General features: G+C 70.9%; 42 protein-coding genes and 1 pseudogene. 21 read left to right on the forward strand and 22 right to left on the reverse strand.

What is annotated here, in order from left to right; all coding sequences use genetic code 11:
- Window positions 1–381 (reverse strand): annotated as a pseudogene (locus tag M8I34_RS36150) (two-component sensor histidine kinase); the annotation flags it as partial.
- A gap of 195 nt (window positions 382–576) precedes the next feature.
- The gene (thrC, locus tag M8I34_RS36155; protein ID WP_250057103.1) at window positions 577–1,662 is read right to left on the reverse strand and encodes a threonine synthase; all 1,086 of its coding nucleotides are present in this window, start codon (window positions 1,660–1,662) and stop codon (window positions 577–579) included.
- 185 nt (window positions 1,663–1,847) lie between these two features.
- Here thrC and M8I34_RS36160 point away from each other — a divergent pair, with 185 nt between their 5' ends.
- Entirely contained in the window at window positions 1,848–2,708 is an 861-nt protein-coding gene (locus M8I34_RS36160) for a MurR/RpiR family transcriptional regulator (protein WP_250057043.1), read from the forward strand.
- A gap of 91 nt (window positions 2,709–2,799) precedes the next feature.
- On the opposite strand, the gene M8I34_RS36165 is transcribed toward M8I34_RS36160, so the two are convergent.
- The 3 genes from M8I34_RS36165 to M8I34_RS41510 all read right to left on the reverse strand — a co-directional run bounded on the left by M8I34_RS36165 (window position 2,800) and on the right by M8I34_RS41510 (window position 5,834).
- On the reverse strand, window positions 2,800–4,293 hold the full coding sequence (locus M8I34_RS36165) for an amino acid permease (protein WP_250057044.1): 1,494 nt from the start codon (window positions 4,291–4,293) through the stop codon (window positions 2,800–2,802).
- A gap of 166 nt (window positions 4,294–4,459) precedes the next feature.
- Window positions 4,460–5,677 (reverse strand): lactonase family protein, encoded by a 1,218-nt coding sequence (locus tag M8I34_RS36170; protein WP_250057046.1) that lies wholly within the window; start codon window positions 5,675–5,677, stop codon window positions 4,460–4,462.
- Window positions 5,678–5,699: 22 nt separating this feature from the next.
- Window positions 5,700–5,834 carry a hypothetical protein gene (locus tag M8I34_RS41510; protein WP_284051195.1) on the reverse strand — a complete coding sequence of 45 codons (135 nt, stop codon included), beginning with the start codon at window positions 5,832–5,834 and terminating at the stop codon, window positions 5,700–5,702.
- 186 nt (window positions 5,835–6,020) lie between these two features.
- On the opposite strand from M8I34_RS41510, the gene M8I34_RS36175 reads away from it, so the two are divergent.
- Entirely contained in the window at window positions 6,021–7,109 is a 1,089-nt protein-coding gene (locus M8I34_RS36175; RefSeq protein WP_250057048.1) for a tetratricopeptide repeat protein, read from the forward strand.
- On the opposite strand, the gene M8I34_RS36180 is transcribed toward M8I34_RS36175, so the two are convergent.
- The gene (locus M8I34_RS36180; protein WP_250057049.1) at window positions 7,003–8,427 is read right to left on the reverse strand and encodes a lipase maturation factor family protein; all 1,425 of its coding nucleotides are present in this window, start codon (window positions 8,425–8,427) and stop codon (window positions 7,003–7,005) included. The two genes, M8I34_RS36175 and M8I34_RS36180, sit on opposite strands and share 107 nt — an antisense overlap.
- Before the next feature lie 392 nt (window positions 8,428–8,819).
- Between M8I34_RS36180 and M8I34_RS36185 the strand changes: the two genes are divergently transcribed.
- Window positions 8,820–8,990: a hypothetical protein gene (locus M8I34_RS36185; protein ID WP_158713181.1), complete on the forward strand. Its 171-nt coding sequence runs from the start codon at window positions 8,820–8,822 to the stop codon at window positions 8,988–8,990.
- 54 nt (window positions 8,991–9,044) lie between these two features.
- Here M8I34_RS36185 and M8I34_RS36190 read toward each other — a convergent pair whose 3' ends face one another.
- Window positions 9,045–9,620, reverse strand: a complete 576-nt coding sequence (locus M8I34_RS36190; protein WP_250057050.1) for a TIGR03086 family metal-binding protein — start codon at window positions 9,618–9,620, stop codon at window positions 9,045–9,047.
- Window positions 9,621–9,832: 212 nt separating this feature from the next.
- Entirely contained in the window at window positions 9,833–11,662 is a 1,830-nt protein-coding gene (locus M8I34_RS36195) for an alpha-L-fucosidase (RefSeq protein WP_250057051.1), read from the reverse strand.
- 309 nt (window positions 11,663–11,971) lie between these two features.
- On the opposite strand from M8I34_RS36195, the gene M8I34_RS36200 reads away from it, so the two are divergent.
- A complete protein-coding gene (locus M8I34_RS36200) occupies window positions 11,972–13,534 on the forward strand; it encodes an AMP-binding protein (RefSeq protein WP_250057052.1) in 1,563 nt (520 codons plus the stop codon).
- A 30-nt stretch (window positions 13,535–13,564) separates the two neighbouring features.
- Here M8I34_RS36200 and M8I34_RS36205 read toward each other — a convergent pair whose 3' ends face one another.
- Complete coding sequence (locus tag M8I34_RS36205; RefSeq protein ID WP_250057053.1) at window positions 13,565–14,407, reverse strand: nitroreductase/quinone reductase family protein; 843 nt, start codon at window positions 14,405–14,407, stop codon at window positions 13,565–13,567.
- An 801-nt stretch (window positions 14,408–15,208) separates the two neighbouring features.
- Between M8I34_RS36205 and M8I34_RS36210 the strand changes: the two genes are divergently transcribed.
- Complete coding sequence (locus tag M8I34_RS36210) at window positions 15,209–16,354, forward strand: glycoside hydrolase family 88 protein (protein ID WP_250057054.1); 1,146 nt, start codon at window positions 15,209–15,211, stop codon at window positions 16,352–16,354.
- A 72-nt stretch (window positions 16,355–16,426) separates the two neighbouring features.
- Here the strand turns inward: M8I34_RS36210 and M8I34_RS36215 are convergent, their stop codons facing one another.
- The 4 genes from M8I34_RS36215 to M8I34_RS36230 all read right to left on the reverse strand — a co-directional run bounded on the left by M8I34_RS36215 (window position 16,427) and on the right by M8I34_RS36230 (window position 21,245).
- Window positions 16,427–17,440, reverse strand: a complete 1,014-nt coding sequence (locus M8I34_RS36215; RefSeq protein WP_250057055.1) for a zinc-dependent alcohol dehydrogenase family protein — start codon at window positions 17,438–17,440, stop codon at window positions 16,427–16,429.
- Window positions 17,441–17,604: 164 nt separating this feature from the next.
- Window positions 17,605–18,066 (reverse strand): RpiB/LacA/LacB family sugar-phosphate isomerase, encoded by a 462-nt coding sequence (locus tag M8I34_RS36220; protein ID WP_250057056.1) that lies wholly within the window; start codon window positions 18,064–18,066, stop codon window positions 17,605–17,607.
- A 111-nt stretch (window positions 18,067–18,177) separates the two neighbouring features.
- Window positions 18,178–19,026: a triose-phosphate isomerase family protein gene (locus M8I34_RS36225; protein ID WP_250057059.1), complete on the reverse strand. Its 849-nt coding sequence runs from the start codon at window positions 19,024–19,026 to the stop codon at window positions 18,178–18,180.
- Window positions 19,027–19,136: 110 nt separating this feature from the next.
- On the reverse strand, window positions 19,137–21,245 hold the full coding sequence (locus tag M8I34_RS36230; RefSeq protein ID WP_250057061.1) for an alpha-galactosidase: 2,109 nt from the start codon (window positions 21,243–21,245) through the stop codon (window positions 19,137–19,139).
- A 381-nt stretch (window positions 21,246–21,626) separates the two neighbouring features.
- Here M8I34_RS36230 and M8I34_RS36235 point away from each other — a divergent pair, with 381 nt between their 5' ends.
- Complete coding sequence (locus tag M8I34_RS36235) at window positions 21,627–22,010, forward strand: VOC family protein (protein ID WP_030990881.1); 384 nt, start codon at window positions 21,627–21,629, stop codon at window positions 22,008–22,010.
- A gap of 82 nt (window positions 22,011–22,092) precedes the next feature.
- On the opposite strand, the gene M8I34_RS36240 is transcribed toward M8I34_RS36235, so the two are convergent.
- A complete protein-coding gene (locus M8I34_RS36240) occupies window positions 22,093–22,791 on the reverse strand; it encodes a YafY family protein (protein WP_250057063.1) in 699 nt (232 codons plus the stop codon).
- A gap of 186 nt (window positions 22,792–22,977) precedes the next feature.
- Here M8I34_RS36240 and M8I34_RS36245 point away from each other — a divergent pair, with 186 nt between their 5' ends.
- Window positions 22,978–23,319 carry a DUF1330 domain-containing protein gene (locus tag M8I34_RS36245; RefSeq protein WP_250057065.1) on the forward strand — a complete coding sequence of 114 codons (342 nt, stop codon included), beginning with the start codon at window positions 22,978–22,980 and terminating at the stop codon, window positions 23,317–23,319.
- Between the two features lie 274 nt (window positions 23,320–23,593).
- A complete protein-coding gene (locus tag M8I34_RS36250; protein WP_250057067.1) occupies window positions 23,594–25,648 on the forward strand; it encodes a restriction endonuclease in 2,055 nt (684 codons plus the stop codon).
- A gap of 193 nt (window positions 25,649–25,841) precedes the next feature.
- Here the strand turns inward: M8I34_RS36250 and M8I34_RS36255 are convergent, their stop codons facing one another.
- Entirely contained in the window at window positions 25,842–26,489 is a 648-nt protein-coding gene (locus tag M8I34_RS36255) for a class I SAM-dependent methyltransferase (protein WP_250057069.1), read from the reverse strand.
- Window positions 26,490–27,207: 718 nt separating this feature from the next.
- Here M8I34_RS36255 and M8I34_RS36260 point away from each other — a divergent pair.
- Window positions 27,208–28,182, forward strand: coding sequence for a hypothetical protein (locus tag M8I34_RS36260; RefSeq protein WP_250057070.1), 975 nt, complete (start codon window positions 27,208–27,210; stop codon window positions 28,180–28,182).
- A 32-nt stretch (window positions 28,183–28,214) separates the two neighbouring features.
- Window positions 28,215–28,832, forward strand: coding sequence for a nucleotidyltransferase domain-containing protein (locus M8I34_RS36265; protein WP_250057071.1), 618 nt, complete (start codon window positions 28,215–28,217; stop codon window positions 28,830–28,832).
- Between the two features lie 79 nt (window positions 28,833–28,911).
- Here the strand turns inward: M8I34_RS36265 and M8I34_RS36270 are convergent, their stop codons facing one another.
- Window positions 28,912–29,862 (reverse strand): aminoglycoside phosphotransferase family protein, encoded by a 951-nt coding sequence (locus M8I34_RS36270; RefSeq protein ID WP_250057072.1) that lies wholly within the window; start codon window positions 29,860–29,862, stop codon window positions 28,912–28,914.
- Window positions 29,863–30,024: 162 nt separating this feature from the next.
- On the opposite strand from M8I34_RS36270, the gene M8I34_RS36275 reads away from it, so the two are divergent.
- From M8I34_RS36275 to M8I34_RS36285, 3 genes are all read left to right on the forward strand, one after another.
- On the forward strand, window positions 30,025–31,188 hold the full coding sequence (locus M8I34_RS36275) for a CapA family protein (protein WP_250057073.1): 1,164 nt from the start codon (window positions 30,025–30,027) through the stop codon (window positions 31,186–31,188).
- An 83-nt stretch (window positions 31,189–31,271) separates the two neighbouring features.
- On the forward strand, window positions 31,272–33,737 hold the full coding sequence (uvrA, locus tag M8I34_RS36280) for an excinuclease ABC subunit UvrA (protein ID WP_250057074.1): 2,466 nt from the start codon (window positions 31,272–31,274) through the stop codon (window positions 33,735–33,737).
- An 82-nt stretch (window positions 33,738–33,819) separates the two neighbouring features.
- Entirely contained in the window at window positions 33,820–34,032 is a 213-nt protein-coding gene (locus M8I34_RS36285) for an EF-hand domain-containing protein (protein WP_030078061.1), read from the forward strand.
- Between the two features lie 20 nt (window positions 34,033–34,052).
- Here M8I34_RS36285 and M8I34_RS36290 read toward each other — a convergent pair whose 3' ends face one another.
- Complete coding sequence (locus M8I34_RS36290; protein WP_250057075.1) at window positions 34,053–35,015, reverse strand: LysR family transcriptional regulator; 963 nt, start codon at window positions 35,013–35,015, stop codon at window positions 34,053–34,055.
- A 99-nt stretch (window positions 35,016–35,114) separates the two neighbouring features.
- On the opposite strand from M8I34_RS36290, the gene M8I34_RS36295 reads away from it, so the two are divergent.
- Window positions 35,115–35,750: a LysE family transporter gene (locus M8I34_RS36295; RefSeq protein WP_250057076.1), complete on the forward strand. Its 636-nt coding sequence runs from the start codon at window positions 35,115–35,117 to the stop codon at window positions 35,748–35,750.
- Here the strand turns inward: M8I34_RS36295 and M8I34_RS36300 are convergent.
- Window positions 35,715–38,096 (reverse strand): GH92 family glycosyl hydrolase, encoded by a 2,382-nt coding sequence (locus M8I34_RS36300; RefSeq protein ID WP_250057078.1) that lies wholly within the window; start codon window positions 38,094–38,096, stop codon window positions 35,715–35,717. The genes M8I34_RS36295 and M8I34_RS36300 overlap by 36 nt on opposite strands.
- Before the next feature lie 787 nt (window positions 38,097–38,883).
- Here M8I34_RS36300 and M8I34_RS36305 point away from each other — a divergent pair.
- The 6 genes from M8I34_RS36305 (at window position 38,884) to M8I34_RS36330 (ending at window position 42,958) form a co-directional block, all read left to right on the forward strand.
- Window positions 38,884–39,024, forward strand: coding sequence for a lasso RiPP family leader peptide-containing protein (locus M8I34_RS36305; protein ID WP_250057080.1), 141 nt, complete (start codon window positions 38,884–38,886; stop codon window positions 39,022–39,024).
- Window positions 39,025–39,263: 239 nt separating this feature from the next.
- Window positions 39,264–40,895, forward strand: coding sequence for an asparagine synthase-related protein (locus M8I34_RS36310; protein ID WP_250057083.1), 1,632 nt, complete (start codon window positions 39,264–39,266; stop codon window positions 40,893–40,895).
- Window positions 40,873–41,130 (forward strand): lasso peptide biosynthesis PqqD family chaperone, encoded by a 258-nt coding sequence (locus tag M8I34_RS36315; protein WP_250057085.1) that lies wholly within the window; start codon window positions 40,873–40,875, stop codon window positions 41,128–41,130. The genes M8I34_RS36310 and M8I34_RS36315 overlap by 23 nt, the downstream gene beginning before the upstream one ends.
- Complete coding sequence (locus M8I34_RS36320; RefSeq protein WP_250057087.1) at window positions 41,127–41,543, forward strand: lasso peptide biosynthesis B2 protein; 417 nt, start codon at window positions 41,127–41,129, stop codon at window positions 41,541–41,543. The genes M8I34_RS36315 and M8I34_RS36320 overlap by 4 nt, the downstream gene beginning before the upstream one ends.
- Window positions 41,544–41,677: 134 nt before the next feature.
- Window positions 41,678–42,151, forward strand: coding sequence for a carboxymuconolactone decarboxylase family protein (locus M8I34_RS36325; protein ID WP_250057089.1), 474 nt, complete (start codon window positions 41,678–41,680; stop codon window positions 42,149–42,151).
- A gap of 330 nt (window positions 42,152–42,481) precedes the next feature.
- A complete protein-coding gene (locus M8I34_RS36330; RefSeq protein WP_250057091.1) occupies window positions 42,482–42,958 on the forward strand; it encodes a hypothetical protein in 477 nt (158 codons plus the stop codon).
- A gap of 102 nt (window positions 42,959–43,060) precedes the next feature.
- Here the strand turns inward: M8I34_RS36330 and M8I34_RS36335 are convergent, their stop codons facing one another.
- From M8I34_RS36335 to M8I34_RS36350, 4 genes are all read right to left on the reverse strand, one after another.
- A complete protein-coding gene (locus M8I34_RS36335; RefSeq protein ID WP_250057094.1) occupies window positions 43,061–44,512 on the reverse strand; it encodes an amino acid permease in 1,452 nt (483 codons plus the stop codon).
- 125 nt (window positions 44,513–44,637) lie between these two features.
- Window positions 44,638–44,853: a dodecin gene (locus tag M8I34_RS36340; protein WP_030078076.1), complete on the reverse strand. Its 216-nt coding sequence runs from the start codon at window positions 44,851–44,853 to the stop codon at window positions 44,638–44,640.
- 91 nt (window positions 44,854–44,944) lie between these two features.
- Complete coding sequence (locus M8I34_RS36345; RefSeq protein WP_250057096.1) at window positions 44,945–45,406, reverse strand: universal stress protein; 462 nt, start codon at window positions 45,404–45,406, stop codon at window positions 44,945–44,947.
- Window positions 45,407–45,484: 78 nt separating this feature from the next.
- Window positions 45,485–46,192 carry a PAS domain-containing protein gene (locus M8I34_RS36350; protein WP_250057098.1) on the reverse strand — a complete coding sequence of 236 codons (708 nt, stop codon included), beginning with the start codon at window positions 46,190–46,192 and terminating at the stop codon, window positions 45,485–45,487.
- Window positions 46,193–46,297: 105 nt separating this feature from the next.
- On the opposite strand from M8I34_RS36350, the gene M8I34_RS36355 reads away from it, so the two are divergent.
- On the forward strand, window positions 46,298–47,443 hold a 1,146-nt coding region (locus M8I34_RS36355), incomplete at its 3' end, for a cytochrome P450 (protein WP_250057100.1).

Genomic DNA, 47,443 nt, shown 5'->3' on the forward strand with positions numbered 1-47,443 from the left:
ACCCACCAGAGCGATCAGGGAACGGTTCAGGAAGCTGTGCAGCGCCATGGCGCGCTGGTCGCGGATGCAGGTGCCGATCGCCGAGTTGATCTCGTCGACCGTCCCGACCGACGGCAGGTCGGGACAACTGATGTTGCCCACCCGGACGTTGCTGCCGAACACTCTGAACTCCGGGGCCTCCTTGAGGGTGTTGGCCGCCAGAATGTAGATGATCGTCAGCAGCACGATGCCGGCCATCAGGAACATGCCGCCGTACAGCAGCGCGAGCCTTATGCGGATGGTCGGCCGCAACCACGGCGCGGGGCGGCCGTGCGGCTCAGGACTCCAGGTGGGCTTCGGAGGCGCGGTCACCGAAGGGGGCAGCTGGGAGGAGGTTGCCATGGCGGGTCAGCCCCGATGGCCCGACGAAGCGGGCAAGGCCACTGATACCGGGGTGACGAGTAGGTGCACTGCGGGTCCTTCCTCAGATGCCTCAAGGCACGCGACAGTTGTGAAGCCACACCATCCTTCCCAAAGGGGCCATAAACCGGCAGTAAGTAATGGATCACCTCCCGGGCCGGCCCGCCGGCCGAGGCGTCAGGACGCCGTGAGATTCATGGCCTGTGCGACGTCGGCGGTGCGGGGCGAGGTCTCGACGGATTCATGGCCGCCCAGCATCGAGGTCTCCGGGTCCTTGAGGCCGTTTCCGCTGACCGTGATGACGATCCGCTGGCCGGCGTCGAGCCGTCCTCGGCCGTGTTCCGCGAGCAGACCGGCGATGGCGGCGGCCGAGGCGGGTTCGGCGAAGACGCCCTCCCGCCGGGCGAGCAGCCGGTAGGCGCTGAGGATCTGTTCATCGGTGACGGCGGAGATCAGGCCGCCCGATTCCTCGCGCGCGGAGACCGCCCCGTCCCAGGACGCGGGGTTGCCGATCTGGATCGCATTGGCCACGGTCTGCGGCCGGGCGACGACGGCCCCGTTGACCAGGGGCGCCGCGCCCGCGGCTTGGAAGCCCCACATCCGGGGGCGGCCGGTGGACAGGTGCGCGGCGGCGTAGGCGGTGTAGCCGCGCCAGATGGCGGTGATGTTGCCGGCGTTGCCGACGGGCAGGCAGTGGATGTCCGGGGCGTCACCCAGGGCGTCGATGATCTCGAAGGCAACGGTCTGCTGGCCTGCGAGGCGGTGGTCGTTGACCGAGTTGACCAAGGTGACCGGGTGATGCGCGGAAAGCTCCCGGGCGATCCGCAGACAGTCGTCGAAGGAGCCGTCGACCTTGATGATCTTTGCTCCGTAACGGACGGCCTGGGCCAGCTTGCCGAGCGCCACGTTTTTCCGGGGAACCAGGACGGCGGCCGGGAGTCCGGCCCGTGCGGCGTAGGCGGCGGCCGAGGCGCTGGTGTTGCCGGTCGACGCGCACACGATCGTGTTGTCCGGGCTCGTTTCCAGGGCCTTGCTGACGGCCACGGTGATGCCGCGGTCCTTGAACGAGCCGGTGGGGTTGGCGCCCTCGACCTTCAGCCACACCTCGCAATCGGTGAGGGCGGACAGATGCTCGGCACGCAGGAGCGGCGTGTTGCCCTCGTGCAGGGAGACGACGGGCGTGCTGTCACTGACCGGCAGCCAGGGGCGGTATGCGTTGATCAGGCCCTGCCAGTGGCGGGAGCCTGCCGTGGTGGAAGCGATCACTGTTCTCACCGATCCGGTAGAGGGACGAACGGAGTCACGATTGTTACTGTAATGCTGGATGTGGTGATGTGGCGAAACGTTCGTGTCATCTCGTTACCGTCTCGTGATCTACTGTCGCGCTGAGGGGGCGACTGGTGAAACGCTTCGAACGGCCGCGCCCGGGGTGCGTAACATTCGGCACTATGGCGACGGACCCAGTGATGACGCGGCTCAGTGAGGTGTACGCGGAGCTGCCGCGAGGCGAGCGGGCCATCGTGCGGGTGCTGCTGGACGACTATCCGTTCGCCGCGCTGGGGTCGCTGCGGGCCTTGGCGGACCGCGCGCAGGTCAGCCCCCCGACGGCCTCCCGGTTGTTCCACCGGCTGGGCTGGGACGGCTTCGCCGATTTCCAGGCCGCGGTCCGCGACCACGCGCGCGAGCACGACCGGTCGCGGCTGCGGGAGTTCGTGACGACGGCCCCGCGCGAAGAGCCGGCGATCACCCATCGGGCCGCGGAGGAGCTGCGCGCCGGGCTGGACAGCACGCTGGCCGCGGCGACCGAGCCGCTGCTCGCCCGTATCGGGGGGCTCCTGGCCGAGGCCGGTCGAGTGTGGGGTGTGGGCGGTTCGCTGAGTGAACTGGCCGCCGACTACCTCGTCCGGCAGCTGGCAGGCCTCCGTCCGGGCGTGGCCCGTGTGCCGGACACCGCTGCCGCCCGGGCCCGGGTGCTGGTGGATCTGGGCCCGTCGGATCTGATCGTGGCCTACGACTTCCGCCGGTACGCGCACAGCACCGCCGCATTCGTCCGTGCGGCCCGTTCGCGCGGCGCCCGGTTGGTCCTCGTCACCGACGCCTGGGAATCACCCCTGGCCGACCAGGCCGAGGTGCTCGTCCGGCTGCCCCGCGAAGCGGCCGGGCCGATCGCGCCGCTCACCCACGAGGTGGCCGTCACCGAGCTGATCCTCGTCGCGGCGGCCGGACTGATGGCCGACTCCGCCGAGCGGCTGGAAACCCTGGACGCCCTGACCGCCGAGCTCCACCACGACCTGCCGGACGCCCCCTAGGGGACGTTTCCCCCTAGGGGTACGACCTAGGGGTATCGACGACAGGGTGCGGTCCAGACGTCCGATGACGGCCTGGACGTCCGATGACGCGCTAGACGTCCGATGACGAGGTGGTGCGCTTCCGGGGCTCCGTCTCTTCCTCCTCCGAGTCCTCCGCACCCGCGTCCTGCGGCCGCGGCGGGCCGGCCGCCGGGCCGTTCCTGCGGCGCAGCTCGTACCCCGTCAGCACCACGGCCACCGTCAGCAGGCTCAGCCAGAACTGCGACCGGCTGTCCGGCAGGAACGCCATCGCCCCGATCACCACTGCCATCAGCGCGATGGTCACCCAGCTCAGCCACGGGAACAGCCACATCTTCAGCGTCAGCCGCTCCGGCTCCGTATGCTCCAGCTTCCGCCGCATCCGTACCTGTGCGACCGCGATCGCCAGATAGACGAACAGGGCAATGGCGCCATAGGAGTTGATCAGGAACTGGAAGACGACATCGGGCGAGATCCAGGCGGCGATCACCGACAGATAGCCGGCCGAGGTCCCCGCCAGCAGTGCCCGTCGCGGTACCCCGCTCGCGCTGACCTTGGTGAATCCGCGTGGCGCGTCCCCGTTACGGGTCAGCGCGAACAGCATCCGGGAGGACGTGTAGAGCGCGGAGTTCAGGCAGGACAGCACGGCGATCAGCACCAGGGCGTTCATGACCGTGCCGGCCGCGGGTACCGCAAGCCGGTCCAGCACCGCCGCGTACGGACTCACCTCGATCGCCTTCGACGTCCAGGGCACCACCGTGACGACCAGGAAGATCGACAGCACATAGAACGCCACCACCCGCAGCACGATCGAGCGGATCGCGTCCGCCACCGCCCGCTCCGGTTCGACCGACTCGGCGGCCGCGATCGTCACGATCTCCGCGCCGGTGAAGAACCCGATGCAGGGCACGACGGCGGTGAGCACCGCGCCGACGCCCTCGGGCGCGAACCCGCCGTGCGCGGTCAGATGGCCCAGCCCGCCGGGGGCGTCCGGCCACAGGCCCAGCACGTACAGCGCGCCGAGAAAGAGGAACACCACGATCGCCAGGACCTTCACCGACGAGAACCAGTACTCGAACTCGCCGTAGGACCGGGCCGAGACCATGTTGGTCGCCGTCAGCAGCGCCATCAGGACCAGACTGACCGCCCACAACGGGACGCCGGGGAGCCACAGTTGGACGATCCGGCCGCCGGCCACCGCCTCGACGGCGACCACGATCACAAAGAAGTACCAGTACAGCCAGCCGACCGTGAAGCCCGCACGCAGCCCCAGGGTCTCGCGGACGTGGGCGTAGAACGACCCCAGCGCCGGACGGGCGACGGTCATCTCGGCCAGCATCCGCATGATCAGTACGGTGAGCACGCCGGCCGCCAGGAACGACAGCACCGCGGCCGGACCGGTGGACCGTACGACCACCCCGCTGCCGACGAACAGCCCGGCCCCGATGACCCCGCCCAGCGCGATCAGCTGCATATGGCGGCGTTTGAGTCCCTGCTGAAGGCCGCCCGGCGCCGTCGGCGTCCCGGTCCTCGCGGTGCTGTCGTCCCGTACCGTTCCCGTGCTCATGGGAGGCGACGCTAATCGGCCAACCATGCGGCGCTGTTGCCGCAGTGTTTCAGCAGGCTAGGGCGTGTCTTTCGGATCAGCCCGGATCAGGCCGTGCCGGGCGTCGCGGCCCCGGAGTGATCCGAAAGACACGTCCCTAGGTGCCGTGCCGGCCCGTGCGCCGGGCTCACAGCGGCAGGACGCACACCGGGACCGGCGCCGCGAACGGTGCGCCCGCACTGCGCAGCGCCCCGGTCCGGGCGTCCACCGCGAACACCGTGACTGATCCCGACTTCTGGTTCGCCGCGAACAGCCAGCGCTGATCCGGTGAGAAGGCGATCTGCCGGGGGAAGTCCCCGCCCACCGGCACGGTGTCCAGCAGCCGCAGCCGTGCCCCCGCCGCCTCCACGGCGTAACGGGTGAGGCTGTTGTGACCGCGATTGGTGAGAAAGGCGAAGCGGCCGCCCCGGGTGACCAGGATCTGCGCCGGATAGCTGGTGCCCGGACCGGTACCCGTGGACTGCGGCATACCGGGCGTCAGCCGCCCGCTTCGGCGGTCGTAGCGGCAGACCACGACCGTGTTGTCGACCTCGTTCGCCAGATACGCGAAGGCGCCCGAGGGGTGGAACGTCAGATGCCGGGGTCCGGCGCCGGGCCGCAGCGTGGCATACGCCATCTGGGTGAGTTTCCCGGCCGTCCCGTCCAGCCGGTAGGTGTAGACGGTGTCGTTGCCGAGGTCGACCGCCAGCACATGCCGGCCGTCCGGGGCGGTGATGATCTGGTGGGCATGCGGCCCGTCCTGGCCGGGTCCGGGCGGCGGGCTGGAGTGGGTGACCAGGTCCGTGCGCTCGCCCAGGGCGCCGGTGGCGCGGTCGAGCGGATGCACGGCCACGCTGCCGGAGAGGTAGTTGGCGGTGAGCAGCCAGCGCCCGCTGGGATGCACCGACAGATGGCAGGGCCCGGCGCCGCCGGTGGACCGGGTGCCCAGCACCGTGGGCGGGCCGTCCGGTGCCGGCGCCATCGCGGTCACCGCGCCCTGCTGCTGCTCGTCGACCGCGTAGAGGGTACGGCCGGACGGGGCCAGTGCGAGGTAGGAGGGGTCGGCGACCCCGGCCACGACCCCGGTGGCGGTGATCCGGCCGGTGACGGTGTCGTACGTACCGAGTCCGACGCCGTTCCCGCCGCCCGCTGCCGAGGTGTAGGTCCCCAGGAAGAGCGGCCGGTCGCGGCGCGGGCGCCGCGGGGGACGGGGGGTGGAACGGCGGGTGGCGTGCGCGGGCGCCGAATCCCCCATCGCCAGCAGCCCCACCCCGCCGGTCGCGGCAAGCCCCGCCGCGACGGTGCCGAGGAACCGCCTGCGATCGATCCCTGTCCCGGCCTGCGTTCCCCTGCCTGCTGCGCTCATGCCACACCTCGGTGCTCGGAGATCAGTGGTCCGTGATCGGGTGGTCGTGGTCGTGGTCGTGGTCGTGGTCGTGGTCGTGGTCGTGGTCGTGCCAGCAGGGTGGCCCGCCCTGCCCCGCTCCGGCAAGCGAGGCAACCCGGATTGCGGGCCGTGCCACGCAAGGGCGGCACGAGGGAACGGCCGGGTGACCCTGACATCCCCCTACATCCTCATGATGACCACCACCCCCCTCCGTAGCACTCGAGTCGTACAACACAACCCATACGCGGACTGATTCGCCGCACCCCTCACTGCTCGTAGTTTTTTGATCAAGGCAGAAAGATGATCGAGAGGCCACGGATATATGTACGGCAAGGCATTCGCCCCGGAATATCAGGGCGAGTTGGGTGCGGCACTGAGCGTGAACTCCTCCTACGAGGAGGTGCTGGCGACGGCGAGCCGCGCACACGCCGACGCCGGCACCGCACTGGAGCGGTCCCGGGCCGCGCTCGCGGTCGCCGAGGCCAACCGGCGGCTGGGACGGGTGGCGGATGCGGGCGACGCCTGGCGGGAGAGCTACCGCAGTGCCCGCACGGCCGGTGACCGGGGCGCCATGGCCTGGGCGCTGTGGAGCGGCGGCACCCTGGCCCGGCAGTGCGGGTCCCTGCCGTTCGCCCGCCGGCTGCTCACCCATGCCGTCGCGCTGGCCGACGGCAGCGGTGACCGCCTCGCCCACGGCTACTCGCTCGCCGGACTCGCCGAGACGGGCCGCATACAGGGCGACTACGCCGCGGTCGCCGAGCTCCACGAGCAGTTGCTCGCACAGGGCCGGGCGCACGGCGAGGCCCGGCACATGGTCTGGGCGATGTCCGGGATAGCCCAGATGCACCGCAACACCGGCGGCTACGACAAGGCCCTGGAGCTGTTCGAGGAATCCGTCCGCATCGCCGCCGAGGCGGACGACTTCCGCGGGCGCGCCTGGTCGCTGCGCGGCGTCGCCGACGTCCTGTCCGTACAGGGCCAGACGGACCGGGCGCTGGACCTGCTGTCCGAGGCGGAGACCATCTGCCGCACCATGGACCTGGCCAGCGCGCTCGCGTACAACCACAAGATGCGCGCCAACGTGTTCTACCGGGCGGGCCGTTACGAGTCGGCGCGCGAGACGTACACCCTCTCGCTGCGGGAGTTCCGCGAGATGCAAGAGCCCCGCGGGGTGGCGCTCTCCCGGCTCGGGCTCGCCAAGTCCCGTGCCCGCCTCGGCCGCGACCGCGACGAGACCCTGGCCGAACTCGGCTTCCTGGAATCGGAGTTCGCGCGCATCGGCCTGCGCCACGCCCGCGACATGGTCATCGCCTTCCGTGCAGAGCTGACCGCGCCATCGGCGCCAGAAACTCCCGCTCCTCGCTGCGATGCCACCACGCTCGGGTCTCCCGCAGTTCCCGCCAGGTCGTGAAGCGGTAACGGAAGACCCGGGCCCTGATCCGGGCCGGCGGCAGATCGGGGAACGGATTGCCGCGCAGCAGCCGCAGCGTGTCCCGGTCGTTCTCCAGCAGCCGCGCCACGAACGGCACGAACCACGCCCGCGCATAGGCCGGTGACAGGGCGGCGAACCACATCAGCCAGTCCAGTCGCAGGTGATACGGCGCGTACTGGCGGGGCAGCCGTCGTACCTCGCCGGGCTTTCCGCGGAATTCGTACGGAAGCCAGACCGTGTCCGGCCCGGTCACCGCGTCCGCCGTCCCCTCCACGACGATCTCCCGGCGGACTCGCGTGATGCTGCCGAACGCGCCGTAGGAATTGACCAGATGCAGCGACTCGTAGGAGGTGTTCATCATCTGCCGCCGGGTCAGCAGATTGCGCGCCGGGCGGTAGCTGAGCACGAGGACCCCGGCCGTGGCGAGGAGGGCCAGGACCTCGAACCACACGGGGGGCGGGGGAAGCGGCGTGGACGGCTTCCCCCACAGCGGGGCGGCGGCCGACATGGCGAGCGCGATGGTCACCCAGTTCAGCCAGGCGAAGTTGCCGGACAGCACCAGCCACAGCTGGGTGACGACCATCGCGACCGCGGCCCATCCGGCGATCGGCTGCGGAGTGAAGAGCACGACGGGGAAGGCGAGTTGCGCGACATGGTTGGCGGCCACCTCGACCCGGTGGAGGGGCGCCGGCAGATGGTGGAAGAACCAGCTCAACGGGCCGGGCATCGGCTGGGTCTCGTGGTGGTAGTACAGACAGGTCAGATCCCGCCAGCAGTGGTCGCCGCGCATCTTGATCAGCCCGGCCCCGAACTCCACCCGGAACAGCACCCAGCGCAGCAGCCACATGACCGGCACCGGGGGAGCGATCCCGGCATTGCCGAGGAACACCGCGAGCGAGCCCGCCTCCAGCAGCAGCGATTCCCAGCCGAAGCTGTACCAGGTCTGCCCGACATTCACGATCGACAGATACATCGCCCACAGCACGGCCCACAGCAGCATCGCCGCCCACAGCGGGACAGCATCTGCCGCCCCTGCCGCCACGGCCGCGGCCAGCAGCGCCCCACCCCACGACCACAGCGCGAAGAAGCGGTCCGAGTAGTGCCAGTGAAAGACCGAGGGCGCCGCGCGGAACGTGACCCGTGCGAGGAACTCGGGCACCGGCAGCATGCCGCGCGCCCCGATGAGGGCCCGGAACTGCCGGGCTGCCGCAAGGAACGCGACCACATAGAGAACGGCCAGCATGCGCTGGAAGACCAGCCGCCCCAGCCAGTATCCGGAATCCGAGAACCATGCCACCCGCCCATGGGTAGCACTGCCGCCGCCTGCCCTGCGGCATGGCGCGCGGCGACGCAGGGGAGATCCCCCGCTCACTCTCCAGCGTAGGGATCGGGGCGAATGCAGCAACCTGAGGGCCATTGGAGTGAGTGACGTGCATCACACATTTCACCCGTTTTCCCCGCCGCCCTTGGGCGCTGTATCCGCACCTTCCGATGGCGTGCCTATGTCGACGGAAAACGTCGAGCGCGCGGAGTGCGGCGTCGTTACTCTGAGGGGCGACGGACGACCTTTCTGGGAGACGCCAACACCATTGGCCCGTCGCGGGAACGCCACAAACCTTGGCTGACCTCCCGGTTTGTGAACAAGGCGCCACCGCGTCGGATCCAATACCTCTGAAGAAGGAGTGCGTGGTGGCATTGCACAAGGCTCAACACAAGCAGCCCCGTTTGAAGCAGGGCGAGCGGCCCGGTCGGATCAAGGAAGTCCGCAATTTGGAAGCCTGGGACCGCTGCGCTCCCGTGCGCCTCGCGGGCTGTGACGACGATCCCGCCGAACCGAATATCTTCCGCGGCATCGACTGAATCGACGGATCGCTCGGGCGCCGTCTCTGACCCGTGGGCCTCCTCCTTCCGCGGTCAGGGCCGGCGCCCGAGCAGACACAGCAGCCGGGTGAGCTCGTCGGCGCCCGCCGGCGGCTCCACCGCAGCGGCGAACAGCCCGGAGGCATTGAGCCCCGAGGCGTACGGCTCCACTTCACACAGCGCCGCCCGCGCCAGAGTGCCGGGCAGCCGCTCATCGGCGCCGATCGCACGGGACAGATCCCAGGCGTGCACCACCGCATCGGCCATCATCTGGGTGCAGTACGCATCGGCCGGACCGGAGCCGTACGACAGCTGGACCGTGCGGTTCAGCGCACCGCGCTCCGAGAACGCCGCGACGGCGGCCACCGCCGCGCGGTCCCAGGCCGCCGCCGGATCCTCCCCGAGCACCTCGCCGTCATACTCCGTACCGACGTCCGCGATCGTCGCGCCGTCGCGCACCAGGCGGGGCACCCACAGCTGTTCGGCGGTGAGGTGGTTCACCAGATCGCGCACCGACCATGCCGTACACGGCGTCGGGCCGTCCCACTGGTCGTCGCGGACGGCATGCACCCGCGTGCCGAAGAGCGCCAGGGCCTCGCCATGGGTCCGCAGGATCTCGTCGTGGTTCATGCTCCCCGAGAATAGGAGCGGGCACGGACAACGGCGCCTTGGCGCATGGCGCTCACCCGACGGCCCCGGGGGCTCGGCCTGACCCGAACGGCCCAACCGGTGGGCGGGGCTCTCCCCACTCCCCACCCACCGGTCGGCACCGTGCATACGGCCGCATACAGCCGCGGACGGCCAGGACGGCCAGGACGGCCAGGACGGCCGGGTCAGTCGGGTCAGTCGGCGTAGAGCTGACGTTGCGGCACGATCTGCTGGGGCTGACTCGGGCTGGACCACAGCAGCTTCATATGGGCCTCACCGGTCTGCTCCGTGTAGTCGATCCGGATGCTGTGCCGGTGACCGGCCTTCAGGGTGACGGTGCCCTTGTCGGCCTTCGGCCCGTGCGGGGTGGCGCTGTCGATCACCGGTCTGCCGTCGATCCACAGCCGCACGGTGTCGTCGGAGACCGTGGTGAAGGTGTAGGTCTCGTCGAAGCGCGGCTGGATACTGCCGGTCCAGCGGGTGCTGAAGTGATCGGCGGGGATCGACGGATCCGGCGATCCGTCGAAGCGGTAGGACTTGTTCACCGTCGGATCGACAGCGGTCACCGCGGGCGGGCCGGAGAAGGAGCCGTTCGTCCAGCTCTGTGCCGTCAGCCCCTTGCCGGTGCCGGCCGGCGCCGCGGCCGGCGGCTTGATCGTGAGCCGGATGACGCTGGCGAGCGGACTGGTGGCCGCACCGGACGGGGTGAGGTCGAAGCCGTCACCGGCCGGAGTGACCTTCACCTGCTGGGAGCTGCCGAGCACCCGGGCCGCGGTGATCTCGAACCGCCCCTTGGCGGTGAGGTGCAGGGATGCTCCGGCGGCCGGCCAGGAGGTGACGGAGGCATACAGCTCGTTGCCCCGGCGGGAGACCGCGCCCCAGGACGGGTCCGCCACCAGCCCGGTGTGCCCGGCCCCGTGGACCGCGTCGCCCTGACCGTGCGCGCCCAGCCACCGGCCGGTCTCGCGCAGCCGGTCGACGGACGGCTGCGGGATGCGCCCGAGCTTGTCGGGGCCTACGTTGAGCAGATAGTTGCCGCCGCGGCTCGCCACATCCAGCAGATTGCGCACCACGGTCGCCGCCGGCTTCCAGTTGGTGTCGTACTTGGCGAAGCCCCAGTGGTCATTGAGCGTCATACAGCTCTCCCACAGCTGCCCGTCGACCGGCTCCGTGGGGATCTCCTGCTCCGGCGTGCCGAAGTCGCCGTCGACCACCTCGCGTTTGCCGACCCGGTTGTTGACGATCAGGCCGGGGTTCAGGCCGTGCAGGTACGCCTGGAGGTCGGCGCCGTCCTGGCGTGACCAGCGGTTGGTGGGGTTGTCCGCGTCCCACTCGCCGTCGAACCACAAGAGCGCCGGGTCGTAATGGTCGACCAGCTCCTTGAGCTGGGCGTACATCCGCTTCTTGTAGCGCGGGAAGGTCGCCGGACCGGCGAAGTCCGGATCGTGCCAGTCCCAGATCGAGTAGTAGAAGCCGAGTTTGATCCCGGCGGCGTCGGCGGCCTGCTTCAGCTCGGCGAGGATGTCGCGGTGCGGGTCGAAGGAGGAGTGGTCGCGCAGGTTCCAGGTGTTCTGCTTCGTCGGCCACATCGCATAGCCGTCGTGGTGCTTGGACGTGATGACGATGTAGCGCTGACCGGCGTCCTTGGCGGCCCGGACGATCGCCTTGGCGTCGAAGGCGGACGGGTTGAAGGTGGCGGCCTGCTTCTCGTACTCCTCGTCCGGGATCCGGCACTCGCGCTTGATCCACTCCGCGTTGCGGCACACCGTGCCGTCGGGCCGGGTGTACTCGCCCTCCAGGTTCGAGTACGCGCCGAAGTGGATGAACATCCCGAAGCGGTCCTGGCGCCACCAGGAGGTGCGCGACGAGGTGAAGGGATCGTCGGTCGCGTGGTTGGTGCCGGGGCCGGCGGCGGGCCGTGGCGGGGGCTTCGCGGCGGCCCCGGGGGCGCCGGCGGTCAGCAGCAGGGCGCCCAGCACCCCCATGAGTCCCAGCAACCGGAACGGTCTTGTGCGGCTGTGCATCGCTCGCTCCTCGGGTCAGTTGGTCACGTACGTGCCTCCTGTGCCATCCCGCATGGTGCAGCGCCGGCACCGGGACCGGAAGACCCCGGACGCGACAAACATCGGAGCACCTTGCGCAAAGTGGGCCGCAGTTGGGAGTGTTGGCGAGCGATGGGCTATGAGACCTCGGACCTAAGCGGGTGTGGGGGCCGGGTGGCCGAGATAGGCACGGCCGACGGCCACGGCACCTTGACGCAAAGTCAGCGCCCTGGAAAACCAGCGGACTTGCCGGTTCAATGAGCGGTCCGGTCGCCACTCACTGGAGGCACCATGGAAGCCGTCGCCCCATCCGTCGCCGGTGCCCCGGCGATCCGCTGCGCGGGCCATGAACGCGACTACCCGTCCTTCCTCGACCGTGCGGCACGGATCGCCACCGGGCTCCAGGACGCGGGAGTCGAGCCCGGCGACCGGATCGCGGTGGTGCTGCGCAACGAGCCCGCCCATCTGGAGATCACCGCAGGGGCCGCCCTGCTGGGCGCCTCGGCGGTGCCCGTCAACTGGCACTTCCGGCATGACGACCTACGGCATGTGCTCACCGACAGCGGCAGCAAGGTCGTCTTTGCGCACACCGACCTGCTGGACGCCGTGACCGCCGTGCTCCCCGACGGCGTACGGATCGTCGAGGCCGCCGTTCCCGCCGGTGTCGCGGCCGCCTGCGGGTTCACCGCACCACCGCCCTCAGGGGCACACCCGCTGCTCGACCGGTGGCTGGAAGGCTACGCACCGCTGGGGCAGGCCGCCGGCGAGCGCCCGCCCACCGTCATCTACAGCTCCGGAACCACCGGGCGGCCCAAGGGAGTTCTGCGCGACCCCGTCTCCCCGGACCGGCTCGAAGAGGGCGTGCGGCTGTTCCTGGAGCACTTCGCCGTCGCCCCCGGCGGCCGTACGCTCATCCCCGCCCCGCTCTACCACGCCTCTCCCAGCCAGCACGCCGTCCTCGCCCTCGCGGCCGGGCTGGACATCACCCTCATGCCGCGCTTCGACGCCGAGGAATTCCTGCGGTTGATCGCACAGCACCGCATCGAGCAGGTGCAGGTCGTGCCCACGATGTTCGTCCGGCTGCTGCGACTGCCCAAGGACATCCGCGAGCGCTACGACCTGTCCTCGCTCACCTCCGTGGTGCACGCCGCGGCGCCCTGCCCGCCGCATATCAAACACGCCATGATCGACTGGCTGGGGCCGGTACTGCGGGAGTACTACGGCGGCAGCGAGACCGGCGCCGTGACCTGGTGCGACAGCGCGGAGTGGCTGGCCCACCCCGGCACCGTCGGACGGGCCACCGGCACCTGCGGGGTCGCGGTCCTCGGCCCCGACGGAAAGCCGCTGCCGGCCGGCGCCACCGGCGACATCTACCTCAAACCCGGCGACGGCTGGCCCCGCTTCACCTACCTGGGCGACCCCGACCGGCGCGCCGCCATGGAAGCCCCGGGCCTGCCCGGCTACGTCACCATCGGAGACATCGGCCACCTCGACGCGGAGGGCTATCTCCACCTCAGCGACCGCCGGAACGACATGGTCATCTCCGGGGGCGTCAACATCTACCCCGCGGAGATCGAGGGCTGTCTGCTCGCCCTCGACGGGATCCGGGACGTGGCCGTCTTCGGTATCCCCGACGAGGAGTTCGGCGAGGTTCTCGCCGCCCATCTGGAGACCGAACCCGGCATGCGGCTCAGCGCCGAGGCGGTACGCGCCCATGTCCGTGAGCGGCTCGCCGGGTACAAGGTCCCCCGGGCCGTGGTCTTCGAGGAGCTGCTGCCGCGCGACGAGTCGGGGAAGCTCTTCAAACGGCGGCTGCGGGACCCGTACTGGGCGGGGCACGACGGTGCGATCTGAACGCCGTACCCCGCCCGTGGCCGCCTCGGTTCAGCAGGCCGAACCGTCGAAGACGGGAATCAACTGCTCCTCCTCATAGGTCAGATGCCTCTCCACCTCCTCCGTGAGACGCTCGACCTCGGCGAGCACCGACCGGGGATCCGCGCTCTCGGTGGAGATGGCCTGTTGTAGTGCGTCGAGGAGGACCGCGAGTTTCTCGTGTTCCTGCTGCATCCGCTCCAGCGCCGGAGCGAGTTCGGGGTGATGCCGGCCGAGCATCGGAAACATTCCGGCATCTTCACCGGTGTGATGGTTGTGCAGCCCCTGGCAGAGGGCCAGGCAATTCACCCGGAGCTGGACGCCGAGACCGGGGCCCGATTCCGCTATTTCCTTGCGGATGAGGGCGAGTTCCCGCCGGAATCCGTCGTGCACGGCCTTGAGCGCGGCGCCCGGTGAGTCGGCCCTGATATTCGGCGGACCGGCGGAGATTTCCTCCAGGGCCACCACCGGAAGAATGCGATCCGTTTTGGCCTGGTACTCCGACCATCCGGGATCGGTCTCGGCCGCGCGGGCGAAAGCGCGGTCGCGTTCGGCGCCCTCCAGGACAATCGCCTGCGCCTCGTAGGTGAAGACACCTGCCTCGACCGTGACGCGGGGATGGGCGACCAGATTGTGGAACCAGGCCGGGTGCTTCGGTGCGCCCGCGGCCGAGGCGATGACCAGGACGCGTCCGCCGCTGTCGGGAAGGTAGCCGAGCGGGGTGGTGTGCGGGGCGCCCGACCGTGCGCCGACGGTGGTCAGCAGAAGCAGGCGGCCGCCCTCGAAGGGGCCGCCGACGCGTCCGCCGTGGGCACGGAACTCCTCGATGATCTGTCGGTTGAAATCGATCGGCATATTCGGTGTTTTCTCCAGGATGGATGAAGGCAGAGGGGCCCGCGGAGGTACGCGGGCATGGCGGCAAAGCCCCATCGACGAGCGAAGAACCGCTCGGTGGGCAGGGCGCATGGACCGCGGTCGACGGAACTCGACCGTGGTGCGGAGAGAAGGAAGCGAAAAGGCGCGTGCGGGCGGGATAATCCGGCAAGCGCGGTGCGCGTGCAGGAGAAATCGCTCAGCAGACGAATTGCGCGGAACGCGCGAACAGTGGAGGAGAGGAGGGGCGGGCCTCTGGTCGCCCGCCTCGCGGTCACGTGGTGACCGGGAAACTCACTCGCTCATGGCACATGGCCGACCCGGTAGTCACGGCGTCAAAGGTAATGCCATAAAGGCGTCGAGGCAACGCCGGAGGGATATTTCGTCAGTTCTGCTTCCGGGGCGGCTGCTGGAAACCACGGTCCGGGTGAGCGGCGCCGCCGCTCGGGACAAGCCCGTTCCGGCGCGCTACCGGTCGGTCGCGAGCCCTACGGGTCTCCCGAACCCCCCTTCCGCATCCGGGAGTTGGCTGCCACCATGTCCTCGCTGCACATCACGTGAAGGAACGTTGTTCGCGTACATGAATGTCCGTACGTGAATGACCGGACGCGAATGATCGGACATGAGTGACCGGACATGAGTGACCGGACATGAGTGACCGGACATGAGTGACCGGACATGAGTGACCGGACATGAGTGGCCGTGTGTCCGTAACAAGCAGGGCCTGACGGCAGTGAGCCCGTATGCCTGATGCCTGAACTTCCGTTGCTGAGGGGTGTGTTCATGGAACGTCGGCAATTCCTCGCCACCGGCGCCGCACTGACGGCCGGCGCCGCGCTGTCCGCCCGCCCGGCCGCCGCCGCGCCGGGCCGCCGCCCCGCCGACCGGCTGCCGGCCCGCGCCGAGACCGTCGCCGTACTGCGCCGGGTCGCCGACCATTGGATCGGTGCGCACGCCGACCCCGGGGACAACCAGTGGGCCCGTGCCACCTTCTTCAGCGGACTGCTGGCCCTGCACCGCCTCACCCGCGAGCCCCGCTACCTCGCCTATGCGCGCGGCTGGGCGGAGCGCCATGCGTACGGGCTGCACAACGGTGTCACCACCCGTCACGCCGATGACCACTGCGCGGGCCAGGCCTACCTCGATCTCCATGCGCTGGACACCGCACCGGATCCGGCCAAGATCGCCGCCATTGAGGACTCCCTGCGCCGCATGGTCGCCACCTCGGCCGAGCGGCACGACGACTGGTGGTGGGACGACGCGCTGCACATGGCGATGCCGCCGTTCGCCCGGCTCGGCGCGCTGCGGGCCGACCCCGCCTACTGGGACGCGATGCACGCGCTCTACACCCACACCAAGAGCGCCGAGGGCGGCCCCGGCCTCTACGACCCCGGCAGCGGCCTGTGGTACCGCGACAAGCGGTTCCTGCCCGGCGGCATCTCGTCCCCCAACGGGAGACCCGTCCTGTGGTCCCGCGGCAACGGCTGGGTGGCCGCCGCCCACGTCAAGGTGCTCGCCGTCCTCCCCGACACCTTCGCCCCGGTCCGCGTCTACCGCGCCACCCTGGTCAGGGAACTGGCCGCGCTCCGGGCCGTCCAGCGGTCCGACGGGTTCTGGAATGTGAACCTCGCCGATGCCGCGCATCTGTCCGGTCCGGAGACCAGTGGCACCGCCTTCTTCACCTACGGGACGGCGTATGCGCTGCGTGCCGGGCTCGTCCCGCGCGACCGCTATCGTCCGGTCGTGGCGCGGGCGTGGAACGCCATGGTGGACACCGCCGTGCACCCCGACGGCTTCCTCGGCTATGTGCAGAACGTCGGTGACCGGCCGGAATCCAGTCAGCCGGTCACCTACGACTCCACCGCCGACTTCGGCGTCGGCGCCTTTCTGCTGGCGGGCACGGAGGTGGTGGCGCTGGGCGACGGCTGACCCGTCGCCCCGAGGCCGTCCCCGCCGGGCCCGGCCCACGGGCCGCGGCGGCCGCCCTCGCCGAGGTCGGGTTCAGGTGAGCGGCCCGTTCGGGACGATCTGAAGCTTGCGGCCGGAGCCCTGCTGGAAGGTCTTCAGCGCCGTGGCGTACTCGTCGAGCCCGAAGCGGTGCGTGATCATGGTTTCGGAGTCGATGAAGCCCTTGCCGAGAAGTTCCACGGCGCGGCCGTAGCTGTGCAGAATCGCCATGCTGCCGACGATCCGGATCTCGTCGTTGTAGATGCGGAACGGCGAGAACCGCGCCTCCTCCTGGTCGGGCGCGCAGCCGAACTGCTGGAAGGTGCCGCCGCGGACGGGCCGGGTGAGTCCGTCCTCGATGGCCCGGATGTTGCCGGTGCAGTCGGTGACCACCTCCCAGCCGCGCGGGTGGGCGGCGGCCAGCGCGTCCGCGCCGGTGGCGACGGCATCGGCACCGAGCTTGCGGGCCACGGCCAGCCGGTCCTCGTTCAGATCGACGACGGAGACGGAGGCGGCGCCGGCCCGTTGGGCGACCTGGAGGTAGAGCAGGCCCATGGTGCCCGCGCCGTAGATCAGGAAGTGGTCGCCGAGCTTGGGGGCGACGAGGTCGAAGCCGCGCACGATGGTCGACAGCGGCTCTATCAGCGGGGCATGGGCGAGCGCGACGGTCTCCGGTAGCCGGTAGCAGTTGCGCGCCGGCACCTTGACGTACTCGGCGCAGGCACCGTTGACGGTGATGCCGATGGTCCCCCACTGCTCACAGAGGTTGCCGCGGCCGAGGGCACAGAAGTGACAGGAGCCGCAGTAGATCGCCGGGTCGGCGGCGATCGCGTCGCCCTCGGCGAACTCCGTGACACCCGCGCCCACCGCGACGATCTCGCCGGAGAACTCGTGCCCGGGGATCACCGGATAGCGCGTCGGCCCGAACTCACCCGCCAGCATGTGCACATCGGTACCGCACAGACCGGCCGCGGTGACCTTGACGACGACCTCGCCGTGGCCGGGCGTGGGGTCCGCGACGGTGCTGACGGACAGCTGGTGCGGTTCCTCGAGGACAACTGCACGCATGGGCGGTACCGCCTTTCGGGAGAGGAGACGCGAGAGGAGATGTGAGAGGAGACGCGAGAGGAGACGCGAGAGGAGACGCGAGAGGGAACGGGAGGTTGGCGGGCGGGAAGTTGGCGGACGGGCGGACGGGCGGACGGGCGGTGGACGGGAGCGGGGTCGCGGGCTCACGCCGCGCGCAGGTTGCGCGATTCCACCTCCTTGATTTTCTCGACCTTGGGCGCGGAACCGCCGCCCGCGAATTCGGAGACCAGCCAGTGCTGTAGGCACACCAGCGCGGCCTCCACGCCCATGGTGCGATTGCCGAAGCAGGCGATCTGCGCGTCGTTGGACTTCCGGGCGCGCTCGGCGCTGTAGCTGTCGGGGATCTGCGCGGCGCGGATGCCGGGAATTTTGTTGGCGGCGATGGCCATACCGATGCCGGTACCGCAGATCAGTACGGCACGCTCGTGCTCCCCGCGGGCGACGCTCCGGGCCACGCGTTCGGCGACGTCCGGGTAGTCCTCGGCGGCGGTGGCGCTCATATCGGTGACCGGATAGCCGTGTTCGGTGAGGTAGGCGGTCATCGCCTCCTTCATGACGATCCCGGCGTCGTCGGCGCCGATCGCGATGCGGTAGGTGTCCTGCACGGTGGTCTCCCTCGGGGCTGGTGCCGGGGCGGGCGGTGGGCGGTGCGTGGTGCGCGGTGGTGCGATGAGGTGCCGTGTGGCGGGCGGGCGGGCGAGCGGGCGGGCCGGTCGTCAGCCGCCGGGAATCTGCACGCCGGGGACCTCCGATCCGGGCCCCTCCGCTCTGGGGATCTCCCCTCCGGCCACCTCCACTGCGGCGATCTCTTCGAGGACCGTGCGCAGGCCCTCGGTGTCGTGGGCCAGCCGGCCCAGGAACAACCCGTCGACGGCGTCCGCCAGTTCGCGGTACGTACCGGGTCCTGCCGTGCCGCCGTAGATCAGCCGCCCGTGGACGTCGTGATCCCGCAGCGCGTCGCGGATGGCTCCGGCCACCGTGCGCACATGCCGGGCGGGTGCCGCCTCGCGGGCGCCGATGGCCCAGACCGGCTCGTAGGCGATGACGACCTCGCTGCCCGGTGCGGCGCCCGCCAGCGCGGCCCGTACCTGGGTCAGCGTTTCGTCGACGGCCGTGCCGAGTTCCCCGGCGCGCCGCTCACCGGCGCAGATCACCGGGATCAGCCCGGCGCGGGTGGCCGCCCGCGTCTTGGCTGCGACCGCCTCGTCCGTCTCGCCGAAGTACCGGCGGCGCTCGGCATGGCCGACCTCGACATAGCGGGCGCCCGCCTCGGCGAGCATCCCGGCGGAGACCTCGCCCGTGAACGCCCCGGTGTCGGCCCAGTGCACATTCTGGGCGCCGAACGCGATACCGGTGGCGCCGAGCAGTTCGCGGGCGTCCGCGAGGGCCGGGAACGAGGGCAGTACGAAGAGGTCCACGGGGCGGGGGAGGGCGGCCAGTGTCGCGTCGAGCGCCGCCACCTCCGCGAGCCAGGCCCGGGTCCGCGCCAGGCCGAAGTAGAGCTTCAGCGAGACGCCGATCACGGGGCGAGGGCCCGCGGCGGACGGCGAGTTCTCAGGGATCACGTCGTTCATGATGCTTCAAACAAAATCACATGTGAAGTTCTCAAATCAAGACGTGAACTTCACGGAAGCCATGTGATTTTTTGTGCCTCGGGCCGGGCCCCGCGCCCCACTCACCTCCGTACGGCCTCCAGCAACACCAGCCGCTCCGGGAACAGCGTCGGTGCCTGCACCCCCACTTCGGACAGCACCCGCCCCGGAAGCGTCACGCCCTTCTCCCACCAGGGCAGCGCCGAGGTGAACGGCCCCTCCGGGCGGTCGCCCGGCGCCAGCGGCGACAGGTGGTAATCGGCGTCCGGATCCAGCCCCGGCAGTCGCACCCGTCCGGCCGGCGACTGCACGCTCGTCGCCCGCTGCACCAGCGCGAACACCGCCCGCCCGCCGTCCCCGGCCACCACGCCGTGCACCCACAGCGCCGGATCGGGATGGTCGCCGTGCACCACCGTCCCGCTGTGCAGCAGCGGCCGCAGTGCCCGGTGCAGCGCCACCCACTCGGCCAGCCGGGCCCGTTCCGCCGCGTCGGCCGTGGTCAGATCCCACTCGATCCCGAAGTGGCAGAACAGCGCCGTCCCCGCCCGGAAATCCAGCGTGTGCAGGCGTCCCGTCGTATGGGCGACCGGCGCCCCCACATGCGCGCCGAGCAGCTCGGGCGGCAGCAGCAGACCCGTCCAGCGCTGGATCCGCTGCCGCTCCAGCGCGTCGATGCAGTCACTGGTCCACACCCGGTCGGTGCGCTCCAGCACCCCCAGATCCACCCGGGCGCCGCCGGACGCACAGGACTCGATCTCCAACTGCGGGTGCCGTGCCCGCAGTTCGTCCATCAGCCGGTAGGCGGCCGCCGTCTGGAGGTGCGCGGCCGCGTCCACGAGGTCGCGGTTGTGGTCCCACTTGAGGTAGTCGATGCGGTGCTCGCACAGCAGGGTGTCCAGCCGCTGGAGGACGTACGCATACGCCTCGGGGCGCGCCAGATCGAGGACTTGCTGATGGCGCGAGGGCGGCGGCAGCCGCGACGGGGAGGCGGCCAGGATCCAGTCCGGGTGCGCACGGGCCAGATCGGAGTCCGGGTTGATCATCTCTGGCTCGACCCACAGCCCGAACTGGAGCCCCAGCCCGTGCACGGTGTCGATCAGCGGATGCAGCCCGTCCGGCCAGACCTCCGCGTCCACATACCAGTCACCGAGCCCGCCACGGTCGTCCCGCCGTCCCCGGAACCACCCGTCGTCCAGCACGAACCGCTCCGCTCCGACCTCTGCGGCCGCGTGCGCCAGCCGGGTCAGCTTGGCCAGGTCATGGTCGAAGTAGACCGCCTCCCAGGTGTTGAGGGTGACCGGCCGCGGGGAGGCGGGGTGCCCGTCGCGGGCGCGCAGCTCGCGGTGGAAGCGGCCGGCCAGTTCGTCCAGGCCGTGGCGTCCGTAGGAGCCGTAGATCCAGGGGGAGCGGTAGGTGGCGCCGGGGGCCAGCCGGATCTCGCCGGGCAGCAGCAGTTCGCCGCCGGCGAGGACGGCCTGCCCGGCCGGGGTGCGCTCGGCCAGCGAGCGGTGGTTGCCGCTCCACGCCACATGCAGCCCCCACACCTCCCCGGACCGGAAGCCGAAGCCCGCCTCCCCGGCGGTCTGGAGCAGCGTCGCGTCGCTGCCGGTGCGTCCGTGCCGGCTCTCCCGCAGATGGGTGCCGAGGGTGAACGCATGCCGCTGCGGGGCGCGTTCGCGCAGATGGCGGCCGGTGAGATCGAGAAGCTCGGTGGCCTGCGCGGGCACCGGCAGGGCGGGGGTCAGCTCGGCGAGGTGGTACGGGTCGTCGCCGGTATTGGTGACGGCGGCACGCAGCCGCACCAGCCCCGCATCGGTCAGCCCGGTCTCCAGCGTGAGCGCCAAGCCGCCCTCCGCGTCCGCGGCCTCGACGACCAGCCGTCGGCTTCCCTCCTCTACGGACCGGGTGCGCACCGTGAACGCGGGTGCGGCGGCGGAGCTTTCCCGGTGCCCGCTGAGGCCCGGAGTGCCGAGCCAGCCCGCGGACTGCTGCGGCAGCACGCTCAACGGCACCGGCACATCCAGCGCATTGGAGACGGTCTGCGCGACATCGGCGGTGCGCAGCCCGGTCAGCCGGCCGGGCGCGAGCGCGCCGAGGTCGGCGCCCCAGTGCACGATGCGCGGCAGACCGGAACCGGACAGATCCAGCACCAGGCTGGTGCCGGCGGCCCGGAAGTGCAGGAGGTCGTACATGGCGGGGTCCCTTCGTGGCGGGCGTGGCGAAGCGTGACGTGGGTGGCGGGCGTGGCGGGCGTGATGTGGATGACGTGGGTGGCGTACGTGACATGGGGTGACGGGCATGGCGTGCGTGAGGGGGCTCTTGCTGACAGGTACCGGACGGCGGGGCGGCGCACCAGAGGGCGGTGCGTCGGCCGGCCGCCCTCATACGGCACGTCGCGGTCGGCGAGGCATCGGCCAGGCACCGGCGAGGTACCGGAGAGCGGACCGTGTCCGTCGGCGCCACGCTTCGAGTCGGCCGGCCGAGTTGGCGGAAACACCGACAGGGGGCTGTCGCCGCCGCCCTCGAAGGTAGGAGAAGCCGGGGCACCCCCGGCGCGACACGAGAGGGATGACATGCCTGGATTCAATGGCATCGGCTGGTTCGAGATCGGCACCGACGACCCGGCGGCCGCGGAGCGGTTCTACGGTGACGTGTTCGGCTGGACGCTCTCGCACGACGACACGAAGAGCACGGACCCGGCCTACCAGATCTTCACCACGGGCGACGCGCAGGGACTGCACGGCGGGCTCTTCGCGACAAAGGGAAAGACGCCCAACTATGCGGTCTTCACCCTGCTCGTCGAGGACGTCGAGGCTGCCTGCCGACGGGCCGAGGCCGCAGGCGGCAAGGTACTGCGCGCGCCGCAGTCCAACCCGGCCGGGGTGACCTTCGCGCATCTGCTCGACCCGGCCGGCAACCACTTCGCGGTGTTCAAGCCGCCTTTCGCGCAGCCCTGAGCCATGCTGCCGCCGGCCGGGCGCCCCTCGACGTCCCTCGACGCGCCTCGGCGGGCCGGGCCGGTCGGCCGGGGCCCGGCTGTCAGCTCAAGGTGAGTTGACGGACGATCCCGTACGGGATGTCGAGATCCTCGCCGCGCAGTGCGCGTGGCGGGGGCACCTCGGCGGTGATCGTGACCGAGGAGATCCGGTCGGTGCGGAAGGCACGCACGGCGTCGCGCAGCCGGCACCAGGCCACCAGATACCAGTGGGTCGCCGTGCCGACGTAGCCGAGTGGCTCGATCTCGCGCATCGTGGCGGCACCCTCGCGGTCGCCATAACCGATGCGCAGGACGCGGGGGCTGGACAGCGCATCGGCCACCAGGCGGGGCACCGACGGCATGGTGCCCGCGTCGCCGAGCAGGTGGATGCGGCCGGCCAGGTCGCGGGCCGCGGCGGCATCGTCGCCCTGCATCGCCGCGACCAGCTTGCGCAGTGCGGAGCCCGCGGGCCCCCGGAACGGCGTGCCCTCCAACTGCCGTAGCGCCACCGCCATCGCGACGGCCTCGCCGGGCGTCAGGTTGACCGGCGGCAGCGTGCGCGCCTTGTCGAGGCAGTAGCCGCCCGTGCGGCCGGGCTCGGCATAGATCGGCACTCCTGACTGCTGAAGCGCGTTGATGTCCCGTTCGATCGTGCGCACGCTGACCTCGAAATGACCGGCCAGCCAGCGCGCGCTTCGCGGGCGAGGCGCGACGGCCCGCAGTTCCTCGACCAGGGCGTAGAGACGATCCGTACGGTTCACCCGCACAAACCTACAAGCCGGGTACGACAAGGGACGGCCGGAGAGCGCCCGCCGCGGCACCTGGTCGCCGCCGGCCGGCGCCCCTTACTCCCCTATTCCCTTACTCCGGAGGTAATCGCCCCGTGCCGCGACGGCTGGGAACGTGGATGCCGACGCACCAGCCGCCCGCCCCGGAGAGGCAGTCCCATGACCGCATACGCCCTCGCTCACCTCCGGCCCGCCGCCCCGCACCCGGAGGTCTTCGCGTACATCGAGAAGATCCAGCCGACCCTGGACCCGTTCGGCGGCCACTTCCTCGTCCACGGATCCGAGGTGGAGGTCAGAGAAGGCACCTGGCCCGGATTCGTTGTCGTCATCGCCTTCCCCGACCTGGCGCGGGCCCGCGACTGGTACGACTCGCCCGCCTACAAGGAGATCCTCCCGCTGCGCACCCGGCACATCGACGCTGATGTGGTGCTGGTGCCGGGGGTTCCCGACGGCTACGACCCGGCCGTGACGGCGGCGAAGCTGCGGGCGGCGGCGGGCTGAGGCCGAGCGTGCGGGTTCCCCCCGTAACCGTCGCCGGATGACCTGCGAGACCGGTCCGCAGCGGTGGCCGCACAACGCCAGGAACCCTTACGGAACGGACGCCGGCGCGCACCGTGCGAAGGGGGCGGAATCTTCGCCCCCGACCGTGACCGGCCTCTCGCTCCCCCGCTAAAGTCTCACCAACAGCGCAGGTGAAGCCGCTTCCACAGGGTTTGGGGGGCAGCCGCCCCGGGGGAGGACACAGAGCGATATGAGCCGCCGTTCCCATGGATTAATGGCCGTCTGGGCCGAGGCGCAGCGTCAGCAGCAGCGCCAGCAGGAAGCCCAGCGCCGCGCGCGAGCCCAGCAGCAGCGCGACCAGGAACGGCAGGCACGGGACGCCGAACGCGCCATGGCGCGGATGCACCGCGAGCGGCAGGCCGCCTACCGGCAGCAACGCGAGGCCGACGCCCGCCGCCGCACCGAGGAACTGGACGCCCGCATCGCCGCACTGACCGGTCTCCTCGCCGACGGCTGCCGCGCCCCCGCGTTCTCCGCCGCCGCGCTGCTGCGCACCGAGCAGATCGAGGAGTTCGCGCCCGGCGCCCTCGCCGCCCCGGTACCGATGCCCGACCCGGCCCGCTATGAGGCGCCGACGGGCGGCTGGCACCTCGGCGCCCGCCGCGACCGCGCCCAGGAAGAGGCCCGCGCACGCTACGAACAGGACTGGTACACCGCACAGGCCGCGGAGAGCCGGCGGCAGGCCCAACTCGCCGCCTACCGGCAGCAGTACGACCAATGGGCCGCGGGCACCCTGACCGGGATCCGGCAGCACAACTCCGGTATCGAGGAGTTGCTCTCCGGCCTGCGCGGCGGCGACGCGGACGCGGCCGTCGAGTACTTCTCCGCCGCGCTGTACTCCTCCACGGCCTGGCCGGAGGGCTTCCCCCGGCAGATCGCGGCCGCCTACGACCCCACGGCCCGCCAACTCGTCCTGGACTGGGAACTCCCCGGCTACGACATCGTCCCGGAGACCAAGTCCGTCCGGTACATGCCCGGCGCCGACCAGGAGAAGGAGACCGCCCGGCCGGCCGCGCAGCGCCGGACGCTCTACCGCGAAGTGCTGGCCCAGAGCGTACTGCTGGTGCTGCGTGATCTCTTCGCCGCCGACGCCTACGGCACGCTGGACTCGGTGGCGCTGAACGGATTCGTGGACGACGTGGACCCGGTGACCGGCCGCCCGGCCCAGGTCTATCTCGCGACCGTCATGGCCCCCCGCAGCGCCTTCGACACCTTCCGTCTCGAACAGGTCGGCGCGGTGGAGTGTCTGACCGACGGGCTGCGCGGACAGCTCGCCGCCCGCCCCGACCAGCGGACCGCCGTGCGCCCGGGGCGCCTTCCGGCCGATGTCGGCGGCGGGGTCGTCTCGCACGGCACGGACAGCGAGCCGGACCTCTACGAGATGGATCCGATCGCTTTCGAGAATCTGATCGCCGAGCTGTTCCGTGCCATGGGCATGCAGGCCGTGACCACCCAGCGGTCCGGCGACGGCGGGGTCGATGTCGACGCACTGGACCCCGACCCGATCCGCGGCGGCAAGATCATTGTCCAGGTCAAGCGCTACCGCAACACCGTCCCGCCGACCGCCGTCCGCGACCTCTACGGCACGGTCCAGGCGGAAGGCGCCAACAAGGGGGTGCTGGTGACGACCTCCCGGTTCGGCCCCGGCGCCCACACCTTCGCCAACGGGAAGCCGCTCAGCCTCATCGCCGGCCCCGAACTCGTCGATCTGCTCGGCCGCTACGGGCTGCGCGGACGGCTCGGCCCGGACGCCCCGCCCGGCCCCGCCACCGCCGATGAAGCGCCGGACCACAACATCCTCGGCATGAACTGGTCGGGCGAGGTCGCCCTCGATGTCTGTGCCCTGGTGTGCAAGGGGACCAGCGTGCTCAGCGACGATCACTTCGTCTTCTACAACAACCCGCGCAACCCCGACGGTTCGGTCCGGATGCTGCCCGGCTTCGCGCCCGACCGGGCCGCGATGCAGGTGCGGTTCGAGTCGCTGCCGCCGGACGCCGACCGGCTGATCCTCGTCGCGGCGATCGACCCCCAGGTCAACCCCGACGCCGATCTCTCCGGTTTCACCGATGCCCGCATCCGGCTGCTGGACGCGTCGGGGGAGGAGCTGGGGCAGCTGGAGGTCTCGGACGGGCGGCGCGGCGAGACCGCGCTGGTGCTCGGCTCGTTCCGCCAACGCGCGGGCGGCGACTGGGACTTCGTGATCGGCGGCAAGGGCTTCCCCGGCGGCCTGGAAGCGCTGGTGCAGGAGTACGGCATCGAGGTCGCCTGAGGGGCGGGGACGGGGACAGGGCCGGGGCCGGATTCGAGGGCCCCGGAGCCGAGTCCATGGCCGCCCACGCCGGAGCGGCATCAGGAGCTGTCCCGGCGATCACGTGACTCGCGCGGCCGCTTCACTTCGCCGGGCCGATCCCGCCCGGTCCCCAGCCCGTCGAACCGAGCCGTTGCCGTCACGTGGTCGAGGTCTACGCCTTGCAGACGAGGAGCTGAACCTCTTGGAACTGCCGCTGGTCGGTGGGCTTCGGCTCGATCACTGTGCGGGCTGCCTCCGCCAATCCGTGGTCGCGCAGGAGCCCGGCGAGACGGTCGGGGGACCAGCGGTAGGCCGTTATCACCGCATGGTCGTAGGCCTGCGTCTCGTGGTGGGGGCCGTCGGTGGCGGGGAAGCCGACCAACAGGTGCCCGCCGGGAGCCAGGACCCGGGCGAACTCGGCCAAGACGGCGGGTACGTCCTGCGGCGGGGTGTGAATGACGGACCACCGCGAGAGCACCCCGCCCAGCGCGCCGTCCTCGATGTCCAGCGCGGCCATCGAGCCGACCTCGAACCGAAGTCCGGGATGCGCCTCGCGAGCGAGCTCAACCATCACGGGGGAGGCGTCGACACCGAAGGCATTCAGGCCCAACCCGTGCAAGTGAGCTGTGACATACCCAGGCCCACAGCCGAGGTCGGCGACCTCGCCGTCACCGTTCGCCCGCACCAGCTCCGCGAAGGCGCTCAGGAGGGCGCGCTCCAGGGGACGGTCGCGCAGGGAGTCGTGGAACAGCTGCGCGTAGGTGGGTGCGATGGCGTCGTAGGACTCACGGGTGGCGCGCAAGGTCTGAAGTTCGCTCACCCGGCGACCGTAGCGGGTGGCGGAGGCATGCGCTTCAAGAACGTGTGACGGAGGACCGATGCGGCTGATCGCACGCGGAGCCGGCTGACGATCCGAACCCGGCGTAGTCACCTGAGCGGCCGGACATCTCCTGGGCACCATCGCCACCCCGCGTCACCCCGGCCGCTTGAGGTATCGGCTACTCAATTCCAGGGCCCGGTGTCCTGACGACCGCGCCCACGATCCGGTCCGCGCCCAGGGCCGTTCGCGACGCATGCGCTGCGGGAGGGAGCTGAGCGGCGGGGCGCGCTCTCCCTCCCTCCGTCGACGGTTCCAGCTCGGCCAGGCACGAGTGGACGCTGAATTCCCGGAATCCGTCCAGGTCGGGGGCGGTGAGCAGGCCCGCGGCGGCACCACCCGCGATCCGGAATTCGCCGGACGAATACTTCTCCCGCGCACAGCGCCCACGTTGCGCCTGTGGAAGCCGCCGGGCGCTTTCCGTCACGTACGGCGGCCGCCCATGACTGCCGGCGCAGGAGCGTCATGCCGACGGCGGAAACCGTTGACCGGCCTACGGTGAGCCGCGCCACCACGGCGAGGGAATCGAGACCGCCCTCACGGCAGCGGGCCGGGCCCGAAAGACCAACGGGCGACAGGCAAGAGGAAACGAGCAGCAGACTTTCCCTCCCGTCATGCAGCGCATGCACCGAGGGGTGGGACACAGAGGGGATGGGGAAAGATGTCATGGAACCGCCGCGACATATTGAAGGCGGCCGGCAAAGCCGGTGCGGGCGCCCTGGCGGCCTCCGCACTGGGCGGCATGGAGCGGACCGCCGCTGCGAGTCCGATAGGGAGTGTGCCGTCGAATCCGAGGATCTCGGAATGGGCGCACGCGAAATCCAGTAGCCATGAGGCCGGCTGGACCGATCAGTTCCAGGGCATGTGCACGGACGGCGCTTACTGGTACATCGTGTCCAATGCCGATGACGACCAGCGCCTCCACAAGCTGTCCCTGGACTTCCGGACCACGTATGCGAGCCTGTCCGCGCCTTCCGGCAGCGGTCACATAGGCGCGCCGACATACGACCCCCAGCGACGCCAGATCTACGTTCCGGTCGAGGGGGACGAACCGGAGCTGATCTGGAAGGTGACCACGGGCCTGAGCACGGCGGGGATCGTTCCCATTGCCGGACGCACACCGGGCTCCCACGCACCACAGCGGTGGAAGTTCCCGTGGATGGCGTTCAATCCGCGTGACGGACTGGTCTACAGCTCAGTCTTCGGAGATCCGGAGCGCACGGACATCGACAGGGAAGTCGACCGCATCTGGGGGTACGACCGGGACACCGGAAGGCTCAAGAAGGAGATTCCGCTTCCGAGCAAGGTGTACGCCATCCAGGGCGGCACTTTCGGCAACGGCGGGAGAAATCTCTACCTGGCCTCCGACTACGAAGAGGCGACGAACGACAGAAAGCACGTCTACGCCTACGACTTCTCCTCCGCAACGGACGGCGTGCCGGTCAGAACCTGGGGAAAGGTCGCCGTTCCGGATGCGGACGACGAAGTCGAGTGCGTGGTCTTCGCCCATCTGAGCTGGCACGGCGCCCGCGACACCCACATCAGCATCGGCCTCCTGGACGACACCGTCTGGTCGGGAGCGACCGACAATGTCTACTTCCGGCACCTCGCCGTACCGTCACCGAACTTGATCTGAAGCGAGCGTGCCGGGTCGGCAACGATGGCAGCATGACGCGCACCGAGACTCCATGGGGCCCGTGGGAACCGGCACCCCTGTCCGACGTGGTTGCCCTTTTCTCACGGGTTCCGGTTCGTATTTCCTGGTGGATTGCGGGCGGCCATGCGATCGAACTCGCCGTGGGGCACGCATTCCGCGAGCACGCCGACATCGATGTGCTGCTGCTGCGGCGCGATCAACTGGCGGCCCAGGACGCGCTGTCTTCCTGGGAATGGTGGGCGGCAGATCCGCCCGGCACGCTTCGTCCCTGGGGCCGCGGCGAGATTCTGCCGATGGACGTCCACGACGTCTGGTGCCGCCCAGGGCCGTCGGAGCCCTGGCGGATTCAGATCATGCTCGACGAGGCCGAGGGCGGTGCATGGGTTTCGCGGCGGAACAGCAGGGTGCGGCGTGCTCTTGCCGAGGTGGGTGCGCTCTCCGGGGAGGGCATCCCCTACCTCGTGCCGGAGGTGCAGCTGTTCTACAAAGCCGGTCGGCCCAGGCCCAAGGACGAGCTGGACTTCGCAGCTGCTCTGCCTGTATTGGATGACGCCCAGAGGCGATGGCTCGCAGAATCCATCGACGAGGCCTACGGCAGGCACCCGTGGAGCGACCGCCTTGGACGCTGACCACGTGCCGGCCGACGGGAATCCTGCTCGCTCCGTGTCAGAAGGTGGCGTGAGGGCAAGCGAAGCCGCGCGGTGCCGCTCAGAGGGCAGTACCGGCCAGCTCCGCCAGCAACCGGACCTCTGCCAACTCCTCTGCCCCGCCCGCCTCATCATCGTGGTCGGCGCTCCACAGGGCGCTCTCCACGCCGCGTGCCACCGACCAGGCGAGCAAGCGCGTGGGGTCCTCGTCCAGCGCGTCGGCCACCCGCGCGTAGCGCTCGCGGAGCACCCGCCGTGGGTCCGGCTGCGTGAAAGGGTCGTCGAGCTGGGTCAGCAGCGGCCAGGGGTCGTACGCCGGGTCGCCGACCATCGGCTTGGGATCGATGGCCAGCCACGGCCGGCGCTCCGCCGCCAGCACATTGCCCGGGTTGAAGTCGCCGTGCACCACCGCCTCGCGGGTGGCCGTCGTCGGCAGGGTGCGCAGCAGATCGGCGCCGAGCGCCACCAGGCCCGGGTCGTAGCCCGGCCGCAGCCGCAGCATCCGCTCCTGGAGGATGTCGGCCCACTCGGCGCACACCATGTCCATCCGCTCCAGCTCGCCGTCGGGTGGTGCGGGCGCGGCCCACAGCTCGCGCAGCAGGACCGCGGCGAGGGTGAGCCGCTCGGCGGGCGGGAGCGGGGCGTCCCCGAGGGGAGTGCCGGGGCGGCACCGTTCGATCAGGAGCGCGCCCCGCTCACGGGACCGGCGCAGCAGCCGTACGGCGCCGTTGCCGTCCCAGGCGTGCAGCGCCGGGGCCTCGCCGTCGGCCTCGCGGTGCGGCCAGGTCACCTTGAGTACGGCCGAACCGCCGCCGGGGTGCTCGGCCGGTGCCACCCAGGAGCAGCTGCCGCCGTGGAACGGGGCACCGAGCCGTAGTTCCCAGCGCTCCTCGATCTCCCGGACGATCCCGGGCAGCCGGTCCAGCCAGGCCCGCCCGGAGGCGGTCCGCCCCATCTGCCGGACCACGGGCAGCCCGGCGGGGAAACGGTCGGGGTCGTGGGGGTACGCCATCCGGGCAGCCTAAGGGTTGTCCCGTAGCCCTTGATGCGTCCGCCGGCATCACGGGACGGCCCTCAGCAGCGGCCGCGGCAGTCGAGGGTCCGTATGGGGGAGAGCGGAAGACACCGGCGGATGGGACATTTCCGGCCCTCGCCGTGCTGATATCTGTCGGACATGAGCGCGTACACACGGTATGCAGCAGTCGCCCTGCTCGCCGCGCCGGCCGTGGGCTGCACCGCCCCCGGGTCGCACCCCGTCCCGCGGCCCGCCTCGGGGCCCGGGTCGCACGCCCACGCGGGTGCCCCGGTCGCCCCGGACGCCGGAGGGCGGCCGTTCACCCTGGTCGCCTCCGGGGAGATCGTCGCCTCACCGCCCGATGTTCTCGCCACGGCCCAGGATGACGCACCGCACGACGGCTACGACTACCGGCCGATGCTCAAGGGCGTGCGGCCGGTCATCTCCGCCGCCGACCTGGCGCTGTGTCATCTGGGGGCGCCGTTCGGGCCGGTGAACGGGCCGTTCACCGGCTACCCCGTCCTCCAGGCGCCTCCGCAGCTCGCCACCGCGTTGAAGTCGACCGGCTACGACTCCTGTGCCACCGCCTCCCGCCACGCCCTCGACCAGGGCGTCCCGGGCGTACACCGGACCCTGGAGGTGCTGGACACCGTCGGCCTGCGGCACAGCGGCTCGGCCCGCGACGCCACCGAGGGCGCCCGGCCGGTGCTGCTGCGGGTTCCGGGCGGCGCGCGAGTGGCCCAGCTTGCGTACACCGGCGGCACCGCTGCCGCCCGGCGCCCCGCGTACGCGCCGTGGACGGTGCGGCGGATCGACGAGAAGCGGATCATCGCGGATGCGCGGGCGGCCCGCCGGGCGGGGGCCGATGTGGTGGTCGTCAGCCCCTACTGGGGCACGGAGTACCGAACGGCCCCCGACGCACGGCAGATCGCGTCCGCACGGGCGCTCACCGCTTCGACGACCGACGGCCGGCCCGATATCGACCTGATCGTCGGCACCGGTGCGCACACCCCGCAGCCGTACGAGAAGGTCAACGGCACTTGGGTCGTCTACGGCCTCGGCGACCAGATCTCCGGAGCCATGAAGAAGCCGCGCGGCAACTGGGGCAGCATCGCCCGCTTCCGGTTCGCGCCGCCGGACGGGGCCGGTGCGCGGTGGCGGGTCACCAGGGCCGAGTACCTCCCGCAGCTCGCCGAGCAGAAGCCACGGGTACGGATGCGCGCGCTCGCCAGGAACGGCGGCCACGGCCGGATCCGCAAGAAGATCGGCAAGGCGGTCCTGAGCCGGGGCGCGGCGGCCGACGGGCTGACCCTCGGGAGGTGAGCCCACGGCCCCGTCAGGGCGGACCGTGCCCGGCGAGGGAGCGCTGTGCCCGGTCAGCGAGAACTGTGCGCGATCATGGAGGGATGGCCGACTCGTATGTACGGGTGCGCGGCGCCCGTGAGCACAACCTCCGCAGCATCGATGTGGACATCCCGAGGGACGCGCTGGTCGCGTTCACCGGGGTGTCCGGATCGGGCAAGTCCTCCCTCGCCTTCGGCACCCTCTACGCCGAGGCGCAGCGCCGCTACTTCGAGTCGGTGGCCCCCTACGCCCGGCGGCTGATCCACCAGGTGGGCGCACCCAAGGTCGAGGACATCACCGGGCTGCCGCCCGCCGTCGCCCTGGAACAGCGGCGCTCCGCGCCCACCTCCCGCTCCTCGGTCGGCACGGTCACCACCCTCTCCAACACCCTGCGCATGCTCTTCTCCCGCGCCGGCGACTACCCGGAGGGCGTAGCGGAACGGCTCGATTCCGACGCGTTCTCGCCCAATACCGCGGCCGGGGCCTGCCCGGAATGTCACGGCCTGGGGACCGTTCACCGCGTCACCGAGGAATCACTGGTCCCCGACCCCTCGCTGTCCGTCCGAGAGGGCGCCGTCGCCGCCTGGCCCGGCGCCTGGCAGGGCAAGAACCTCCGCGACATCCTCGCCGCCCTCGGGTACGACATCGACCGGCCCTGGCACGAGCTGCCGCAGGCCGACCGGGACTGGATCCTGTTCACCGACGAACAGCCGGTCGTCACCGTGCACCCGGTCCGCGACGTGGGCCGGATCCAACGCCCCTACAAGGGCCAGTACATGAGCGCCAAACGCTATGTGCTGCACACCTTCGCCGACTCCAAGAGCGAGACGCTGCGGGGACGCGTCCAGGGGTTCATGGTCGCCGAGCCCTGCCCGGTGTGCGACGGGCGGCGGCTGCGCCCGGAGGCGCTGGCCGTCACCTTCGAGGGCCATGACATCGCCACCCTCGCGGGCCGCCCGCTGAGCGCCCTCGCCCAGCTGCTGCGGCCCACCGCCGGGCGGGCGGACGACGAGGTGGCGCCGGTGCTGGCCCGCGACCTGGTGGCCCGTATCGATGTCCTCACCGAACTCGGCCTGGGCTATCTGAGCATGGACCGGCCCTCGCCCACCCTGTCCGCCGGTGAACTCCAGCGGCTGCGGCTCGCCACCCAGCTGCGCTCCGGCCTCTTCGGCGTCGTCTACGTCCTGGACGAGCCGTCCGCCGGCCTCCACCCCGCCGACACGGAGTCGCTGCTCACGGTGCTGGGCCGGCTCAAGGAAGCGGGCAACTCGCTGTTCGTCGTCGAGCACGACATGGATGTGGTGCGCCGCGCCGACTGGATCGTGGACGTCGGCCCGCACGCCGGGGAACACGGTGGACAGGTGCTGCACAGCGGCCCCGTCGCCGCGCTCGCGGACGCCGCCGGCTCCGCCACCCGCCGCTTCCTCTTCGACACCGCACCGCCCGCCGAGCGCACGGTGCGCAGCCCCTCGGGCACACTCACCCTGCGCGGGGCGACCCTGCACAATCTGCGCGGCCTGGACGCGACCTTCCCGCTCGGTGTCTTCACCGCCGTCACCGGTGTCTCGGGATCGGGCAAATCGACCCTGGTCACCCGTGTCCTCGCGGACGCCGTACGGGACCACCTCGGCGCCGGCGAGGAGCAGGACGCCGCCGACGGGGACGGCACCGGCACCGGCAGCGGACCGATGGCACGGGCGCAACTCACCGGCGCCGAGGGCCTGGAAGCGGTCGACCGGCTGGTACGCGTCGACCAGAAGCCGATCGGCCGGACCCCGCGCTCCAACCTCGCCACCTACACCGGGCTGTTCGACGCGGTACGCAAGGTCTTCGCCGCCACCGACGAGGCCCGCGCCCGCGGCTACACGGCGGGACGGTTCTCCTTCAACGTCGCCGCCGGCCGCTGCGAGACCTGCCAGGGCGAGGGCTTCGTGGCCGTGGAACTCCTCTTCCTGCCCGGTACGTATGCCCCCTGCACCGCCTGCCACGGCGCCCGCTACAACCCCGAGACCCTCCAGATCACCTACCGGGACCGGACCGTCGCCGACGTGCTGGCGATGACCGTCGACGACGCCGCCGAGTTCCTCGCCGATGTCCCCGCGGCCGCCCGCAGCCTGCGCACCCTCCATGACGTGGGCCTCGGCTATCTGCGGCTCGGCCAGCCCGCGACCGAACTGTCCGGCGGCGAGGCACAGCGCATCAAGCTCGCCACCGAACTCCAGCGCACCCGCCGCGGCCACACCCTCTACCTCCTCGACGAGCCCACCACCGGACTGCACCCCGCCGACACCGAGGTGCTGCTGCGCCAGCTGCACGGCCTGGTCGACGCCGGCCACACCGTCGTGGTCGTCGAGCACGACATGGGAGTGGTCGCCGGCGCCGACCACGTCATCGACCTCGGACCCGGCGGTGGTGCGGACGGCGGCCGGATCGTGGCGGCGGGCACCCCGGCCGAGGTCGCGGCGGCACCGGACAGCCGTACCGCGCCCTACCTGGCCCGGCGGAGGGCGCGGCCGGACGCCTCTTGACGGTCCGCTAATGTACGCAGGTCAGATCACCAGGCAACAGCACCGCGCAGCACTGCGCAGCACCACGAAGGGGGCACCTCTCATGGCAGACATAGAGAAGGCCAGGGCGGCGTTCGACCGGTTCGACGCGGACGGCGACGGCCAGGTCACGCCGGAGGAGTTCAAGCACGCGATGGCCGAGATGGGCGACCCGTACGTCACCGGCCCGGTCGCCGAGGCGGTCATCAAGGCCAAGGACACCGACAGCGACGGCCGGATGTCCTTCGACGAGTTCTGGGCCGCCCTCCAGGACTGACGTCCGCACCCGGCCCCTCCTCACACCCCCTTCGCCTCCCGTTCGCCCGCGGCCGCGCGCAGCGCCGCCAGCGCGCGGGCGATCGGGGGCCGGCGCTCACTGCCGCGGCGCACGGCCGCCACGAACCGCCGCAGGGGGAGGGGCTCCCCGCGCAGCGGCACCCGAACGACGGGGTACCGCTGCGGCACCGGCGCGAGTCTCGGCACCAGGCAGATCCCGAAGCCGTGCGCGACCAGGGCCGCGACCGCGTACCAGTCGACCGCGTGATGGCGCACCCGCGGGGTGAACCCCGCCGTGGCACAGGCGCTCAGCAGCAGCTGATGCTGATCGGCCGGATCGCCGGCGCGGATCCAGCTCTCCGTGCCCGCCTCCGCCAGCGCCACGCCCTGTGCCGCACGCGCGGCGAACCGGTGCCCGGCCGGCACCAGCAGATCCTGTGGCTCCTCCAGGAGCGGCTGTTGGACGAAGCGCGCATCGTCCGACGGGGGCAACTCCCTGCTCGGGCGAAGGCGGGAGCCCGGGAGCGGGCCGCCCGGCGCGGGAATCACCACGGCGATATCGGCCCGGCCGGCCAGCAGCAGCTCGAAGCGGTTCTCGTCCGGATCCTCACCGATCTCCACCGCCAGCCGCGGCAGCTCCTCGCGCAGCCGCGCCGCCGCCGGCGCGATCACCCCCGTGATCGCCGTCGCCACCCCCGTGATGCGCAGCTGCCCGGCCACTCCGTCCGCGTAGCCCGCGAGGTCCGCGCGGGCCTCCTCCCAGCGCACGAACAGCGCGTCGGCGTGCTCGACCAGCGCCAGCGCCGCCGGAGTCAGACGCACCTTGCGGCCCACCGGCTCCAGCAGCTCCAGCCCGAGCCGGGCCGACAGCTGACGCAGCTGCTGGGACACCGTCGACGGCGTCAGATGCAGGGCCTCGGCGGTCGCGGTGACGGTGCCGCGCTCGTGCAGGACACGCAGGGTCTGGAGCCGGGGATCGATCATGCGCGCAGCATAGGGCGGCGATCGTACGGATCTGCCACACAGTCTGCTGCGGAAACTTTCGATGGACCCACATGCTCGGCCCGCCCGAAGCTGGACGGCATGACCGAGTTACTGACCGATGCCTTTCTGCCGGGACTCTGGGCGGGCTATGCGCTGGCCGTGCCGGTCGGTGCGCTGGCCGTGCTGCTGGTGAGTGTCACCGCCCGGACCTCGTTCCGGGTCGGTGCTTCGGCGGCGCTCGGGGTGGCGACCGCCGACGGCCTCTACGCGCTGGCCGCGGTGGCCGGCGGCGCCGCCCTCTCCCGTGCCGTCGCACCGGTCGCGGGCCCGCTGCGCTCGCTCGCCGCCGTCCTCCTGCTCGGCATGGCGGTACGGACCGCCGTCCGCGCACTGCGGAACCGCGGCACACAGGACGGCCCGGAACGGGACGTCCTGGGACGCCCCGGCCGGGCCTATCTCGCCTTCCTGGGACTGACGTTGATCAACCCCTGGGCGGTCCTCTACTTCTCCGCGCTCGTGCTCGCCGGCGGTGCGGGCACTCCCGCCGGCGTCGCAGGACCCGCCGCCTTCGTGGCCGCCGTGACCCTCGCCTCCGTGAGCTGGCAGCTCATCCTGGCCGCCGGGGGGACCGTGCTGGGCAGGTCGCTCACCGGCTCACGGGGGCGGGTCGGCACCGCGCTGCTCTCCGCCGTGGTGGTGTCAGCGCTGGCGATCGGGCTGCTGGTGCGCGGATGAGGTGCCCACCGGCGGCGGCGCGGCACGGTCGCCGGTGCCCCAGTCCGACGGCTCCGTGCCCACCGTGAAGGCCAGTTCACGGCCCGAGCGCAGCTCATCGGTGGTGAGGTACGTCCGGTCGTGGGGGACGCCGTCCAGACGTACCGACTGCACATAGCGGTCGGCAGCCGACGTACCGGGCGCGCTGAGGGTGAAGTGCCCGGCAGGGTAGTAGCGCCGGTCCAGCGTCAGGTCCACGCGGTCGAAGACCGGGGTGCTCAGCCCCCAGCTGTCGGTGCCCGGCTGCACCGGGAACACCCCGATCGAGGAGAGCACCATCCACGCCGACATCGTCCCCAGGTCGTCGTTCCCGGTCATACCGGTGGGGGCGTCGGTGAACAGGGTCAGCGCCGCATGCACCACATCCGTCGTCTTCCAGGGGCGCCCGGTGGAGAGATAGGTGTACGGCGCGATGAGATCGGGCTCGTTCTGCGGGTTGTACTTGTCCGCGTTGTAGTAGTCGTACGGGCCGTTGACCCACACCTCGCGGGCCGTCTTCTCCGGGTCCTTCAGCAGCTTCTGGTAGGCGAAGAAGGAATCCAGCCGCTCATCGGCCTTGTCCTTGCCGCCGATCAGCTTCAGCATCCCCGGCAGGTCCTGCGGAACCAGCCACTGGTACTGCCAGGACGTGCCCTCGTGAAAGCCCTCGCTCTTGGCCGGGTCGGCGGGCCCGGTGAAGGCGCCCTTCCCGTCGCGGGCCCGGAAGAAGCCGGTCGAACTGTCGAAGATCCTGCGGTAGTTCTGCGCGCGGGCCGCATACCGGTCGGCGTCCTCGCCGTGCCCGAGATCGCGTGCCATCTGCGCCAGCATCGCGTCGGAGAGAGAGTATTCGAGGGTGGCCGAGGCGCCGTGGTCGAAGTCGGAGTCACCGGGCTTGGTGTGCGGGCGGCCCTTGAGGTACGGGGCGAAGCCGTCCTTCAGATACTGCGCGTTGGCCTCCCGCCCGACGGCCGGCGAATCGGCCGGCGGGACTCTGTCGGCGTTCTTCTTCAGCGCCGCGTACGCCTCCTCCTCATGGCCCCGCAACAGCCCCTGCTGATAGGCGTTGGTGAGGAACGGAGTGACCGGATCGCCGGTCATGATGTTCGTCTCGACCGTGCCGTAGCCCCACTTGGGCAGCCAGCCGCTCTCCTTGTCGATCCGCAGCACCGACAGCGCCATATCGCGGGACTCGTGCGGCGCCAGCAGCGCCAGCAGCTGCGCCTGGGTGCGGTAGGTGTCCCACAACGACCAGTTCTGGTAGTACGTGAAGCCCCTGGCGCGATGGGTCTTCTGGTCCCAGCCGGTGTAGCGGCCGTCCACGTCGCTGCCGATGTTCGGCGCGAGGAAGGACCGGTAGAGGGAGGAGTAGAAGGTGCGCCGCAGGGTCTTGTCGCCGCCCTGGGCCTTCACCAGGCCCAGCCGCCGCTCCCATGCGGCGTCGGCAGCGGCCTTCGCACGGTCGAAGGAACCGCCGCCCTCGGCCCGCAGATTGCGGGCCGCGCCCGCCGCGTCCACATAGCTGAGCGCGGTGGTCGCCTCGACGGTCCGGTCCTTGCGGGTGTCGAAACGGGCATAGGCGCCGTGCCGGCCGGTGGCGGTGGAGTCCTTGGAGCCGGCCGTCACCTTGTCGCCGTCCCAGGTGCCGTACGACGCGAACGGCCGGTCGAAGCGGGTGAGGGCGTAGACGGTGTACGGCTTGGTGTCCTGGCAGAAGCCGCGGCCGGTGAGGGCGGTCCGGATGGTGCGGGAGTCGAGCACCTCGACCCGCGTGGAGACGTTCTTGTGCAGCGACTGGCCCGTGTTGAGCAGCACATTGGCCTTGTCGGTGGCCGGGAAGGTGTAGCGCTGTCTGCCGGTGCGGGCGGTGGTGGTCAGCTCGGCGGTGATGCCGCCGTAGGACTTCAGGCCGACGCGGTAGTAGCCGGGCCGGGCCGACTCGTCGTCGTGGCGGTAGGCGGCCGCGTACTTCGCATAGTCGGTCTCGGTGATGTCGCCCGTGGTGGGCAGCACCGGCAGGTCGCCGCCGAGCCCGCAGCCGACGCCGGAGATGTGCACCGAACTGAAGCCGCGGATGTGGTCGTCGTCGTAGCCGTACCCGGTGGTGTGGCCGGTGTCGGGGGAGAGCTGCACCATGCCGAACGGCACGGCCGCGCCCGGGTAGGTGTTGCCGTCGTTCCGGCTGCCGATGAACGGGTTGACCAGGTCGGTGAGGGGGCCGCCGGGCGGCTCGGCCTGCGCGGCGGGGGCCGCGAGCGCGCCCCCGATGAGCGCGGCCGCCAGGACCGCGCCCGCGGTGCGCAGCCGGGTGCGACTGAGCCATGCCATGGATCCAGACCTCCGGGATCGGGTCGCCGAGCGGCCCTCCGGAGCATGCGGGAGCCGCACACGACCCCAGGGGCCGACAACGTTGTCAGGGCGCGCTCATTCTTGGCGCCGGTCAGGTGCGCGTCAAGGGGTGGCGCGGCGGTAACTCCGGCCCGCCCGGCCCCCGTGCTCGCGGTGCACCCGGCACGGGAGTGGGGCCACGGTTGCGCCGAGCGATTCAGCGACCTCTCACCCGGCAACGCGCCGCGCTCGCCGCGCTCTTGGCCCTCGCCCTGGCCGCCTCGCTCACCTTCACCACCACCGACAACGTCCACAACATGGCGGTCCCTGGGCCTTCTTGGCGGTGTTCGCGCTCGGCATGACCCTGGTGATTGTCACCGGGGGCATCGGCCTGTCGCGGGCGCCGCGCAGGCACCGGTCGCACGTGGGCCGCTGGGACAGAGCCGTGCAGGCGTTGTCGCACGGCAGCACGCCAGCACGCCAGTGCAGCAGTGCAACGCGGCAACGCGCCCCTCGTCGGCCACCCCGGTCGGCAACTCACCCGGCTACGGGGACGCGTGCACCTCGGCGCAGCCGGTTCGCGGAACAACTCCGGGCAACGAAAACCGCGCTGCCACGCTCCGGAGGACCCCATGCCGCCCGTCACCGCAGGGGGCTCAGCGTTGCGGTGCGAGGCCGAATACTGCCCTTACCGGCCTGGTATTGACTCGGGGTGCGAGGTGTGCTCGTGGCTGATCTACTGCTTGTAGGGCGCGCAAGGAGCGCCGGAACCATAGGAGATGATCTCATGTCGTATGAGGTTTCGCAGGAGCAGGACGCCCCTGTGGTGTACGAACCGCCCGTGCTGGCAGAGGCCGGCGACTTCGCCGAGAAGACGCAGGGCCGCGGCGGTGAGAGTTCGGAAGGCTACGGCACCTACAGGCCGTGATGAGCGCTTGCCATGAGTGCTGGTTCGTGGTCTTCCCGGACTGCGAATCAGCGCCGAGAGTGGCCGCGCGGTTCACGGGGCGCGCCTGTCGAGTGGTCCGGCACGCCTCCGGGCGGCCATGGCTCGTCGGATGTTGGCCGGCCGGCAGCCTCGCGGTGGCCTCTCATGGGTCGGCCCGGCTGGCGATGGCCGGCACGTTCTCGCTGACCGAGGACGAGCTCCTCCGACGCTTGCGCGCGGTGCGACCGACTGCGGACCTCGTGCGCTGGACCGCGGACATCGAGGCGGCGGTGTCCGGCGCTCCGGGCAGTTTCCACCTGATGGCATCCATGGGTGAAGAGGTGTACGCGCGCGGTAGCTTCTCCGAAGCCAGGCGCCTGTTCTGGAGTTCCGCCGACGGGGTGACGGTGGCTGCCGACCGTGCACGGACCCTGGCCTGGCTGGCCGGAGGCGGCATCGACCTGGAACAGCTCGCTCTGCGGCTGGCCTACCCTGACGTGCCCCATCCCCTGGCAAGTGGTGCCCCCTGGCGCGGAGTCCATGGTGTTCCGGGCGCCGAGGCGCTGCTCTTCGACCGTCACGGGCAGGCGGGTACACGACGCTGGTGGCAGGAGCCGTCCGGTGAACTCCCTCTGGAAGTCGGCGCGCCGGCCGTGCGGCAGGCCCTGGAGAACGCCGTCGGTGTGCGGGCGCGCCCCGGACAGGTGCTCGGGGCCGACTTGTCGGGTGGCATGGACTCCACCTCGCTCTGTTTCCTCGCCGCCCGTGCCGGGGCCTCGTTGGTGACGGCCACCTTGGAGTGGGCCGCGTCGGGCAACGAGGACTCCGCGTACGCGGAGCGGGCGGCCGCCCATCTGCCCGGCATCCAGCGGTTGGTGTTCGGCCCTGCGGACCTGCCCGCCTACTTCACAGGTCTCGGTCAACCTCACGAGCCGGATGATGAGCCCACGGTGTTGGTCCGTGATCGCGCGCAACAGCAGTACATCGCCGATGCGATGCGGGCAGCCGGTGCCGAGCTGCGCCTCACCGGACACGGTGGAGACCACGTGGTGGAGGCGCCGGACCAGTACCTTCACTGCCTGCTGCGCCGGCACCCCGTGCGAGGGCTACGGCATGCGGCCGGCCAACGGGCCAGGCACCACTGGGCGTTGCGGTCCGCCGCGCGCACGCTGACGGACACCCGCTCGTACCAGGCGTGGCTCAACGGCGTCGCGGACGCGCTGGACCGGCCCGGCGACTCTGGGGCAGCGCCGACAGGGTGGGGTGCGCCGATGGCGCTCCCGCCATGGGCCGGCAGACGTGCCGTCGAGTACGTCGCCCACCTGCTACGGGAGGCGGCCCGCACGGTCGAGCCCGTTGTCCACGAGCGCGGGCGGCATGCCTGGATCCAGCAGGCGCAGACAGCGGGGCGGCTGGCCGGAAACATCTTGCATTCGTCCCTTGGCGGAGTGCCGGGCGCCTCGCCCTTCTGCGACGACGCGGTCATCAACGCCTGCCTCGCGGTGTCCGCGTCCGCCACCAAGAGCCCGTGGACCTATAAACCGTTGCTGGCCGAGGCCATGCGAGGGCTGGTACCCGAACCCGTCCTGGCCCGTACCTCCAAGGACCATTCCGGCAAGGAGTGGTATGCGGGCCTCAAGCTCCAGCAGGCCCAACTGGCGGACTGGGCCGCCGACTCCCGCCTCGTGGCCTGCGGCCTCGCCGACGGACCGGAGCTCAAGCGCGCATTCCTCAGCCCGTCCATGCTCGACCTGGGGGCGCACACTCTGGAAGCCACCCTGGCAGTGGAAGCCTGGCTGCGCGATATCGAAGCCTGTCCCACCCCCACCTATCTGAGGGAGCACGCAGATGAGCCTGCGGATGCGCGCTGATGTCGCCCTCTGCGAGACGGAAGACGCTCTGGTGCTGCTGGACGAGCGCACCGGGCGGTACTTTCAAGTCAATCGCACCGGCGCGATGATTCTCAAGGAACTGATGGCCGGGTCGAGCGTCGAACGGGTCGCGGCGAACCTGGCGCGAACCTATCCGGTGACGCTGGAGGAGGCATCCCACGACGTCAAGCGCCTCCTCGACCAGCTCACCGAAGAGGCTCTGGTGGTCTCGTGAGCCAAGTCCTGGAACGGGGTGGCCGGCCGGAGCTGCGCTGCCGTCTCATGGCGCGCGCCGCCGTGGTGCTGGCGTTCCTTCTGGCGAAGCTGCCACCCCGACGCATCCGTGTCATCCTGCGCGTCGTCCGGTGGCACGCAAAACCGACCACATATGAGCAAGCACTGGCCGCCCGGAGTGACGTAGTGGCGGTCAACGCGCGCTGCGCAGGAAGCTACTGCCTGCAACGATCCCTGGCCACCACGCTGTTGTGCCGGGCCAGAGGCACGTGGCCCGCATGGATCGTCGGCGTGCGCACCCCGCCCTTCGCCGCCCACGCCTGGGTCGAAGTCGGCGGGCAGCCCGTAGGGGAGCCGGTGGAGAGCTCGACGTACCGCGCCATTCTGGCCGTGCGGCCGATGTCCCGGCGGTGACGAGGACGACGCAGCCTCCGGGGCCGGAGTCGAGAGGCGCGTCACATCCGCTCCTGTCGCCTGCGTTCATGTCACATCCCGTCCAGCCGTCCCGTCCAAGGAGGTGATCAGCAACCACGACACAGGAGTGCAGCATGAACGCTCGGTTGGACCTCATGGCGGGCCCGGTCGCCGCCAGGACCATGAAGCACCTCATCGCCGCGGGCAAGGCGCTGGCGGACTCGACGCTGCCGTTCGCGACGCAGGAACTGGTGAAGCTCCGCGCCAGCCAGATCAACGGCTGCGCCGGCTGCATCGACATGCACACCAAGGATGCCGCAGCCGCCGGGGAGACCGCGGTGCGTCTCCACCTGGTCGCGGCCTGGCGGGAGGCCACGGTGTTCACCGAGGCCGAGCGCGCCGCCCTGGAGCTGACGGAGCAGGGCACCCGTATCGCCGACGCGGCCGGCGGTGTCACGGACGAGGCCTGGGCGAATGCCGCCAAGCACTTCGACGAGGAGCAGCTCGCCGCCCTGGTGTGCACCATCGCCGTCATCAACGCCTTCAACCGCGGGAACGTCATGATCCAGCAGCCCGCCGGGAACTACCAGCCCGGCCAGTTCGCCTGACGAGGAGCAGCCGGCCGGGGCCGCCGGTGCCCGCTGCGCTCGGAGCAGCAAACCCGGCCTCGGCACTGCTCGAGGCGTCCCCGCCGCCTGCGCCGCCCCCGCTCCATTTGGTGCAGACACGTCAAAAATCATGAGGAGTCTGCCTTGCCCTCTTCAGGGGCGCGTGCCTCAATGGTCAGCGATTCAGGTCGCTGACCAACCGTCAGATATGGACGGTGGTCCGGCACGGGGTCCGACCGCGGCCCCCGCGTGGCCGCCGGTCGTTCCCTCGCGTACCCCTCGACGGCCGGTGCCATGGGCCTGCACCCCCCTCAAGAAGGCGGTACCCCCATGAGGCACCTCAGATCAGGCACGCGCGGAATTGGTACGGCACTTGGCGTTGCGGTCGCCGTCGCGGGCACGCTCGCGATGGCACCGGCCGCGACCGCGGTGACCCCCGACACCGCCACCGTCTCGTTCGACTGCGGGAGCTTCGGCTCCGGAACGGCGACGCTGACCGCGTCCCAGGACGGCACGGCCGCGACCATCAGCCTTTCCACCTCGGCGATCACCTCTCCGATAGACGTCGGAGCGAACTCGGTCAGCTCCACGCTCACCCTCACCAAGAACGGCTCCGGGACCACGGAGTTCAGCGGCAGCTCCAACCCGGCGATACCCGCCGGCAGCGAAGTCTCCACCGGTCCGCTCAAGGGCACGGTCGCCGCGGGCGACAGCCTGGAGGCCACGTCCCTGAAGGTCGTGGTGTTCGGCATCACGGCCACCTGCAACGCCACCTCGCCGCAGTCCCCGGGACCGTTCGTCTTCTGATTCCGAAGGACCGCTTCCCGAGGACGTCTTCGGGAGCGCGGCGGGGACCGGCGGACAACGTCCTGCCGGTCCCCGCCGTCAGCCGCCGTCAGCCGGCGCGGCTCACGGCCGCTTCCCGCGGCTCTCCCCGCCGGCGCTTTCCCGGTCCGCCCGCGCCAGGTTCGAGTGGCGGTAGGAGTACGCGAGGTAAACGATCATGCCGACCAGGAACCACACCGCGAACCGCACCCAGGTCTGCCAGGCCAGGAACGTGATCAGCCAGATCGAGAAGCACACCCCGATGGCCGGGACCACCGGCATCCCCGGCGTACGGAACGTCCGCGGCAGGTCGGGACGCTTGTAGCGGAGCACGATCACCGCGACGCAGACCACCGCGAAGGCGAGCAGGATGCCGATGTTGGTCAGCTCGGCGGCCTCGCCGATCGGCAGGAAGCCCGCGATGGCCGCGGAGGCGAAGCCGACGATCCAGGTCACCCGGGTCGGCACATGGTGTTTGGGGCTGGTCTTGGCGAACCACTTGGGCAGCAGACCGTCCCGGCTCATCGAGAACCACACCCGGGTCACACCGAGCATGAAGGTGAACATGACCGTGAGAATGCCGATGATCGCGCCGACCGCGATGACATCCGCCAGGCTGCCGAGGCCCACCGACTTGAACGCCGACGAGAAGCCGCTCTCCGGGTCGATGTCCTTGTAGTTCTGCATACCCGTCAGCACCAGGCAGGCCAGGACGTACAGCACCATCGAGATGGCCAGCGAGTACATGATCGCCTTCGGCATATGGCGCTGGGCGTCCTTGGACTCCTCGGCCGCGGTGCTCATCGCGTCATAGCCGAAGACGGCGAAGAAGACGGTGGCCGCGCCGGTGAAGGCGCCGCTCACCCCGAACGGGAAGAACGGGTGGTAGTTCGAGGTCTTGATGTGGAAGAAGCCGACCGCGATCACGATGATGACCACCAGGACCTTCAGGCCCACCACGACCGTCTCGAAGCGTGCGGCGTTCTTGATGCCCAGCGTCAGCAGATAGGCGATCAGGAGGCAGAGCACCGCGGCGAAGAGGTCCACCCGGTGTCCCGCGCCCGTTCCCGGCGCGCCGAGCATCCAGGCGGGCAGATCGACGCCCAGCTCGCCGAGCAGAAAGCCGAAGTAGCCGGAGATGCCGATCGCGACCACCGCCACGATCGCGGTGTACTCCAGCAGCAGGTCCCAGCCGATGAACCAGCCCGCCACCTCACCGAGGACGGCATAGCCGTAGGTGTAGGCCGAGCCCGCCTTCGGGATCAGCCCGGCGAATTCGGCGTACGAGAACGCGGCCGCGGCGCTCGCGATGCCCGCGACGAGGAAGGAGATCAGGACCGCGGGCCCGGCCTTCCCGTTCGCGACGGTGCCGGCCAGCGTGAAGATTCCCGCGCCGATGATGCCGCCGACCCCGATGGCCGTCAGCTGCCACAGGCCGAGCGCCCGGGTGAGCTGTTCGCTCGCGGTGCCTTCCGCCTCTTGAATGTGTTCGATCGGTTTACGGCGCAATACGCCCTGTCCAGCGCGCAGCCCCATGCGTCATCCCTCCGTACGCTCCGTCGTGGTCCGACGGCGGATCATCATGGACCCTCAGGAGCGACTAAGGAAGGCGACTCCCTAGTAGCGCCGGGACTCGCCGGGATACGTACACGGGAGAGGTGTCAATCGGCGTCCTCGAGCCGGAATCCGACCTTCAGGCCGACTTGGTAGTGGTCGATCTCGCCGTCGACGATATGCCCGCGCACCTGGGTCATCTCGAACCAGTCGAGGTTGCGCAGGGTCTCGGAGGCGCGCTTGATGCCATTCCTGATCGCGGCGTCCAGGCTCTGCTGGGACGTGCCGACGATCTCGGTCACGCGATACGTGCGGTCGGTCACGGTGGTCTCCCTCGTCGGGGCGGCGCTCCGCCCGTCCACTGTCCACCGTGCCTCAGGGCGGGCCGCCTCACCAGCGGAGCGGCCCCGGCCCCTACGGGACGACGGTGACCGGCCAGCGCCCGGCCTTGACCAGGCGTACCGCGACCGAGCCCATGATGCGGTGCCCGGCCGACTCCGAGGCGCCGACCACCACCGCGTCGGCCTTGAGCTCGTCGGCCATCTGCACCATGCCGTTGTACGGGTCGCCCCGCAGGGTGTGGAACTCCCAGCGCACGCTGTAGATCCCCTGAAGCCGCTCGGTCGCCTGGCGGATCTCCGCCATCAGCTCCTCGGCGACCTCGTTGGTCGCATCCGCGACCGGGGCGCCCATCGCCGCCCCGGCCGGCAGCACCGGCTGGACGTAGACCAGTACGAGCTTCGAGGACTGGCGCCTGGCCAGCCCTGCCGCGTACGAGGCGGCACGCCACGACGAGTCGGAGCCGTCGATGCCGACGACGATGACCTTCGGGCCGTCCGTTCCGCGCTCGAACGGCGCGGCTGCGTTCTCCTCCACACCAGGAGGTTATCCGTACATGCGTGCGGCCGGCTCCCCGGGCCGCATCACCGCGCCCCGCGGAGCCGTCCGGCCCGGTCAGGCGGGGGCCGGCGGCCAGCTGTCCGGCGACAGCACGCCCAGCACGTACGCCCTGGCGACCAGCGCGGTACGGCCCTGCACCCGCCAGCGGCGGGCCAGCCGGGTGAGGTGGTAGTTCACCCCGTCGACCGTCAGCCCCAGCGCCGTACCGATCGACGCCGTGGTCGCGCCGCCCGCGGCCAGCGCCAGGATCCGGGCCTCCACGTGGCTCGCCGAGCCGCGCGGCGCGGGGGAGGGTGCGCTCTCGCGGACCCGCAGCAGCGCCAACAGGGCCGGCGGGTTCACCGAAGGGTCACCCACCGGATCGATGGTCAGTTCTCCTTCCCGTTCCGTTCCGTCGGACGCGTCGCGCCAGCGCACCTCGACCGGATAGCGCGAACGGCGCCCCATACGCAGCGCCTCGGTGAGCCGGTCGATCTGCGCCTTGGCGCGCGGCTCGAACAGGTCCAGCAGATTGCGTCCGCGCAGCTGTCCCGGGACCGTCCCCCACTGCGCTGCCATCGCCGGATTGGCGATCAGCACCTCGCCGTACGCCCGGCACACCGCGATCGGCGTGGGGATACGGTCCAGCAGGATCAGGAAGTAGTTGCGCCACGGGCCGCCCGCGTACGGCCCGGCCGGGTCGATCTGCGTGTTCCAGCAGGCCGGCTCGCCCGTGCCGTCATCGTCCGCGTCCGGTGCCCCATCAGCAGTCCCGTTGTTCATGTCCCCTTCTCCGGTCCGCGCGCAAGAGCGAGCAGCGAAAAACCACTGCACAATCATGCAGTTGTCTGGGCGTGACCTGTACGTGGGGGCCCTCACGCTGGAGACATGACCGATACCATCGCGCTCCACAGGGACGAACGCGCCGCCGATGACGGCATTCCGGTGGCCGACCTGACGGAGGCCGGGCTCACCCACACGCCCATCCAGCAGTCCATGGATCTCGCCCGGATCCACGGCCCGGTCTTCAAGCGCAAGTTCGGCGACCGCGAAACGCTGTTCCTCTCCTCCCTGGACCTGGTCACCGAGGTCGCCGACGAGTCCCGCTTCGCCAAGGGCGTGTCGGTCGTCCTGGAGAACGTCAGAGAGTTCGCCGGTGACGGTCTGTTCACCGCCTACAACGACGAGCCGAACTGGGCCAAGGCACATGAGGTCCTGATGCCGGCCTTCGCGCTCGGCTCGATGCGCACCTACCACCCGGCGATGCTCAAGGTCGCCCGCCGGGTCATGGCCGCCTGGGACCGGCGGGTGGCCGACGGCACGCCCGTCCAGGTCGCCGAGGACATGACCCGGATGACGCTGGACACCATCGGGCTGGCCGGGTTCGGCTTCGACTTCGAGTCGTTCTCCCGCGGTGACAGCGCGCATCCGTTCGTCGAGGCGATGGTGCGCTGTCTCGAATGGAGCATGACGAAGTTCTCCCGCGACCCCGACGCGGACCACTCCGCGGCGGACGCGGCCTTCCAGCGCGACGCCGACTACCTCGCCTCGGTCGTCGACGAGGTCATCGCCGCCCGGACGAAGAGCGGGGAGACCGGTGACGACGACCTGCTGGGGCTGATGCTCGGCGCCGGCGGCGAGGGGGACGGCGGGCCCGCCCTCGATCTCGCCAACATCCGCAACCAGGTCATCACGTTCCTGATCGCCGGTCACGAGACCACCTCGGGCGCGCTCTCCTTCGCCCTCTACCACCTGCTCAAGGACCCGCTCGCGCTGCGCATGGTCCAGCGCGAGGCCGACGAACTATGGGGCGACCAGAGCGACCCCGACCCCTCGTTCGAGGACATCGGACGGCTGCCGTTCACCCGGCAGGTCCTCAACGAGGCACTGCGGCTGTGGCCCACCGCCGCCGCCTTCAGCCGCCAGGCCCGCGAGGACACCCTGCTCGGCGGCCGCTACCCGGTCAAGGCCGGGGACCTGGTCACGGTGCTCACCCCGATGCTGCACCGCGACCCCGCCTGGGGCGACAACCCC

Origin of the sequence: Streptomyces sp. MCA2 (assembly GCF_023544705.1) — a bacterium.
Lineage (GTDB): Bacteria > Actinomycetota > Actinomycetes > Streptomycetales > Streptomycetaceae > Streptomyces > Streptomyces decoyicus.

Coding starts and splice junctions, on each gene's coding strand:
- M8I34_RS36160 (WP_250057043.1), top strand. CDS start 1,848: ATGGCGACGGACCCAGTGATGACGCGGCTCAGTGAGGTGTACGCGGAG.
- M8I34_RS36165 (WP_250057044.1), bottom strand. CDS start 4,293: ATGAGCACGGGAACGGTACGGGACGACAGCACCGCGAGGACCGGGACG.
- M8I34_RS36170 (WP_250057046.1), bottom strand. CDS start 5,677: ATGAGCGCAGCAGGCAGGGGAACGCAGGCCGGGACAGGGATCGATCGC.
- M8I34_RS36175 (WP_250057048.1), top strand. CDS start 6,021: ATGTACGGCAAGGCATTCGCCCCGGAATATCAGGGCGAGTTGGGTGCG.
- M8I34_RS36190 (WP_250057050.1), bottom strand. CDS start 9,620: ATGAACCACGACGAGATCCTGCGGACCCATGGCGAGGCCCTGGCGCTC.
- M8I34_RS36195 (WP_250057051.1), bottom strand. CDS start 11,662: ATGCACAGCCGCACAAGACCGTTCCGGTTGCTGGGACTCATGGGGGTG.
- M8I34_RS36200 (WP_250057052.1), top strand. CDS start 11,972: ATGGAAGCCGTCGCCCCATCCGTCGCCGGTGCCCCGGCGATCCGCTGC.
- M8I34_RS36205 (WP_250057053.1), bottom strand. CDS start 14,407: ATGCCGATCGATTTCAACCGACAGATCATCGAGGAGTTCCGTGCCCAC.
- M8I34_RS36210 (WP_250057054.1), top strand. CDS start 15,209: ATGGAACGTCGGCAATTCCTCGCCACCGGCGCCGCACTGACGGCCGGC.
- M8I34_RS36215 (WP_250057055.1), bottom strand. CDS start 17,440: ATGCGTGCAGTTGTCCTCGAGGAACCGCACCAGCTGTCCGTCAGCACC.
- M8I34_RS36230 (WP_250057061.1), bottom strand. CDS start 21,245: ATGTACGACCTCCTGCACTTCCGGGCCGCCGGCACCAGCCTGGTGCTG.
- M8I34_RS36235 (WP_030990881.1), top strand. CDS start 21,627: ATGCCTGGATTCAATGGCATCGGCTGGTTCGAGATCGGCACCGACGAC.
- M8I34_RS36245 (WP_250057065.1), top strand. CDS start 22,978: ATGACCGCATACGCCCTCGCTCACCTCCGGCCCGCCGCCCCGCACCCG.
- M8I34_RS36250 (WP_250057067.1), top strand. CDS start 23,594: ATGGCCGTCTGGGCCGAGGCGCAGCGTCAGCAGCAGCGCCAGCAGGAA.
- M8I34_RS36260 (WP_250057070.1), top strand. CDS start 27,208: ATGTCATGGAACCGCCGCGACATATTGAAGGCGGCCGGCAAAGCCGGT.
- M8I34_RS36265 (WP_250057071.1), top strand. CDS start 28,215: ATGACGCGCACCGAGACTCCATGGGGCCCGTGGGAACCGGCACCCCTG.
- M8I34_RS36270 (WP_250057072.1), bottom strand. CDS start 29,862: ATGGCGTACCCCCACGACCCCGACCGTTTCCCCGCCGGGCTGCCCGTG.
- M8I34_RS36275 (WP_250057073.1), top strand. CDS start 30,025: ATGAGCGCGTACACACGGTATGCAGCAGTCGCCCTGCTCGCCGCGCCG.
- uvrA (WP_250057074.1), top strand. CDS start 31,272: ATGGCCGACTCGTATGTACGGGTGCGCGGCGCCCGTGAGCACAACCTC.
- M8I34_RS36285 (WP_030078061.1), top strand. CDS start 33,820: ATGGCAGACATAGAGAAGGCCAGGGCGGCGTTCGACCGGTTCGACGCG.
- M8I34_RS36290 (WP_250057075.1), bottom strand. CDS start 35,015: ATGATCGATCCCCGGCTCCAGACCCTGCGTGTCCTGCACGAGCGCGGC.
- M8I34_RS36295 (WP_250057076.1), top strand. CDS start 35,115: ATGACCGAGTTACTGACCGATGCCTTTCTGCCGGGACTCTGGGCGGGC.
- M8I34_RS36300 (WP_250057078.1), bottom strand. CDS start 38,096: ATGGCATGGCTCAGTCGCACCCGGCTGCGCACCGCGGGCGCGGTCCTG.
- M8I34_RS36305 (WP_250057080.1), top strand. CDS start 38,884: ATGTCGTATGAGGTTTCGCAGGAGCAGGACGCCCCTGTGGTGTACGAA.
- M8I34_RS36315 (WP_250057085.1), top strand. CDS start 40,873: ATGAGCCTGCGGATGCGCGCTGATGTCGCCCTCTGCGAGACGGAAGAC.
- M8I34_RS36325 (WP_250057089.1), top strand. CDS start 41,678: ATGAACGCTCGGTTGGACCTCATGGCGGGCCCGGTCGCCGCCAGGACC.
- M8I34_RS36330 (WP_250057091.1), top strand. CDS start 42,482: ATGAGGCACCTCAGATCAGGCACGCGCGGAATTGGTACGGCACTTGGC.
- M8I34_RS36335 (WP_250057094.1), bottom strand. CDS start 44,512: ATGGGGCTGCGCGCTGGACAGGGCGTATTGCGCCGTAAACCGATCGAA.
- M8I34_RS36350 (WP_250057098.1), bottom strand. CDS start 46,192: ATGAACAACGGGACTGCTGATGGGGCACCGGACGCGGACGATGACGGC.